Origin of the sequence: Trabulsiella odontotermitis, from assembly GCF_001188485.1 — a bacterium.
Taxonomy (GTDB): domain Bacteria; phylum Pseudomonadota; class Gammaproteobacteria; order Enterobacterales; family Enterobacteriaceae; genus Trabulsiella; species Trabulsiella odontotermitis_A.
The window spans coordinates 1-57,671 of the sequence record NZ_JNGH01000085.1 but is presented as its reverse complement, the minus strand read 5'-3'; the positions used below and the strand labels follow the sequence as shown (position 1 = coordinate 57,671).

At 54.6% G+C, this 57,671-nt stretch carries 40 protein-coding genes and 12 pseudogenes (1 of these 52 running past the window's edge); 20 read left to right on the top strand and 32 right to left on the bottom strand.

All coding sequences use genetic code 11. The features are described from left to right. From GM30_RS11285 to rfaQ, 6 genes are all read right to left on the bottom strand, one after another. On the bottom strand, positions 1 to 178 hold the start of the coding sequence (locus GM30_RS11285) for a glycosyltransferase family 2 protein (RefSeq protein WP_049848701.1). It extends 599 nt beyond the left edge of the window; only the first 178 of its 777 coding nucleotides appear in the window; it begins with the start codon at positions 176 to 178; the stop codon falls past the left edge of the window. After that, positions 178 to 1,452 (bottom strand): lipid IV(A) 3-deoxy-D-manno-octulosonic acid transferase, encoded by a 1,275-nt coding sequence (gene waaA / locus GM30_RS11280; RefSeq protein WP_049848700.1) that lies wholly within the window; start codon positions 1,450 to 1,452, stop codon positions 178 to 180. The genes GM30_RS11285 and waaA overlap by 1 nt, the downstream gene beginning before the upstream one ends. Positions 1,453 to 1,517: 65 nt before the next feature. Further along, positions 1,518 to 2,507, bottom strand: coding sequence for a glycosyltransferase (locus GM30_RS11275; RefSeq protein WP_049848699.1), 990 nt, complete (start codon positions 2,505 to 2,507; stop codon positions 1,518 to 1,520). An 11-nt stretch (positions 2,508 to 2,518) separates the two neighbouring features. Beyond that, positions 2,519 to 3,616 carry a glycosyltransferase gene (locus GM30_RS11270; protein ID WP_049848698.1) on the bottom strand — a complete coding sequence of 366 codons (1,098 nt, stop codon included), beginning with the start codon at positions 3,614 to 3,616 and terminating at the stop codon, positions 2,519 to 2,521. A gap of 2 nt (positions 3,617 to 3,618) precedes the next feature. Continuing rightward, positions 3,619 to 4,563 carry a glycosyltransferase family 4 protein gene (locus GM30_RS11265; protein ID WP_049848697.1) on the bottom strand — a complete coding sequence of 315 codons (945 nt, stop codon included), beginning with the start codon at positions 4,561 to 4,563 and terminating at the stop codon, positions 3,619 to 3,621. After that, a complete protein-coding gene (rfaQ, locus tag GM30_RS11260) occupies positions 4,560 to 5,630 on the bottom strand; it encodes a putative lipopolysaccharide heptosyltransferase III (protein ID WP_049848696.1) in 1,071 nt (356 codons plus the stop codon). Before rfaQ ends, GM30_RS11265 begins: the two co-directional genes overlap by 4 nt. Positions 5,631 to 5,780: 150 nt before the next feature. Here rfaQ and GM30_RS11255 point away from each other — a divergent pair, with 150 nt between their 5' ends. Next, positions 5,781 to 6,743, top strand: coding sequence for a polysaccharide deacetylase family protein (locus GM30_RS11255; protein WP_049848695.1), 963 nt, complete (start codon positions 5,781 to 5,783; stop codon positions 6,741 to 6,743). A 13-nt stretch (positions 6,744 to 6,756) separates the two neighbouring features. Here GM30_RS11255 and GM30_RS11250 read toward each other — a convergent pair whose 3' ends face one another. The 6 genes and pseudogenes from GM30_RS11250 to GM30_RS11225 form a co-directional block, all read right to left on the bottom strand. Then, positions 6,757 to 7,917 carry an O-antigen ligase family protein gene (locus tag GM30_RS11250; protein ID WP_049848694.1) on the bottom strand — a complete coding sequence of 387 codons (1,161 nt, stop codon included), beginning with the start codon at positions 7,915 to 7,917 and terminating at the stop codon, positions 6,757 to 6,759. Continuing rightward, positions 7,904 to 8,812 (bottom strand): sugar glycosyltransferase, encoded by a 909-nt coding sequence (locus tag GM30_RS11245; RefSeq protein WP_238582638.1) that lies wholly within the window; start codon positions 8,810 to 8,812, stop codon positions 7,904 to 7,906. Before GM30_RS11245 ends, GM30_RS11250 begins: the two co-directional genes overlap by 14 nt. Positions 8,813 to 8,820: 8 nt before the next feature. After that, positions 8,821 to 9,918 (bottom strand): glycosyltransferase family 9 protein, encoded by a 1,098-nt coding sequence (locus tag GM30_RS11240; protein WP_049848692.1) that lies wholly within the window; start codon positions 9,916 to 9,918, stop codon positions 8,821 to 8,823. Continuing rightward, on the bottom strand, positions 9,919 to 10,905 hold the full coding sequence (rfaC, locus tag GM30_RS11235; RefSeq protein WP_049848691.1) for a lipopolysaccharide heptosyltransferase RfaC: 987 nt from the start codon (positions 10,903 to 10,905) through the stop codon (positions 9,919 to 9,921). Positions 10,906 to 10,908: 3 nt separating this feature from the next. Next, positions 10,909 to 11,935, bottom strand: a pseudogene (rfaF, locus tag GM30_RS11230) (ADP-heptose--LPS heptosyltransferase RfaF). 10 nt (positions 11,936 to 11,945) lie between these two features. Beyond that, positions 11,946 to 12,779 carry an NAD-dependent epimerase/dehydratase family protein gene (locus GM30_RS11225; RefSeq protein ID WP_049848690.1) on the bottom strand — a complete coding sequence of 278 codons (834 nt, stop codon included), beginning with the start codon at positions 12,777 to 12,779 and terminating at the stop codon, positions 11,946 to 11,948. 216 nt (positions 12,780 to 12,995) lie between these two features. On the opposite strand from GM30_RS11225, the gene kbl reads away from it, so the two are divergent. Continuing rightward, positions 12,996 to 14,192, top strand: a complete 1,197-nt coding sequence (gene kbl / locus GM30_RS11220; protein WP_049848689.1) for a glycine C-acetyltransferase — start codon at positions 12,996 to 12,998, stop codon at positions 14,190 to 14,192. Positions 14,193 to 14,201: 9 nt separating this feature from the next. After that, positions 14,202 to 15,230, top strand: a complete 1,029-nt coding sequence (gene tdh, locus GM30_RS11215) for an L-threonine 3-dehydrogenase (RefSeq protein WP_049848688.1) — start codon at positions 14,202 to 14,204, stop codon at positions 15,228 to 15,230. A 32-nt stretch (positions 15,231 to 15,262) separates the two neighbouring features. On the opposite strand, the pseudogene GM30_RS11210 reads toward tdh, so the two are convergent. After that, a pseudogene (locus GM30_RS11210) lies at positions 15,263 to 16,442 on the bottom strand (glycosyltransferase). 206 nt (positions 16,443 to 16,648) lie between these two features. On the opposite strand from GM30_RS11210, the gene GM30_RS11205 reads away from it, so the two are divergent. Further along, positions 16,649 to 17,446 (top strand): glycosyltransferase family 2 protein, encoded by a 798-nt coding sequence (locus tag GM30_RS11205; protein WP_049848686.1) that lies wholly within the window; start codon positions 16,649 to 16,651, stop codon positions 17,444 to 17,446. Here the strand turns inward: GM30_RS11205 and GM30_RS11200 are convergent. The 3 genes and pseudogenes from GM30_RS11200 to gpmM all read right to left on the bottom strand — a co-directional run bounded on the left by GM30_RS11200 (position 17,443) and on the right by gpmM (position 21,091). Continuing rightward, a pseudogene (locus GM30_RS11200) lies at positions 17,443 to 18,368 on the bottom strand (divergent polysaccharide deacetylase family protein). The gene GM30_RS11205 and the pseudogene GM30_RS11200 sit on opposite strands and share 4 nt — an antisense overlap. A 3-nt stretch (positions 18,369 to 18,371) precedes the next feature. Continuing rightward, positions 18,372 to 19,537 (bottom strand): annotated as a pseudogene (gene envC / locus GM30_RS11195) (murein hydrolase activator EnvC). Positions 19,538 to 19,546: 9 nt separating this feature from the next. Further along, positions 19,547 to 21,091 (bottom strand): 2,3-bisphosphoglycerate-independent phosphoglycerate mutase, encoded by a 1,545-nt coding sequence (gene gpmM, locus GM30_RS11190; RefSeq protein ID WP_049848685.1) that lies wholly within the window; start codon positions 21,089 to 21,091, stop codon positions 19,547 to 19,549. 238 nt (positions 21,092 to 21,329) lie between these two features. On the opposite strand from gpmM, the gene GM30_RS11185 reads away from it, so the two are divergent. From GM30_RS11185 to cysE, 5 genes and pseudogenes are all read left to right on the top strand, one after another. Further along, positions 21,330 to 21,761: a rhodanese-like domain-containing protein gene (locus GM30_RS11185; RefSeq protein WP_049848684.1), complete on the top strand. Its 432-nt coding sequence runs from the start codon at positions 21,330 to 21,332 to the stop codon at positions 21,759 to 21,761. Between the two features lie 11 nt (positions 21,762 to 21,772). Continuing rightward, positions 21,773 to 22,024 (top strand): glutaredoxin 3, encoded by a 252-nt coding sequence (gene grxC, locus GM30_RS11180; RefSeq protein WP_038161020.1) that lies wholly within the window; start codon positions 21,773 to 21,775, stop codon positions 22,022 to 22,024. Between the two features lie 34 nt (positions 22,025 to 22,058). Continuing rightward, positions 22,059 to 22,522: pseudogene (gene secB, locus GM30_RS11175) on the top strand (protein-export chaperone SecB). After that, positions 22,522 to 23,541, top strand: a complete 1,020-nt coding sequence (gene gpsA / locus GM30_RS11170) for an NAD(P)H-dependent glycerol-3-phosphate dehydrogenase (RefSeq protein WP_049848683.1) — start codon at positions 22,522 to 22,524, stop codon at positions 23,539 to 23,541. Before secB ends, gpsA begins: the two are co-directional and overlap by 1 nt. Before the next feature lie 76 nt (positions 23,542 to 23,617). Then, positions 23,618 to 24,436 (top strand): serine O-acetyltransferase, encoded by an 819-nt coding sequence (gene cysE, locus GM30_RS11165; RefSeq protein ID WP_049848682.1) that lies wholly within the window; start codon positions 23,618 to 23,620, stop codon positions 24,434 to 24,436. On the opposite strand, the gene trmL is transcribed toward cysE, so the two are convergent. From trmL to GM30_RS11125, 8 genes and pseudogenes are all read right to left on the bottom strand, one after another. After that, the gene (gene trmL / locus GM30_RS11160) at positions 24,433 to 24,906 is read right to left on the bottom strand and encodes a tRNA (uridine(34)/cytosine(34)/5-carboxymethylaminomethyluridine(34)-2'-O)-methyltransferase TrmL (protein ID WP_049848681.1); all 474 of its coding nucleotides are present in this window, start codon (positions 24,904 to 24,906) and stop codon (positions 24,433 to 24,435) included. The two genes, cysE and trmL, sit on opposite strands and share 4 nt — an antisense overlap. A gap of 44 nt (positions 24,907 to 24,950) precedes the next feature. Beyond that, positions 24,951 to 26,118: pseudogene (gene lldD, locus GM30_RS11155) on the bottom strand (FMN-dependent L-lactate dehydrogenase LldD). A gap of 2 nt (positions 26,119 to 26,120) precedes the next feature. Then, positions 26,121 to 26,818 (bottom strand): annotated as a pseudogene (lldR, locus tag GM30_RS11150) (transcriptional regulator LldR). Further along, positions 26,815 to 28,412 (bottom strand): annotated as a pseudogene (gene lldP / locus GM30_RS11145) (L-lactate permease). Before lldP ends, lldR begins: the two co-directional pseudogenes overlap by 4 nt. A gap of 257 nt (positions 28,413 to 28,669) precedes the next feature. Next, entirely contained in the window at positions 28,670 to 29,032 is a 363-nt protein-coding gene (locus GM30_RS11140; protein ID WP_049848680.1) for a YibL family ribosome-associated protein, read from the bottom strand. 57 nt (positions 29,033 to 29,089) lie between these two features. After that, complete coding sequence (gene mtlR / locus GM30_RS11135) at positions 29,090 to 29,680, bottom strand: mannitol operon repressor MtlR (RefSeq protein ID WP_049848679.1); 591 nt, start codon at positions 29,678 to 29,680, stop codon at positions 29,090 to 29,092. After that, positions 29,677 to 30,825, bottom strand: a complete 1,149-nt coding sequence (mtlD, locus tag GM30_RS11130) for a mannitol-1-phosphate 5-dehydrogenase (RefSeq protein ID WP_155483964.1) — start codon at positions 30,823 to 30,825, stop codon at positions 29,677 to 29,679. Before mtlD ends, mtlR begins: the two co-directional genes overlap by 4 nt. 109 nt (positions 30,826 to 30,934) lie before the next feature. Further along, on the bottom strand, positions 30,935 to 32,842 hold the full coding sequence (locus GM30_RS11125; protein ID WP_049848677.1) for a PTS mannitol transporter subunit IICBA: 1,908 nt from the start codon (positions 32,840 to 32,842) through the stop codon (positions 30,935 to 30,937). Positions 32,843 to 33,450: 608 nt separating this feature from the next. Here GM30_RS11125 and GM30_RS11120 point away from each other — a divergent pair. The 5 genes and pseudogenes from GM30_RS11120 to selB all read left to right on the top strand — a co-directional run. Then, entirely contained in the window at positions 33,451 to 34,059 is a 609-nt protein-coding gene (locus tag GM30_RS11120) for a glutathione S-transferase (RefSeq protein WP_049848676.1), read from the top strand. Between the two features lie 373 nt (positions 34,060 to 34,432). After that, positions 34,433 to 35,686 carry a PTS ascorbate transporter subunit IIC gene (locus GM30_RS11115; protein WP_049848675.1) on the top strand — a complete coding sequence of 418 codons (1,254 nt, stop codon included), beginning with the start codon at positions 34,433 to 34,435 and terminating at the stop codon, positions 35,684 to 35,686. Between the two features lie 60 nt (positions 35,687 to 35,746). Continuing rightward, entirely contained in the window at positions 35,747 to 36,070 is a 324-nt protein-coding gene (locus tag GM30_RS11110; RefSeq protein ID WP_049848674.1) for a cupin domain-containing protein, read from the top strand. A 188-nt stretch (positions 36,071 to 36,258) separates the two neighbouring features. Further along, positions 36,259 to 37,547, top strand: a pseudogene (gene selA / locus GM30_RS11105) (L-seryl-tRNA(Sec) selenium transferase). Next, positions 37,544 to 39,261 (top strand): annotated as a pseudogene (gene selB, locus GM30_RS11100) (selenocysteine-specific translation elongation factor); the annotation flags it as partial. The pseudogenes selA and selB, both read left to right, overlap by 4 nt. 63 nt (positions 39,262 to 39,324) lie before the next feature. On the opposite strand, the pseudogene GM30_RS11095 reads toward selB, so the two are convergent. Together GM30_RS11095 and GM30_RS11090 are read right to left on the bottom strand one after the other, a co-directional pair. Beyond that, positions 39,325 to 41,211 (bottom strand): annotated as a pseudogene (locus GM30_RS11095) (glycoside hydrolase family 127 protein). 10 nt (positions 41,212 to 41,221) lie between these two features. Beyond that, on the bottom strand, positions 41,222 to 42,622 hold the full coding sequence (locus GM30_RS11090) for an MFS transporter (RefSeq protein ID WP_049848673.1): 1,401 nt from the start codon (positions 42,620 to 42,622) through the stop codon (positions 41,222 to 41,224). A gap of 235 nt (positions 42,623 to 42,857) precedes the next feature. Between GM30_RS11090 and GM30_RS11085 the strand changes: the two genes are divergently transcribed. From GM30_RS11085 to GM30_RS11075, 3 genes are all read left to right on the top strand, one after another. Further along, positions 42,858 to 43,679: a helix-turn-helix domain-containing protein gene (locus GM30_RS11085; RefSeq protein ID WP_049848672.1), complete on the top strand. Its 822-nt coding sequence runs from the start codon at positions 42,858 to 42,860 to the stop codon at positions 43,677 to 43,679. 329 nt (positions 43,680 to 44,008) lie between these two features. Continuing rightward, positions 44,009 to 44,398: a winged helix-turn-helix domain-containing protein gene (locus GM30_RS11080; RefSeq protein WP_049848671.1), complete on the top strand. Its 390-nt coding sequence runs from the start codon at positions 44,009 to 44,011 to the stop codon at positions 44,396 to 44,398. 245 nt (positions 44,399 to 44,643) lie between these two features. Then, entirely contained in the window at positions 44,644 to 45,096 is a 453-nt protein-coding gene (locus GM30_RS11075; protein ID WP_049848670.1) for a 4Fe-4S dicluster domain-containing protein, read from the top strand. Positions 45,097 to 45,120: 24 nt separating this feature from the next. On the opposite strand, the gene avtA is transcribed toward GM30_RS11075, so the two are convergent. Next, on the bottom strand, positions 45,121 to 46,374 hold the full coding sequence (avtA, locus tag GM30_RS11070) for a valine--pyruvate transaminase (protein WP_049848669.1): 1,254 nt from the start codon (positions 46,372 to 46,374) through the stop codon (positions 45,121 to 45,123). A 166-nt stretch (positions 46,375 to 46,540) separates the two neighbouring features. After that, positions 46,541 to 48,577: an alpha-amylase gene (locus tag GM30_RS11065; protein WP_049848668.1), complete on the bottom strand. Its 2,037-nt coding sequence runs from the start codon at positions 48,575 to 48,577 to the stop codon at positions 46,541 to 46,543. A 303-nt stretch (positions 48,578 to 48,880) separates the two neighbouring features. Here GM30_RS11065 and GM30_RS11060 point away from each other — a divergent pair, with 303 nt between their 5' ends. Continuing rightward, positions 48,881 to 49,705 carry a protein bax gene (locus GM30_RS11060; RefSeq protein ID WP_049848667.1) on the top strand — a complete coding sequence of 275 codons (825 nt, stop codon included), beginning with the start codon at positions 48,881 to 48,883 and terminating at the stop codon, positions 49,703 to 49,705. Between the two features lie 37 nt (positions 49,706 to 49,742). On the opposite strand, the pseudogene xylR reads toward GM30_RS11060, so the two are convergent. The 4 genes and pseudogenes from xylR to xylF all read right to left on the bottom strand — a co-directional run bounded on the left by xylR (position 49,743) and on the right by xylF (position 54,552). Further along, positions 49,743 to 50,827 (bottom strand): annotated as a pseudogene (gene xylR / locus GM30_RS11055) (D-xylose utilization transcriptional activator XylR). A 62-nt stretch (positions 50,828 to 50,889) separates the two neighbouring features. Then, positions 50,890 to 51,969 carry a sugar ABC transporter permease gene (locus GM30_RS11050; RefSeq protein WP_049848666.1) on the bottom strand — a complete coding sequence of 360 codons (1,080 nt, stop codon included), beginning with the start codon at positions 51,967 to 51,969 and terminating at the stop codon, positions 50,890 to 50,892. Then, positions 51,947 to 53,488, bottom strand: coding sequence for a xylose ABC transporter ATP-binding protein (locus tag GM30_RS11045; RefSeq protein ID WP_049848665.1), 1,542 nt, complete (start codon positions 53,486 to 53,488; stop codon positions 51,947 to 51,949). The genes GM30_RS11050 and GM30_RS11045 overlap by 23 nt, the downstream gene beginning before the upstream one ends. Positions 53,489 to 53,559: 71 nt before the next feature. Next, positions 53,560 to 54,552, bottom strand: coding sequence for a D-xylose ABC transporter substrate-binding protein (gene xylF / locus GM30_RS11040; protein WP_049848664.1), 993 nt, complete (start codon positions 54,550 to 54,552; stop codon positions 53,560 to 53,562). 392 nt (positions 54,553 to 54,944) lie between these two features. Here xylF and xylA point away from each other — a divergent pair, with 392 nt between their 5' ends. Both xylA and xylB read left to right on the top strand, forming a co-directional pair. Further along, a complete protein-coding gene (gene xylA, locus GM30_RS11035) occupies positions 54,945 to 56,267 on the top strand; it encodes a xylose isomerase (protein WP_049848663.1) in 1,323 nt (440 codons plus the stop codon). Between the two features lie 71 nt (positions 56,268 to 56,338). Continuing rightward, positions 56,339 to 57,671, top strand: a 1,333-nt coding sequence (xylB, locus tag GM30_RS11030) for a xylulokinase (RefSeq protein WP_049848662.1), incomplete at its 3' end; no start/stop codon positions are given.

Genomic DNA, 57,671 nt, shown 5'->3' with positions numbered 1-57,671 from the left:
GCCAGTCGGTGTGGCTATAGACTTTTACGCCGAGGCTTTGCGCCAGTGCTACGGTATTATCGGTGCTGCCGGAGTCCAGCAGGACGATTTCATCGGCCCAGCGAACAGAGGAAACGCACTCCGTAAGCAGGTCGGCTGCGTTTTTTGCGATCATCACCACCGACAGGCGCCTGGACATTAGTGGCTCCGCTGAGGCAGGTAAGGTTGAAGTAATTCCAGCAAACGCGATAACGCGCCCTGATTCTGGTGTAGCACCTCAACCGCGTGTCGGCCGTACCACAGGCGATAATCTTCGTCGGTAAGCAGATTGGCGACCTCTTTGACCAGCGAGGCTTCATCGGTCACGGTGATCAGACCGTCAGCCTCCTGAAGACGAGCGCAGATATCTTTAAAGTTGAAGGTGTGCGGCCCCATCAGTACCGGGATGGCATGTGCCGCAGGCTCGAGCGGGTTATGACCGCCGCGTTCCACCAGGCTGCCGCCCACGAAAGCTAAATCAGCAATGCCATATAACAGCATCAGTTCACCCATCGTGTCGCCAATCACGACTTGCGTGCCGCTGGACGGGATCTCGCCAGTGCTGCGCATTGTGAACGTCATGCCCGCTTTTTGCACCATCTGTCGGGCATCGTTGAAGCGTTCCGGGTGACGCGGCACCAGTATCAGCAGGAGTTCCGGGAAGTTTTTCAGCAGTGCTTTGTGCGCCTGCAGAATAATTTGCTCTTCGCCGTCGTGGGTGCTGGTGGCAATCCAGACCTGACGGCGCGGCGCCCACTGGCGGCGCAGCGTGATAGCGCGTGCGGCCAGCTCCGGCGTCACGGAGATATCGAACTTCAGGCTGCCGGTAATCGCTAACTGATTGCGCTTCAGGCCCAGGGCGAGAAAACGGTTTCCGTCTTCTTCGTTTTGTGCGGCGATCAGCGTGATTTTGCTCAGCAGCCGGCGCATAAAGCTACCCAGCTTGCCGTAGCCTTTCGCCGAGCGTTCAGAAAGGCGCGCGTTGGCGATGACCAGCGGAATTTTGCGCTTATTGAGCGCAGAGACCATATTGGGCCACAGCTCGGTTTCCATCACAATCACCAGCTTAGGTCGCACGGTGTCGAGGAAACGGTTCATGGCGCAGGGAAGATCGTAAGGCAGGTAAACATGGTGAACATCTTTGCCGAATGCAGACATCGCGCGCTCGGAACCCGTCGGGGTCATGGTCGTCACGGTAATCGGCAGCGTCGGATAACGGTGGCGCAGCGCGCGCACTAACGGAATCGCCGCCAGCGTTTCGCCGACGGACACGGAATGCAGAAGAATACCCCCCGGCGCCACCTTGTTTTTACAAAAGCCGTACCGTTCGGCCCAGCGTTTTCTGTAAGCGGGCGCTTTCCGGCTGCGTAACAGCAATCGCAACCAGACCAGCGGCTGAATAAGGTAGAGCAGGGTGGTATAAAGCAATTCCAAGAGTGTTATCCGTTTTCTGTTTTAGCGGGCAAATTCTAAGCATTTAGCCGGAGTAAAGCTACTCCCTAAATATAACGCTTCAAACGAAAGTACCGACGACCCAGCCGCCAGCGCAGTCGCGGACTTTTTGCACTCTTCCAGATCAGTTTCCAGATGCCACGTTCAAAGAATTCCCGAATGATCATCGCCTTCTTCTGTTCATCTTTCATATTGTCGAAGGTGTGGATGATCCCCAGCCCTTCCTTGGCTATTTGCCAGTGGCAGGCCGGAATGCGGCTGACTTTGTCCGGGTAGCGCTGGTTGATGGCATCCAGCATTTGCAGGATTTTCATGTAATGCCGCGCGGAGCGGATCAGCGTGTCGTCGGTGTCCGGTTTATGGGAAACCGAGGCGGAATGGATGTAGTAATCGTAAAACTGCTCGCTGGTGTACTGCACGCGTTCGGCGGCCAGCAGCACTTCGGTGGTCCACGGAATATCCTGATGGCGTAAGCCGGGCTCGAAGTGGAAGTTATGCTGGCGAATAAAGTCGTGGCGGTACAGGTTCAGCCAGGTCACGTGCAGGAATTTGCGAGAATCCAGCGCCTGTTTCAGCCAGGCCGGACCGGTCATCACACCGGTGGAAGGCAGCTTGTCGAGCGGGAAAATGGGGCGCGACGGTTTTTTGTCGTTTTCCCAGACGTAGTTGCCGTTGCAGGTAACGACATCCAGCGTATTCGCCAGCGCCAGATCCAGCAGGCACTGATACATGCCAGGTTTAAAATAATCATCAATATCAGGAAACGAGAGGTACTGACCGGTGGCGACCGCGAGCCCCGTATTACGCGCGGCGGACACGCCCTGGTTCTCCTGCTCCAGCACCTGCATGTGCGGAAGTTGCTCGCGCCACTTTTCGACAATGCTCATGGAGCCGTCGGTGGAACCATCATTAACAATGATGACTTCCATGCTGTCGATGTTCTGCGCAACTAAGCAGGAGAAAAACTGATCTAAAAAAGCCTCGCCGTTATAAACGGCCACAACCACACTCAGCAGTGGTGATGTCGGGAGTTGCATAAAATACCTGATTAATGTTTTTCGGCCAGCGAGAGATAACGCTGGCAAATCGCCTCTATGCTGTAGGCAGAAATCGTAGAGTCATCAATGACGGGCGGATGATTGTAGATATCCAGAATCGTCTTCGCCAGACCCTCATCGCTCATTTCCGAGAGCCCGCGTGCCAGATCGCCGGTCAGTATTTCGGCAGGCCCGCCCGGGCAATGGGTGCTCACTGGCGGAGTATGACAGATTATCGCTTCAACCAGAACGTTGCCGAACCCTTCGCAATCTGAACTGAGCACCAGCAGACGGGCGTTTTTGATCCACGGGTACGGATTCGGAACAAATTCTCTGAAGGTAACGCTCTTTTCAATACCCAGTTCGGCGGCCAGGGCTTGCAGCCGTTCGCGCTGACGGTTATTGCCGTTTCCCATCATTACCAGTGATGCATCAATGCCGCTTTTCGCATAGGCGCGCAGCAGGCGATCATGGCGTTTGTGCTCATGGTAACGACCTACGTGAATGATGTAATTCTGACCCTGCATTTCGCACGGCTCCTGCATCAACTGCTGGATCCGGTCGATATCGAACGGGTTATGAATGACCGCCTGACGTTGTAAACGGATGCCGATCGCCTGGGTTAAATCTTCCAGCACGGCATTTGAAACGGCCACCACCTGGCTGTTTTCATAGACATGACGAATTTTTGCCTGCTTAAACCAGCGCGACAGGCCGCGACGGTGCCCGAGGTAGGCGAATGAGAACATCCCGTGGACGCAGTACCAAATTTTTTTGCGATCGATAACCCGCGTATGCGACACAATGCGATCCGTTTTGTGCAGATGCGAAAAGACGACATCGAATTCGCCTTTTTCCTGTGCTTTGCTGATGGCGTCATCAAGCAGGCGGGCACGACGATACAACTCCGTCAGTTTCCGCCACGGTTTTTTACAGCGATCCAGCACGACCTGATAATCCAGCCCCTCAGGAAGTGGGTAATCGCATACCTTGCGCAATGAAAACAGTGAGACCTGGTGACCCATTTCCATTAACCCACGGGAAAGCGTCAGTACGGTTTTCTCAGCCCCACCGCCGGGTAAACCATCGATAATCATGAGGATGCGCATCATTAATCCAATAAAGTATGATAAAGCGAAATGAGCTGGCCCGAGAGCCGCTCAGGTGTTGCTTCCTTGACTTTATGTCGGGCATTCTTGCCCATATTGTTATCTTTTTCGAGCGCCGGAATGGCCATTGCCGCCTCAGCCAGTCGCTGAATATCCAGCGCATCGCAAACAAAACCGTTGCTATTCTGTTCAACAAATTCTGCGCCACCGCACGTTGTCGAGGTGATGATCGGTAAACCGCATGCCATCGCTTCCAGGATCACATTCGGAAAAGGATCGTAGAGCGTCGGCAGCAACAAACCATCTGCCATCTGATAAAACGGTAGCGTCTCTTTTTGCACACCGCAAAAAAGAACGCGATTGCTGCACCCAAGCGTTCGTGCCAGCGCCTGGTATTGCTTTTCAGCTTTATCCTGACCGACCACCAGCAGATAGCGGTCGGTTGGCGCGATAGCCCTGATGGCGGCAGCCAGCCCTTTCCTTTCGAACCCGGAACCAACAAAACAGAGCGTCACGGCGTCGGCCGGGATGCCATACTGCTGACGCAGCGCGAATCTTTGCGCACTTTGTGCCGGAACGAAGCGGCCTGAATCAATACTATTATAAATAACGTGAATTTTATCGGCAGCTAAACCGAAATCATCAATAATCTCTTGTTTGATCATCGCGGCGTTGCAGATCACCGCCTTGAGTTCTGGCGCCTGATACATCTCGCGTTCCGCGCCCATCACATAGCGATGATAGCGATCCTGCATCAACAACTGGCTGCGCCAGCCGGGCAAAACGCGCGTGCGTTGCAGCAGCCAGCGGCGATGGACGCCATCGCCTGCGCGGTAGATATCACAGCCCGGAATGCGTTCATGGCTTTGTACGATATCGAACTGTTCCGNGCCCCCGCCGTCAGGGCGATACTTTTGTCTGACTATCGCCAGGCGATGCTTTTTCATGACAGCAGTCTCCTTGCGGCGTTCAACACCGGTTCGACCGGGATGGCATCCAGATAACGCTCCTTGGTGCGAGTATCTACCGCATCTGGATCAGGCAGCGGGCCAAAATCACCGGCCCAGATCACCTCGCCCTTCACGTGCCACGGGCGCCAGAAGGTCAGCTTCGAGGGGCCAAACAGCGCTACGCACGGTGTCTGCAGCGCGGCCGCCATGTGCATGGGCACAGAATCCACGCCGATAAACAGCGCGGCATGATCGATAATCGCCCCAAGCTGGCGCAGGCTGAGCTGACCCGCCAGTGAGACCACGCGTTCCGTCGGGCAGGCGGCGAGGATGGTGTCGATCATCGCCAGCTCTTTTTTGTCAGGGCCGGCAGTGAGGACAATGGTGTGCCCGTCCTGCTGAAGTGCGGTGATAGTTTGCGCCATCTTGTTTTCGTCCCAGCATTTAAAGAACCAGCGGGAAGTGGGCTGGACGACAACGTACGACCCCGTTACGCCCTTCTCCGCCAGTTTCGCTTCCACGCCTTGCCAGTCCTCGGCGGAATAGCACATTGAGACGTTTGTCTGCGCGGGAATATGGAGCGGCTCAAGAATCATTAAATTCTGTTCAACGGTGTGCTGGGTGGAATGTTGCGCTACCGAAGCCAGGCGCGTATGGCAATAGCGCCAGAAGGCGCTGCGACGTTTATTGAAGGCAAAACCGATGCGCACCGGCGCACCGGTAAAACGTGTGATAATGGCGCTGCGCCACTGATCGGCCAGGTTAACGACCAGATCATAATGCTGGGCGCGCAGGGTTTTCAGCAATTCCCACTCTTTCGCTAAATGGCCGCGCGTGCCGAGCTGCTTCCATTTTCGGTCAATGCCATAGATATGATGAATATCCGGGTGGGCCGCCAGCATATCCCGCGTTTCTTCGTACAGCAGGACATCAATCCGCGCATTGGGCCAGTGCTGACGCAGGGAGTTGATGACAGGCGTCGTCAGCAGCATATCGCCATGATGACGTAATTTAATCAACAGAATCCGTAATTCGGGCGTGTTAAGTGGTTTATTCATCATTATCTTATCGGAAGCAATATGCCTGCAATTCTAATAGACCTGCTGTGCAGTTGCACCCTTTCTCCTTAATGTCGGTCTTTTCCTGGCGAGTATTTACTCCCCCCGGCCAGAGTGCGTAACATAGTACTTATCGGTACGACTAATGAGATCATCATGACCAAACCCGCATTTATCATCACTATTGATACGGAAGGCGATAATCTGTGGCAAAACCATCGACAGATTAAAACGGAGAATGCCCACTTTTTACCGCGCTTTCAGTCACTTTGTGAAAAATTTAATTTCAAGCCGGTCTGGTTAACGAACTATGAGATGGCGGTTGACCCTGTTTATGTGGCGTTCGCCAAAGAGGTCATTGCGCGTGGGCAGGGTGAAGTCGGGATGCATCTTCACGCCTGGAACAGTCCGCCGGAGTTCGATCTCACGGGCGATGACTGGCGCTGGCAGCCCTATCTGATTGAGTTCCCTGACAATGTGCTGCGGGACAAAGTGGTATTCATGACGCAACTGCTGGAAGAGACCTTCCAGACAAAAATGCGTAGCCATCGGGCGGGCCGCTGGGCGTTCGACAGCCGCTACGCAAAGTTGCTGATCGAACTGGGCTATCAGGTAGACTGCTCCGTCACTCCGCGCGTGAACTGGCGCAACGCCAAAGGCGCGCCGCAGGGCAACGGCGGGACCGATTACCAGCACTTTCCCGATCGCGCTTATTTTATGGATGAAAATGCGATTCACCAGCCGGGCAACAGCTCGCTGCTGGAAGTACCGATGAGCATTCAGTACAAACATCCCGCCTGGTTGAACGGTGTTAAACAGGGTTACGATCGGCTGCGGGGGAAATACCGTTCTCCGTCCGTAAACTGGCTGCGCCCTGCAGGCGGCAATGTGGCGCAAATGATCGCTGTGGCAGAAAAATGCCTGTCGCAAGGCAATGATTACGTCGAGTTTATGCTGCACTCCTCTGAGTTTATGCCCGGTGGCAGCCCGACATTCAAGGACGAGGCAGCTATCGAAGGGTTGTATCAGGATCTTGAACAGCTCTTTGCCTGGCTCGCAGAGCGAACACAGGGCATGACGCTGGCGGAGTACTATGAGATGAAAAAAAACGCCGGGTGACCGGCGTTTTTTCTTACTGTTCCTGCCGTTTCGGCGGAACGCTTAATGCAATTATCAGCGGCAGCCAGAATAATACCCAGTATTCACGGGGGTTACTAATAATGAACATCCCCTGAGTTGAGTAGAAGATCAAGGCAAACAGCAGGATAGCGATCTCAGCCTTATGGTTAGCGGCGAGGTGCTTTTTGCATTGCCATAGGCTAAAGCCGATCATAGCCATAAACAGCGTAAAACCGACAAAACCACCTTTTAATAACGCAGAAAAATAAAGGCTATGGGTCGTTGTTACAGGCTGATTAATGCTATTGATAAATGTCAATTCCTTATCAAATCCCCAACCAAAAAACGGTTTTTCAAGGCTAACCTCAAAGGCATGTTGCCATATTCCAAACCGAATAAAACTTTGTTGGTACGACGATTCAATGCGTTGTAAAAACCGATCGAGGAATCCACTGAAATACAATGTGGCAGCAACTACCACCAATAGTAATATGAGCCCAAGAAGGAATTTCAGGTTTAAATTTGGACGCAAAAGATAAACCATAACTCCCGCAAGCACTAAAGCAAGCATAGGTCCGCGGCTTTGAGTGAGGATAAGACAAAGTAACAGCAATGGAACTGGTAGAAGAACCCAAAACGTTTTCATTTCTCTGACCAGAAGGGTACTAAATAAAATACCCAATGCCATATAGCCACCTAAATCGATGACGTTATCAGGAGCCCATGGGAATGCGTTACTCAGTCGTTGTGTGAAAATTTTCGTTTTGTCGACATAGATAAGGGTTAATATTGCCAGTGCGATAGTGCCTAACCAGGCGGCAGCAATGACAATTTTTTTATATCCTGCAAGTTCTGCCTGGCGGTAAAGCGCCATCAGGACCAGCAGATAAAAGGAATGGGTCAGCGAAGATTCCAGATGCGAGTGATCGGCCCATAAATTTGATAATGAATAATAAATGGCGAACAGTGCAACGAGAAGCATTGCTGGTAAGTATTGCCTGTCGCTTAAAACATTCTCACGGACTACTGGCGAAAATATAAAGGACAGCAGGAATAATGAAAGGGCAACATGAAATAAAAGGTTAACCCGAGAAACGCCACAATATATTGTACTAAACAATATAAAAGAAATAAAAAACCAGATATAAATTTTCTTCCAGTTAACTGAAGACATCATTAAAATCCTGTTTCGGAAAGATCGATTCTGGAACTGCACTTTGTGAAGAAAGATTAATCACGGCTACGCCCCTATCGGAGAGAACATCGCTGGCAAGTTGTAGCGCCGGCATGACGGTATCTTTCACTTTGTTTTCAAGAAATGATGGTCGTTTGCTTGCCTTATCCTCATAAAACCGTGGATTGTTGAAGTTATTCATATCCAGCCCGGCTATATATATTTTTTTAAACCCAAGGTAGCCAAGTGTTTGTAAAGCCCAATAAACAACAGTGCCGGCATCGAAAACTCCTCGGCGGATGTCTTTACTGTAAGCAATATGATTTTGTTCTGATGAAAAGACAATATCAACATTATTTTTAAAGGTATTGTAAATACTCTCTTTTTTTACTGCTGGCTGATAAGTTTGGTAACAAATATCCTCAAGAATCGCAATCTGACATAAAATGTTCGATGAGCCAAACTCCTCGATTAATTTTACGACACCCATCACAGTCGTGAAAAGCGTAACATCTCTGTCGTTACAGATACCTTGCATCACTGACGTATGATGATCGATAAAAGTCATATCGACAACGAAATATAAGTTAAATTTTATAAACTCATTAAGATGCCAGGCTCCATTTACACCTGATTTGATAATTGTCTTTGGCAGTTTTGAAAAGTTAAGCGTATTTATAGAAGGGCCTGTGGCGGTAAGAAATACATCACCCGTATATTTTTGTGCGAGCGAGGACAACCTGACAATATTAATGGGCTCTTTTCTATATGTAAAAGTAGTTATTTCACCTTCGCTATCTCGCTGTATCTTAACAAATGGCCACAGATTTTCATTATGTCGCATATTGCGTTTGTGGCTGTAACGGTAAAGTTGCTTAGTCAGCGTTCCCATCATTATCCTGCTTAGTTTACGGGCGTTGAATCCATATTATGGCGTTGGGATACAACGAAATGATGCAGTTTATTAATATCTGTTTCGGTCAGATTAAAGAGATCTTCTCGCGATTGATCGAAATAATACCGCGTCTCAAACACATAAGAACAAATATTCTCGTCGTCGCCGATCAGCAGTGTTTTACCTAACGGGCGTTGCTCGTAATGGCAACAAGGGCCGAAGAGTAGCACAACCGGGACGCCAACGGCATCGGCAATATACACGTTCCCGGAATCAGAAGCGATGTAGCAATCCATTTTTGAAATGGTGAATGGGGCGTCTTCCAGCGGGAGCAGACCGAGCAGGCTGATAATGTTGTCCGGCTCCTCGCCGAGATGCCGGTAAAGATCGTCCAGCCAGGGCTGTTCGTCTTCGGTACCAAACACGTAAAACACGCAGGGGAGGTCAGCGAGCGCGTCAAAAATGCTTTTCCAGGTCGCCGGGGGCACGGTTTTGGCGCGATTACCGGCTGAGATACTGATCCCGATACGGATGACGTCCTTCTTTTCCAGGCTTTCCGGCCAGGCTTTGGGCATATACAGTGGATGCGTCGCATGCTTTGGCACATCCTGCCAGCTCAGCGTTCGGTCTGCCAGTTGTAGATAATTGGTGACTGACAGCGTCCGCTTACCGTGCTCAACCACGCCGTCCGCGGCGGCGTAAAAAATACCGTGGTACCAGCGGCGGGTATAAATACTCAGAAACTGTTTATTTTTGGCGTTGCAGACCGCGGCAAAGAACAGGTTTGTGCTGTTGGGCTGCAACAGGTAGACGTTGTCATAGCGGTTCATGATCTGCCAGGCGAAACGCAGTTTGGCGAACAGATTGCGTTTATGCAGACCAATGAGATAAATGGTCTCGATGGTGTCATCACGCTCTGCCAGCGGCGCTACGCCACGGCTGATAAGGACATCACTTTTCTTGAGATAGCTGAGGAGCGGCGTGGCATTCACAAAATCGCCAATTTTCGCCGTCTGAATGACGAGGTTTTTGCCCGTGTCTTTGCGAAACAGTTTACCCAGTAACTTTACCGGGAAAAAAAGGATAAACAGAAAGACATAGCTCATTTAGCTGTCTTCCCTGTCAACGCGTCGCAGGTTGCCCTGTAAAGCGGTAAAAATTGCATCGGCCGTGATATCTCCCATATTGCGGGTCGGACTTACCATTTGTTGTTGATTCTTACCATATCCGCCGATGAGTCCAGGATCCGTTGGACCAAACAACGTGATATTCGGGCGATCAAGCGCCGCGGTCAGGTGGCTCAGCCCCGTGTCGACAGAGACCACCGCCTGCGCGCCCGCCAGGGTGGCAGCCACCTCGGCTAATGAGAGCTTCGGTAATACTTCAACATAGTCAAGGCCGGTGGCGATTCGCTCCGCCCGTTGACGTTCATGTTCTGCACCCCAAGGGAGTTTAATATGTAACCCCGTTGGTTGCATCTCTTCTAAAAGCGTTCGCCAGTGCGATTCCGGCCAGTGTTTGTCGTCACGCGTGGTGGCATGCAGGAAAACGACATACGGCGGCTGCTTTTCGGCGCTATTTTTCAGGAAATGCTGAGCAATGGCGTAATCGCCCTGCGTCTGCGGTTTACGGTAGCCGAGGCTTTTGGCAAACAGCTCGCGGGTGCGTTCCACGGCGTGCTGCTCTTTTGCAATATGATGGCGACGGTTATAGAACAGGCTCGCCAGCGGCTCGCGCGCCGTTTGCCAGTCCATCCCATGTTTAACGCCATGCGCCAGCCGGGTTACCAACGCAGCGCTTTTTACCAGCCCCTGCGCGTCAATAATCGCATCGTAATGCTGCGCGCGAACCGCATCGCGGAACGCTTTGCGTTCTGCTTTAATCGGCGCAGAAAACCAGGCTTTGCGCCAGCGACGAATTGCCACCGGAATCACGCGATCCACCGCGGCATGCCAGGTCGGGATTTGCGAAAACCCCTCTTCAACCACCCAGTCAAAACGGATCCCCGGTATCGCCTTCGCGGCATCGGTGAGCGCCGGCAGGGTGTGCAGGACATCGCCCATGGAGGAGGTTTTTACGATCAATACCCGCATCCGTCAGGTTTCCTCGTCCAGCAGCAGGGTATTGAGCGCTTCCAGCACGCTGTCCGGCGTAATGTCGATCAGGCTCTGATGATAGCCCTCGGCGGCATCGCCTTTGCGCACCTTGTGATAACCCGTGATCAGGCGAATCACTTTCGCTTTATGAGAAAGTGGCGGTGTGAAATCGGGGCTGCTCGGGCCATAGAGTGCAATCAGCGGACGGTCCAGCGCCGCCGCGACGTGCATCAACCCGGAGTCGTTACTGACGACGGCGTTACAGGCGGCAATCAGGATAACGGCCTGCTCCAGCTGGGTTTCACCCGCCAGATTGCGGCACCATGCCTGTTGCTCAATGCTGAGTGCTGCCAGAATTTCGTTGCCGGCATCATGATCTTTCGCCGAGCCGAACAGGACGATTTGATAGCCTTCGTCAATCAGTTGCTTCGCCAGTTCGGCGTAATGGTAATGCGGCCAGCGCTTGGCCGGGCCAAATTCGGCACCCGGGCAGAAGCCGATCATCGGGCGTTCCGGGGAGAGGTCGNNTCTCGCGGTCGGTGACCTGTAGCTGCGGCCACAGCAGCGGCTGCGGTAAATCTTTGGCGGAACGCATCACGCCTTTGTCGTAGGCCAGCGCGACGTAACGTTCCACCATCAGCGGCCAGGCGGCTTTATCCAGCACGCGCGCATCGTTCAGCAGGCCATAACGCATTTCGCCACGCCAGCCGGTGCGCAGCGGAATACCGGCGAAAAAAGGCACCAGTGCGGATTTAAACGAGTTTGGCAGGACGTAAGCGCGGTCATAGCGGCGCTCACGCAGGCTGTGCCCGAGCTTACGGCGTTCGCCGATCGCCAGCGCGCCGTGTCCCAGCGGCATGGGGATTGCTTCGTTCACTTCCGGCATGCGCGATAAAAGCGGACGGCACCACGCGGGTGCCATCACATCAATGATCGCCTGGGGATAGCGCGCCTTGAGCGTGCGATAGAGACTTTGCGACATCATCATGTCGCCCACCCATGACGGGCCGATCACCAGTATTTTCATCGTTATTCTTTTATGCGTCGCGGTTCAGCCAGGCCATGTACTCCGTCACGCCTTCGGCAACGGTTTTGAATGGCTTGTCATAACCAGCGGCGCGCAGGTTAGTGAGATCCGCCTGAGTAAATGCCTGATAGCGGCCTTTCAGTTTATCCGGGAACGGGATGTATTCGATACTGCCTTTTTTGTGGAAGGCGAGCGTCGCATCCGCAACAGCCTGGAAAGATTCCGCACGGCCCGTGCCGAGGTTGAAAATGCCGGAAACCCCGTTTTCCCAGAACCACAGATTAACCGCGGCGACATCGCCGACGTACACAAAGTCGCGCTTAAAGTTGTCGCTGCCTTCAAACAGTTTCGGGCTTTCACCGTTGTTAAGCTGCGTGTTGAGGTGGAATGCCACGCTCGCCATGCTGCCTTTGTGGCCTTCACGCGGTCCGTAAACGTTGAAATAACGGAAACCGACCACCTGGGAATGGGCCGGGCGCCCGCCGTAGGTCGCGGCAGAAGAGGCATACAGGAACGGAATGTCGCGCTCGAGGCAGTAATGCAGCAGCTCTTTGGAGTACTGATAGTTGTTATCCATCATGTACTTGCCATCCCACTCGGTAGTGGAAGAGCAGGCGCCTTCATGGAAAATCGCCTCGATGTCGCCGAACTCTTCGCCCGCCATAATCTGGATCAGAAAATCTTCTTTATCCATGTAATCGGCGATGTTCAGGTCTACCAGGTTGGCGAATTTGGTGCCATCTTTCAGGTTGTCTACCACCAGAATGTCAGTAATACCTTTATCATTCAGTGCCTTGACAATGTTGCTGCCGATGAAGCCAGCGCCGCCGGTAACGATGATCATAACGATAACCTTTGAAATGTGAATGACCGGGACTATCCCGGACACTAATGCTTCTTATCATATCATCAGAAGAGAAACCCTTCAGCCATTCCCCGACACCTCACAGGGGTACACGTGATTTATGCTGCAAAAAATGCACTTCGTACTTCGTCATCTCGTATAGCAGTATAGCTTTGGGTAATATGTGCCAAATTTAGCCGAATCTGGAGAGTTGCAATGCGTGGGGATTTTTACAAACAGTTAGCCAATGACCTTGATACTGCTCGTGCTGAAGGGTTGTTTAAAGAAGAACGCATTATCACGTCTGCCCAGCAGGCGGATATCACTGTTGGCGATGGCAACCATGTCATCAACTTCTGCGCCAATAACTACCTCGGCCTGGCGAACCACCCGGAACTGATCGCGGCAGCAAAAGCCGGTATGGACAGCCACGGTTTCGGCATGGCGTCCGTTCGCTTTATCTGCGGAACCCAGGACACGCACAAAGTGCTGGAGAAAAAGCTGGCGGAATTCCTCGGGATGGAAGACGCCATTCTGTACTCCTCCTGCTTTGATGCCAACGGCGGCCTGTTCGAAACGCTGCTCGGCGCGGAAGACGCGATTATTTCTGATGCGCTGAACCACGCTTCTATCATTGACGGGGTGCGCCTGTGTAAAGCGAAGCGCTTCCGCTATGCCAATAACGACATGCAGGAGCTGGAAGCGCGTCTGAAAGAGGCGCGTGAAGCCGGTGCCCGCCACGTGCTGATCGCCACCGATGGCGTGTTCTCCATGGACGGCGTGATCGCTAACCTGAAAGGCGTGTGCGATCTGGCGGACAAATACGACGCGCTGGTGATGGTCGATGACTCCCACGCGGTGGGTTTTGTGGGCGAAAACGGTCGCGGTACGCATGAATATTGCGACGTGATGGGGCGTGTGGACATCATTACCGGCACGCTGGGCAAAGCGCTCGGCGGCGCGTCCGGTGGCTATACTGCCGCGCGTAAAGAGGTGGTGGAGTGGCTGCGTCAGCGCTCTCGTCCGTACCTGTTCTCCAACTCCCTCGCGCCCGCGATTGTCTCTGCCTCCATCAACGTGCTGGAGATGCTGGCATCGGGCGCTGAGCTGCGCGATCGCCTGTGGACGAACGCCCGTCTGTTCCGCGAAAAAATGACCGCGGCAGGCTTCACGCTCGCCGGTGCCGACCACGCGATTATCCCGGTGATGCTGGGTGACGCGACGGTGGCGCAGGAATTTGCTCGCGAGCTGCAAAAAGAAGGCATTTATGTCACCGGTTTCTTCTACCCGGTGGTACCAAAAGGTCAGGCGCGTATCCGTACCCAAATGTCGGCGGCGCATACGCCTGAACAAATTGAACGTGCGGTAGAAGCCTTTACCCGCATCGGTAAACAACTGGGCGTGATTGCCTGAGGATGTGAGATGAAAGCGTTATCCAAACTGAAAGCGGAAGAAGGGATCTGGATGACCGACGTGCCGGAACCGGCCGTGGGGCATAACGATCTGCTGATTAAAATCCGCAAAACAGCCATCTGCGGTACGGATGTACACATCTACAACTGGGATGAGTGGTCGCAAAAAACCATTCCGGTACCGATGGTCGTGGGTCACGAATACGTCGGCGAAGTGGTTGGCATTGGTCAGGAAGTGAAGGGCTTTAAGATTGGCGATCGCGTATCCGGCGAAGGCCACATCACCTGCGGGCATTGCCGCAACTGCCGCGGCGGCCGTACGCACCTGTGCCGCAACACCATCGGCGTGGGCGTCAACCGCCCGGGCTGTTTCGCAGAATACCTGGTGATCCCGGCGTTTAACGCCTTCAAAATTCCGGACAACATCTCTGATGATTTAGCCTCCATTTTTGACCCGTTTGGTAACGCGGTACATACGGCGCTCTCTTTCGATCTGGTAGGCGAAGACGTGCTGGTTTCCGGCGCGGGCCCTATCGGCGTCATGGCGGCGGCGGTGGCGAAACATGTCGGCGCGCGTCACGTTGTCATCACTGACGTGAATGAATATCGTCTTGAGCTGGCGCGCAAAATGGGCGTCACCCGCGCGGTTAACGTCGCGAAAGAAAACCTGTCTGACGTGATGGACGAGCTGGGCATGACCGAAGGGTTTGACGTTGGACTGGAAATGTCCGGTGCGCCGCCGGCGTTCCGCACCATGCTCGACACCATGAACCACGGTGGCCGCATCGCCATGCTGGGGATCCCGCCGTCGGACATGTCCATCGACTGGACCAAAGTGATCTTTAAAGGGCTGTTTATTAAAGGGATCTATGGTCGTGAAATGTTTGAAACCTGGTACAAAATGGCGGCGCTGATCCAGTCTGGTCTGGATCTGTCCCCGATCATCACTCACCGCTTCGGGATTGATGATTTCCAGAAAGGCTTCGACGCGATGCGTTCTGGCCAGTCCGGAAAAGTGATTTTAAGCTGGGATAAGTAATGTGATTGCCGGGGGCGCTCCCGCGCTCCCGGTTAAACGCCCGAACGCCTCGACTGAATATTCCCCAGAACTGCTTCGACGCCTGACTGCGGGAGCCGCTGGCGCAGCGATGCGTCCTGCCAGATTCGGGTGAGATGATTTTCCAGCATCCGCACATCGCTCCAGGGGAAACAGCAGACCGGTTTGCTCATGCTGAACCAGCTCCTGCGTGCCTGTCACGTCTGACCCCACCACCGGAATACCCAGCAGCATCGCTTCAAGCACCACGCGCGGCAAGCCTTCACTGCTGGAGGCGAGCACAAACGCGTCAAACGTCGCCAGATAATCAAAGGGATTGTTTTTGAAACCGGTAAAAATCAGATGCTCTGCAATGCCCAGCGTTTTAGCCTGTGCCTCCAGCGCCGCGCGCTCCGGACCCTGACCCACCAGGATCATTTTCCAGTTCGCTTCAGGATGCTGCTGGTGGAAACGCCCCAGCGCCTCCAGCGTATGGTGACTGGATTTTCGCGCCAGCAGTGACCCGATGCTGCCAAAGACGAAGGTCTCCGGCGCAATGCCCAGCGTGTCGCGCATCTGATGGCGATCCGGTAACGGTTGGTTGACGTCGATGGCGTTGTTTACCGTTACGCAATACGGTTCGGCGACGCCATTTTTCAGCAACACCTGTTCCACGCCGCGCGAAACAGCGATGATCTTATCGATACGTTGATTGACCAGTGACACCAGCGATGGCGTGAGCGTCGGCTCAATGCGGCAGTGCTGCACCAGCGCAACGGGTAGATCGGCAACGGCGTGGTAGCCTTCCTCGTTTGAGCCCGGCTGATTGTTCATATAAAGAATGTCGTAACCACCCTCTTTCAGCCGCTGGCGTAACCGTTTTGCGTCCGGCTGGATGCGCCACAGGTTGTCCATGGTGCGGGTAAAAGCTTTGCGGGCGTCGCGAGAGAAAAACAGCAGACTGCGGCCGAGTTCTTTGAGCACTTTCGCCCAGCCAGGCTGACGGCGCGCAGGCAGCAGGACCATGGGAATACCAAGCCCGGACAGCACCTGTTCGATGGTCTGACCCTGATCCCGACGGTAGTTGTAGTAAAAGCAGCAGGTGATATCGAACCGATCGCGGTCGATACGCTTGAGCAGTTCCAGCATGCTGTTGGTGCCGCCGCCCCACTCTTTGCCACTGTCAAAAAGCAGAATTTTCCGTCGCTGTGGCATCATGAACCCTGATCTCTTTAGGCTAAACCAGCCCGCATTATAAAGATTCCTGGTAGATATTCAGCGTTTTTGTTACAGGAACGTCTACTATAAAATCAGAATCAATCTCGATGAAAATGTGAGATCTCGTATTTTTCAGTCAAACGCATGTACGTAAAATTCACCCGCACCGCTTTTTGGTGTCAGATTATTATCGTGGGACAGACATGTTTAAATTGACCGTATGCTTGCTGACGTATAATTCAGAGCGCTTGCTACATGACGTCATTCCGCCATTAATCACAATTGCGGATGAATTTGTGGTGATCGATTCGGGCAGTACTGATAAAACAATAAACATTTGTGAAGAATATGGATTAACACCAATTTATAATCCATATAATATGCACGGCGAACAAATGAATGTAGCGATACACCATTCTTCTAATGACTGGGTATTGTGTGTTGATAGTGATGAAATCTTCGATGAGTCGACGCTGAATTTCATTCGGACCTTAAAAACAGGCGAAACGCCGCCAGCAGAATATGGCTGGCGCATCTCCCGCTACTGGTATGTGCTGGGCGAACAAACGCGAACGATTTACCCTATCTCTTCCCCTGATTTCCCGGTGCGTTTGTTTAACCGCAACCATGCCCGGTTTAATCTGCGTCCTGTCGACGATAAAGTGGAAGGTACCGGGCAAACATATACTATTCCCGGTCATGTCAGACACGATACGTTTTATTCTCTGCATGAAGTCTTTAGTAAACTGAACAGCTACACCACACGGCTGGTGAAATATCAGAAAGTCCGGCCATCGGTTGCGCGCGGAATCATTAGCGCAATAGGTGCGTTTTTTAAATGGTATTTATTCAGCGGCGCCTGGCGACAGGGAAAAGTCGGTGCGGTAACGGGACTTTATGCCACGCTGTACAGCTTTCTTAAATACTTCAAGGCCTGGTATCAGTATCAGGACAATAAAGAATCCGTGGCCGATAAGCACACGGATTCTCATACCGTTTAGTTCTTTTTATCCCAGACCTGCCACTGGTGTTGATAGTACTTCACCAGTGTGCTCTGGCTGATGCTTTCACCAATCACCGTAAAGAAACGCGTTGCATAAACGGGCTCAGGCGGTTTTTTCGCTTTACACAGCTTCACACCCCGGAACGGGTTACGTGGCGGCTGCGTGTTTTTCGGCGGCACAGTATTCGGCGTGGAGGTATCTACCTGCGGCTCGTTGAGCAGGCTGCTCGGGCGTACCAGCGTGATATCCGGCGGCAGGTTGTAGATCATCTGCTGTAACACCCGCACGGTGGACGGATGCGGGTGCCCGATGGCGATGGCAGAACCGTTGCGCCGCGCCAGCTGGATTGCCCGGTTGAACTGATAGCGAATGTCCGTTTCGTTCTGGGTATCATCGAGAAACACCTTCCGCTTAATTACTTTCACGCCGGTGCCGGTGGACGCACGCAGTGCCTGGCTGTTGCCGATAGTCATGCTGTCGAGGAAATAGAGATTGTAGCGGCTCAGCGACTGCATCACCTTTTCCATGCCGAACAGGTTTGAGGTCATCGCGCTGCCCATGTGGTTGTTCAGCCCCACGGCGAACNNACCGCTTCGCGGATAATGCGATCGATCTCATCGCTGTTCATATCAGGACGCAGCGTGTCTTTTTCCAGCGGTTGTTTGCTGAGCGGCGCCATCGGCAGGTGGATCAGCACTTCATGGCCACTGTTATGCGCTTTGGTCGCCATTTCACGGGCGTGCGGCGCGTTGGGCAAAACCGCGACGGAGATCGTGGCGGGCATCGCCAGCACCTGATTTTCGGTCTGCGGGCGGTAGCCAAAATCGTCAATGACGATAGCGAGTTTTCCGGCGAATGCCGGTGCGGCCATCGTCAGTAACCCGGCGATGGAGAGAACAATACGACGAAATTGAAGCAAAACTTATCTTCCCAACCACGGCTGTGGATTGACCGCCTGACCCTGGCGGCGAATTTCGAAATAGAGCGACGGTCGACCCTGACCCCCACTGCTGCCCACGAGGGCAATCGGNGGGTTGTAGCCGTAGAGGCTCATATCGCCTTTACCATGCTCAACCACCACCACCAGACCGTAGCCCTGAAGCCAGTCGGCAAGAATAACGCGCCCATCGGCAATGGCTTTGACTTCTGTCCCTTCCGATGCGCCGATCACCATCCCTTTCCAACGTAGNCGGGGGGGGAGCCGAGACCGCCGGTGCGCGACATCAGCGAGCGCTCACTTTCGGTCGGTTTATAGGTGGTGCCTTTGCGGGACGCTTCCTGCTGACGATCGCGCACGGCCTGTGCCTCGCGCGCTTCGCGTTCCGCCCGGGCTTTGGCGGCGGCTTCCGCCTGGGCAATGCGGTTGCGCATGCGGGATTCGTTGGCCCGCAGTTCGCTTAACTGCTGCTGACCTTCCTGAATCGACGATTCCAGCCCGGACAGCGTTTTCTTACGTTCGTTACGCGCCTGCTCCAGCTTCGCCTGCTGCGCCTTTTGCTCATAAAGCAGGGTTTGCTGCTGGCTCTGTTTCTCTTCCAGCTCTGCCTTCTGCGTGGCGACGTCTTCGCGGGTTTGCTTCAGTTGACCGATGGTTTCCTGACGCGCCTGGTTGAGATAGCCAAAATAGGCCTGCAGACGCTGGCCACGCTGGCTCTCTTCGCCGCTCAGAATGAGCTGAATACCGGTGTGCTGACCCTGGCGAAACGCGGCGTCCAGTTGGGCCGCAAGATTGCGTTCCTGCTGTGCTTTTTGCTTCTCCAGTTTAGCAATCGAGGCATTCATCGCATCAATTTGTTTGTTGAGCTGGGCGAGGGTGTTTTGCGTTTCACGCAGCGCGCGGGCGGCCGCGGAAATGGCTTCTTCCTGGGTTTTAAGCTGGGCGAGCAGCGAGGAGCGCTGCTGCTGTTGCTGGCGTACCGCGCGCTCTTTAGCGGCGATATCGGCCTGAATGGATTTCAGCTGATCGCGATCGTCAGCCTGGGCGGATGCAGCGCACAGCAATACGCCAGCGCTGAGTGCGCTGGCGTAAAGTATGGACCGGACGGCGGCCGCGGTCCATGTCATTGAATAAGTCGCCTTTCCCCTCATGGGGAAGGATTATTCCACGATGAACAGCGCCTTACCAGTCATCTCTTGCGGGATTTCCATTCCCATCAGCGTCAACATGGTCGGCGCGATGTCAGAAAGTTTACCGCCTTCAACGGCTTTCACGTGTTTAGCACCGACGTAGATCAGCGGAACCGGCAGGTTGGTATGTGCGGTGTGTGCCTGACCGGTTGACGGATCACGCATCTGTTCGGCGTTACCGTGGTCAGCGGTGATCAGCAACTGACCGCCAACGGATTCCACCGCACGGGTGACTTCATCGATGCAGCGATCCAGCGCTTCTACGGCGTGAACAGCTGCGTCGAATACGCCGGTATGACCGACCATATCGCCGTTCGGGTAGTTACAGATGATGGTGTCGTATTTGCCGCTCTTGATGGCGCCGACCAGTTTTTCCGTCAGTTCGGCGGAGCTCATTTCCGGCTGCAGATCGTAGGTCGCCACTTTCGGCGAGTTGATCAGAATCCGGTCTTCACCGGCAAACGGCTCTTCGACGCCGCCGTTAAAGAAGAAGGTCACGTGCGCATATTTCTCGGTTTCAGAAATACGCAGCTGCGTTTTGTTGTTTTTCGCCATCCACTCGCCGAGGGTGTTGGCCAGCGATGCCGGTGGATAGGCGCATGGCGCGTTGATGTCGGCGGCGTATTCGGTCAACTGGACGAAATCGAGGTTCACTACTTTCTTACGGGCGAAGCCGTCGAAATCGGCGTTAACGAACGCGCGGGTGATTTCGCGGGCACGGTCAGCGCGGAAGTTCATGAAAATCAGTGCGTCGCCGTCCTGCATGGCCGCGTCAGCCTGACCGGCGGCGCGAACCACCGTCGCTTTAACGAATTCATCGTTTTCATCGCGGGCATACGCGGCTTCAAGGCCGGCCACAGCGGTGTCGGTCTGGAACTCGCCTTTCGCCTGTGTCAGCAGGTCATATGCCTGTTCCACGCGATCCCAACGGTTGTCACGATCCATGGCGTAGTAACGGCCAATGATCGACGCCACGCGACCTTTACCGAGCGCGGCAAATTTCTCTTCAAATGCCTGCAGGGAAGCTTTCGCGCTGCGCGGCGGGGTGTCGCGACCATCGAGGAAAGCGTGCAGGTAGATTTTTTCGGCACCGCGCTCAGCGGCCATGTCTACCATCGCCATAATATGATCTTCGTGGCTGTGCACGCCGCCTGCGGAGAGCAGGCCCATGATATGCACCGCTTTGCCCGCAGCAGCGGCTTTATCAACCGCCGCGCTCAGTACCGGGTTGGTAAAGAATTTACGGTCTTTGATTTCAACATCAAGGCGAGTCAGATCCTGATACACGATGCGGCCAGCACCGAGGTTAACGTGACCCACTTCGGAGTTGCCCATCTGACGATCCGGCAGGCCGACTTCCAGACCCGACGCGTCGATCAGCGTATGCGGACGTTTTGCCCACAGCGCGTCCATGACCGGGGTTTTAGCGGAGAAAATGGCGTTATCCTGCTGATCTTCACGGTAGCCATACCCATCCAGAATAACCAGAACCATAGGTTTTTTTGAAACCGACATTGCGACAACCTCATGCTCAAAAGTCAGAAAATTTGCGTAATTTTACTACAGCTGAATCGATCAAATAGCCACAGAAGATCAAAAAAAGCGGTGGAGGAAGAGAGTGGGCTGCGCGCTTTTTAGCAATTTTTCTCGTTCTATGCCGCAGAAAAGCGAATAGCTAATGCTCACGGGCTAACGCGCAGGTATACTCCTTTCCTGGTTTTTTTAATCACTGAGTCGGGAGTCGTTACCCCCCATGCAAGAAATTATGCAATTTGTAAGTCGCAACCCCATACTGTGTATCGCATGGGTTGCGTTACTGGCGGCAGTGCTGTTCACCACCTTCAAAGGGTTAATGTCTAAAGTTAAGGTTATTACCCGTGGCGAAGCAACGCGTTTGATTAACAAAGAAGACGCCGTGGTGGTGGATTTACGCCAGCGCGATGATTTCCGTAAAGGCCACATTGCAGGCTCCGTTAACCTGCTGCCGACTGAAATTAAAGCAAATAACGTAGGCGAACTGGAAAAACACAAATCTCAACCCATTATTGTGGTTGACGGTTCTGGTTTGCAGGCGCAGTCGCCCGCGAGCGATCTCGCTAAAGCCGGTTTCGAACAGGTTTATGTACTGAAAGAAGGTATCTCAGGCTGGAGCGGTGAAAACCTGCCTCTGGTCAAAGGCAAGTAAGGAGCGACGTTATGGCCAATATCGAGATCTATACTAAAGCTACCTGCCCGTTCTGCCATCGCGCCAAAGCGCTGCTGAACAGCAAAGGGGTGACGTTTCAGGAACTGCCGATCGACGGCGATGCGGTGAAGCGTGAAGAGATGATTAAACGTAGTGGCCGTACCACGGTTCCGCAGATTTTTATTGATGCACAGCACATTGGCGGCTGTGATGACTTGTATGCGCTGGACGCGCGTGGTGGACTTGATCCTCTGCTCCGCTGACGCAATTTAAGGACACAACACTAAGGGTTTTCACATGTCAGAACAAAATACCGCAGAAATGAATTTCCAGATCCAGCGTATTTATACGAAGGATGTGTCATACGAAGCGCCGAACGCGCCACACGTTTTCCAGAAAGACTGGCAGCCGGAAGTCAAACTGGATCTGGACACCGCGTCAAGCCAACTGGCTGAGGGCGTTTTCGAAGTGGTTCTGCGCGTTACCGTCACGGCGTCTCTGAACGAAGAAACGGCGTTCCTGTGCGAAGTACAGCAGGCAGGTATCTTCTCTAAGGTATCGAAGGCAACCAGATGGCGCACTGCCTGGGGGCTTACTGCCCGAACATTCTGTTCCCGTACGCGCGCGAATGTGTCACCAGCCTCGTCTCCCGCGGTACTTTCCCGCAGCTGAACCTGGCGCCGGTCAACTTTGATGCGCTGTTCATGAGTTACCTGCAGCAACAGGCTGGCGAAGGTGAACAACCGCATCAGGATGCCTGATGAACGCCGCTAATGCTTCAATGACTGTCATCGGTGCCGGCTCCTACGGCACCGCTCTTGCCATCACGCTGGCACGCAATGGCCACAACGTTGTGCTGTGGGGCCATGACCCGAAACATATCGACACGTTACAGCATGACCGCTGCAACGCCGCTTTTCTCCCTGATGTTCCTTTTCCTGACACGCTCCGCCTGGAAAGCTCGCTGACCGCCGCGCTGGCCGCCAGTCGCGATATTCTGGTCGTGGTACCGAGCCACGTGTTCGGCGACGTGCTGCAACAGATCAAGCCCTTAATGCGCCCCGATGCGCGGCTGGTCTGGGCGACGAAAGGTCTGGAAGCGGAAACCGGCCGTTTGTTGCAGGATGTGGCGCGCGATGTGCTGGGCGATGCGATCCCGCTGGCGGTGATTTCCGGCCCAACGTTTGCCAAAGAGCTGGCGGCAGGCCTGCCGACCGCTATTTCACTGGCATCGACCGATCCCGTTTTCGCTGACGATTTGCAGCAACTGCTGCATTGTGGCAAAAGCTTCCGCGTCTATATCAACCCGGATTTCATCGGCGTCCAGCTGGGCGGCGCGGTGAAAAACGTGATCGCCATTGGCGCGGGGATGTCCGACGGTATCGGCTTTGGCGCCAACGCGCGTACGGCACTCATCACCCGTGGACTGGCGGAAATGTCCCGTCTGGGTGCGGCGTTGGGTGCAGATCCGGCGACGTTTATGGGCATGGCCGGGCTTGGCGATCTGGTGCTGACCTGTACCGACAACCAGTCCCGCAACCGTCGTTTTGGCATGATGCTCGGCAAGGGCATGGATGTACAAAGCGCGCAGGACAGCATCGGCCAGGTGGTTGAAGGCTATCGCAATACCAAGGAAGTCCGCGCACTGGCGCACCGTTTTGGTGTCGAAATGCCAATAACCGAGGAAATTTATCAGGTATTGTATTGCGGAAAAAACGCGCGCGAGGCAGCATTGACCTTATTAGGTCGCGCACGCAAGGATGAGCGCAGCAGCCACTAGCCGCAAGGAACTTTGTCCCTGACGACCCGGCCAGCGCAGAACTGGCCGGTCGTCATGATCTCGTCTGGAGTATGCAATGTCGTGTGAAGAACTGGAAATTGTCTGGAACAACATCAAAGCCGAAGCCCGGGCGCTGGCTGACTGTGAGCCTATGCTTGCCAGTTTTTATCACGCAACGCTCCTCAAGCACGAAGACCTCGGCAGTGCGTTAAGCTACATGCTGGCGAACAAGCTGGCATCGCCGATCATGCCCGCCATCGCCATCCGCGAAGTGGTGGAAGAAGCGTACGCCGCTGACCCGGAAATGATCGCCTCTGCGGCCTGCGATATCCAGGCGGTGCGCACCCGCGATCCGGCGGTGGATAAATACTCCACGCCGCTGCTTTATCTGAAAGGTTTTCATGCGCTGCAGGCCTATCGCATTGGCCACTGGCTGTGGAATCAGGGCCGCCGCGCACTGGCGATTTTCCTGCAGAATCAGGTGTCTGTGACTTTCCAGGTCGATATTCACCCGGCGGCGCAAATCGGCCGTGGCATCATGCTCGACCACGCGACGGGCATCGTCGTGGGTGAGACGGCGGTCATTGAAAACGACGTTTCCATTCTGCAATCGGTCACCCTTGGCGGTACCGGTAAAACCAGCGGCGATCGCCATCCGAAGATCCGTGAAGGGGTGATGATTGGCGCGGGCGCGAAAATTCTTGGCAATATTGAAGTCGGGCGCGGTGCGAAAATCGGCGCGGGCTCGGTGGTATTACAGCCGGTTCCGCCGCACACCACCGCCGCAGGCGTTCCGGCGCGCATCGTCGGTAAACCTGACAGCGATAAACCGTCGATGGATATGGATCAGCATTTCAATGGTCACCATACCTTTGAGTATGGCGACGGCATCTAACTTCTGAGCACGGCGCCAGGATATCCCAGCTGGCGCCAGGCTTCATACACCACCACCGACACCGCATTCGACAGGTTCATGCTGCGGCTGTCCGGCATCATCGGTATGCGAATTTTTTGCTCCGGCGGCAGCGCGTCCAGGATCGTGGCGGGCAGCCCGCGCGTCTCCGGGCCAAACATCAGAAAATCCCCGTCCTGATAGCTGACGGCGCTGTGCGCTGGCGTACCTTTAGTGGTCAGTGCAAACAGACGCTGAGGCTTTGCGGCCTGCAGAAACGCGGCGTAATCCGCATGGCGGGTAACGGCAGTAAATTCGTGATAATCCAGGCCCGCGCGACGCAGGCGCTTATCGTCCCAGGCAAAGCCCATCGGTTCGATGATATGCAGACGAAAGCCGGTGTTGGCGCACAGGCGAATGATATTCCCGGTATTGGGCGGGATTTCAGGTTCGAATAAAACGATATTTAACATACTGCCCCCTTAATAGCGGGGGCAGAATAGCAGATCTCAGCTGCTTACGCCGCGCTTCCGTGCGTCAACGGCGCCAGTGCGGCATTGAGCTGCGCCTCTTCCTGCACCAGCGACTCGCGGGTGATGTCCTGAATGGTTTTCGCGCCGGTCAGGGTCATCGCCACCTTCATCTCTTTTTCGATCAAATCGAGCAGATTCGCCACGCCTTTACGGCCGTGGGTTGCCAGCGCGTACAGGTAGGCACGGCCAAGCAGCACGCTGTCAGCGCCCAGCGCAATCATCCGCACCACATCAAGGCCGTTGCGAATGCCGCTGTCGGCCAGGATCGTGATGTCGCCTTTTACCGCATCGGCGATGGCGGGCAGGGCGCGCGCAGAGGAGAGCACGCCGTCGAGTTGCCGTCCGCCGTGATTGGAGACCACAATGCCGTCTGCGCCAAAGCGCACCGCATCGCGCGCGTCTTCCGGATCGAGGATCCCCTTGATCACCATCGGGCCATCCCAGAATTCGCGGATCCATTCGAGGTCCTTCCACGAAATCGACGGATCGAAATTGTTCGCCAGCCAGCCAATGTAATCTTCCAGCCCGGTCGGTTTGCCGAGATAGGCGGAGATGTTGCCGAGATCGTGCGGACGACCGTTGAGGCCGACATCCCACGCCCACTGCGGGTGCGTTACCGCCTGCCAGTAGCGGCGCATCGCGGCGTTGGCTCCACTCATTCCGGAATGGGCGTCGCGGTAACGGGCACCGGGCGTCGGCATATCGACGGTAAACACCAGCGTAGAGCAGCCCGCCGCTTTGGCGCGCTCCAGCGCATTGCGCATAAATCCGCGGTCGCGCAGTACATACAACTGGAACCACATCGGGCGTTTGATGGTCGGCGTCACTTCTTCGATTGGGCACACGGAGACGGTGGAGAGCGTAAATGGAATACCTTTGTCATCGGCGGCGCCTGCGGCCTGCACTTCGCCACGGCGGGCGTACATGCCGCACAGCCCGACCGGGCCGAGCGCGACCGGCATCGACAGTTTTTCGTTAAACAGCGTGGTTTCGAGGCTCAGATCGGACATATTTTTGAGCACCCGTTGGCGGAGTGCCACCTGCGACAGATCTTCCACGTNNATAGGCCCCGCCGTCGATGTAGTGGAACAGGAACGGCGGCAGGATGCGTTGCGCGGCTGCCCGATAGTCGCTTGCTGCTGAAATAATCATGTTTACTTCTCCCTGGAAAACGCGCTCGGATCACCGGGCAGGCGGGTGATTCGCGCCTGGCGGGCCTGATCTTCATCAAAACGTTTAATGGTGGTATGGACGAAACCTAAGTGAGCCATCATCGCCTGACGCGCGGCTTCGGGGTCGCCAGCAACAATGGCGTCCAACACGGCCTGATGCTGCTCCGTCAGCTTCGCAAACACCGGCGGCACGAGATACATCCGCTGGCGGCTCTGCTTTACAGAGGATTGCAGGACGTCGAAAAAACCGCGCATGGTCTGGAGCAGCACGACGTTGTGCGAGGCTTCGGCGATGGCGAGGTGAAAACGTACGTCCGCCTGAGAGGCGATATCCGGATCCTCACTCAGGGTGGCATCAAAACAGAGGCGGATTTTTTCTTTATCAGCCTCGGTAGCGCGGATCGCGGCGTGCCAGGCGGTGCTGGTTTCGATGGCGTGGCGGGCTTCGAGAATATCAAAGCTGTAGTCGGGGTCGTCCGCCAGCAGCGTTTTCAGCGGCTGAACGATATTCTGCTCTGACCAGGCCTCATGCTGCCAGCGAACGAAGGTCCCGCCGCCGCGACGGCTGAGCAGCAACCCTTCCGCCACCAGTTTNGCCCCGCCTCCAGCTGTTGTTCTTCAATCAGCGCCCGCACACGAGTCGCAACCTCGTCTGCAAGACGCCGGGGCATCACTATCATGGAATCATCCAGGTTAAGACATACGCCTGAAGCGTGGTGATCACGCCCACCATGCAGGTGAAAATCAGGCTGTGTTTGACGGTAAAGCGGAACAGGTCAGACTCTTTCCCCACCAGACCGACCGCCGCACAGGCGATGGCGATGGATTGCGGAGAAATCATCTTACCGGTGACGCCGCCGNNTGTAACGCGGCAAACAGCGCGTTCGACGAGGTATCCGAGCCGGTCAGGAATACGCCCAGCCAGCCGAGGAACGGTGAGAAAAAGGTAAAGGCGCTGCCGGTATGCGCCAGTGCCAGCGCCAGCGTCGACGACAGGCCGGAGTAGTTCGAAATAAAGGCGAACGCCAGTACCATGCCGATCGAGTAAATCGGCAGCGCCAGCTCTTTCAGCGTGGTGCCGAACGTCGCCACGGCATCTTTCGGCTTCATGCGCAGCCAGATGACCGACAGGATCGCGGCGAACAAAATGGCCGTGCCGGTGGCCGAGAACCAGTCGAATTTATACACCGCCGCGTACGGCGTGGCATCGTGAACCACCGGCGGCATGCGGGCGACCAGCTTATCGAGGAACGGCACGGAAATGTTCACCACCCAGTGATACAGCGCACCGCCCGGCGCAAACAGCGCTTTGAACGGCGGCACGCTCCACAGCGTGACCGTGGCCGTCAGGAACAGGAACGGCGACCATGCGCGAACCACCTGACCGGCGGAGTAATGGGTGCGCGCCAGCGTCTGGTCGACCTGCGAGGCGCCCATATCGCCAAAGCGGAAAATACGCACCGGCTGCCAGCGTTTCAGGAACAGCGTCAGGCACACCAGCGACACCAGCGACGAGATAATGTCAGGCAGTTCAGGGCCGATAAAATTCGAGCTGAGGTACTGCGCAATGGCGAACGAACCGCCTGCGACCATCACTGCAGGCCAGGTCTCTTTAATGCCGCGCCAGCCGTCCATGATCGCCATAATCCAGAACAGCACGATGATGGTTAAAAACGGCAACTGGCGGCCCACCATCTGCCCGATTTCAAAGCTGTCGAGCCCGGTTACCTGGCCGGCGACCAGAATTGGAATGCCCATCGCACCAAAGGCCACCGGCGCGGTATTGACGATAAGGCACAGCCCCGCCGCATAGAGTGGATTAAACCCGAGACCCACCAGCAGCGCGGCGGTGATCGCCACCGGTGCGCCAAACCCGGCCGCCCCTTCGAGGAACGCGCCAAACGAGAAACCGACGATCAGCATCTGCAAACGCTGGTCCGGGGTAATCGACAGTATTGATGACCGGATGATGTCGAACTGCCCGGTTTTCACCGAGATCTTGTAGACGAACACCGCGGCGATAATGATCCATGCTATCGGCCATAGCCCATAGAAGAAGCCGTACACCACCGACGCCAGTGCGTGATCGACCGGCATTTTATAGAACAGCAGCGCCACCAGCAGCGCGATGGCTACCGTCCAGCTGGCGGCGATGTAGCCCTTCAGCTTGAGCTTTATCAGCGCAAAGAAGAAGAACAGGATCGGCAGTGCGGCGATGAGGCTCGACAGCCAGATATTTCCGGCCGGGTCATAGTTTTGTTGCCAGAGGTTCATGCAGGTCTCCAGGGGCCGGAACAACACCGCGATGAGTCTGCGCTCATTATCAGCGTTGCGATGTTTGTAAAAGTGGCCCTGCCAGTGGTCTATTGTAGGGGTAATGACAACGAATGGTTAATTAAATGTTATTTACTGGCAATGCATATGTGAAGGAAAATGGTGAAATTGTGAGCCGCTGGCGGGGTTTAATGCGGATTGGTTGGGCCAATCAGAAGAGGTTGTCCCTCTCCAGGCCGGAGAGGGAAGGCGGGTAATCAGAACGCGGTTTTTGAGAAACCGGTCATTTCTTTCAGACCCATTTCGCGGCCCAGCGCGGTCATCGGGTGGACAATCACCAGCCCACGGACGCTCTTTTTCAGTTTGCCCATGTCGGCCTGCTCTTTTTTGGTAATCGCACGGCGGAACGGCATTTTCGTCAGTTTTTGCGCTTCGTTGCTCAGCTTTTCGCTGTGAACGCCGCGCAGACGGGCGATTTCCGTTTCCAGCGTGGCTTTTTCTTTTTCCAGCTCGGCATACTTTTCTGCGCCGTCAACCAGCGAGATATCCGCCTGCTGGTGGCGGATAGCGTCGAGGCGATCGCTCAGACGCTTGATTTCGTTCTTTTCGACTTCTTTCATGACAAATAGCTCTAAATACGGGGGAATAACGGAAAGGATACACGATTGTTCGCAGGGTTACTTCTGAAACGCCTTTTTTAAGCTGATTCGGGAAATCAGCTCAGTCAGGGATAACACCATGGTTGAACGTACAACCTGTTGATAACGCTGCTTTTGCATTGCCAGAAGATCGGCATCGCTGCTATCAAACTGAGGAACAGGCGGTAGGGCGGCGACGCAGTGCAGTTCGCCAAACGGGCCGAGGATTTCGTCGTCGGTGAAGACGTAGTCGTTGCCGTCGTGGTTCAGCTCTTCGCGCAACGCCATCAGCAGTTCGGCATCTTCATATTCGGCGCGGCTTATCACCCCAAGGCCATAAATCAGCTTCAGGCGCACAGACAAATCGCCCAGCGGCCCGTCGCCGTCCAGCAACGGTTCCACTGCATATTTCACCGCGTAGTCGTCTTTGCGGAACACCTGAAGCACCAGAATGTCTACCGCTTCGGTCAGGAGTTCGACGGCGGTGATCAGGAAGCTTCTTACGGTTTTGCCAGCATTCAGACGCTCAAGCACACGGTTTTCAAAGGCCTGCGTTTCTTCCATTATTGCCTGCATATCTGACAACTTTATCAATGGGCGCGGAAGCCTCCGCGCCAGTTCCACTCTCATTTGGTCGCGTTGTATGCGTTAACCGCCTCCGCCACCACGTCGCTGTTTGCGTCAAGCCCGGAGACCTGAGCCAGCGCGGCCTGTGGACCTTTTTCATCGATGAGCTGAGCCAGTTCCTGCGCCTGCGGATCCTGGGTGCTACGGTAGTGCATGGCCGCGGCAATCCCTTTCACCAGGTTGGCGTGCGGCAGACCGTATTCCAGCGTCCCCAGCAGCGGTTTGATCAGGCGATCGCCCGCGCTCAGTTTACGCAGCGGCTGGCGACCAACGCGTTCAACGTCGTCTTTCAGGAAAGGGTTTTCAAAACGGCCAAGGATTTTCTGAATGTAGGCGGCATGTTTGGCAGGATCGAAACCATAACGTTTGATCAGCACTGCACCGCTTTCTTCCATCGCCCCTTTTACCACCGCGCGGATTTTCTCGTCGAGAATTGCATCACGGATCGTCTGATGACCCGTCTGCTGTCCGAGGTAGGCGGTTATAGCATGGCCGGTGTTCAGCGTGAAGAGCTTACGTTCGACAAATGCCATCAGGTTATCAGTTAATTCCATTCCTGGAATAGTTGGCAGCGCGCCTTTGAACTGGGTTTTGTCGACAATCCACTCGCTGAACGTTTCTACCGTCACTTCCAGCGGGTCGTTGGTCGCGGAAGCGGAAGGCGGAACGATACGGTCTACGGCAGAATCCACAAAGCCAACATGCGCCTCAACCCAGGATTTATCGGCGTCGGCCAGCGCGTTCATCACGTGGCCTTTCAGCTGCGTGGTGCCGCGCACCATGTTTTCACAGGCAATGATATTCAGCGGCGTGTTGACACCCTGCGCCTTGCGTTTGGCGAGACCTTTAGCGATGGCGGGCGCGATACGCTCAAGCACCACAGGGCCGACGGCGGTGGTGACCAGATCAACGCTGGCAATCAACTCCACCACCTCGTCACCGATACTGCTGACGGCGTTAACGCCAGACACCGTCTCCACCTGCTCGTTTTCACCCACAACGTGAACCTGATAGCTATGACGGGCATTCAGGGCGTCGAGAACGACCTGGTTCACGTCGGCGAACGTCAGCGTCACGCCGGCATCCGCCAGCAGTTTGCCAATAAAGCCTCGTCCGATATTACCTGCGCCGAAATGTAATGCTTTCATAGAATTAACCTTCATCAATGTTTTTACCCGAGAGGGCTGGGGTGAGGAACCACGCGAATTTTCCCTCACCCTAGCCCTCTCCCCGGTGGGGAGAGGGAGGGAACGGAACTTACTTGTTCAGCAGCGCCAGCACTTCTTCAACGCTGGTGGTGTTAGCCAGACGCTCAATGACGGTTTCATCATCCAGCGCGTTGGTCAGACTGGTAATCACCTGAATATGCTCGTTGTTACGGGCCGCGATGCCGATAACCAGGCGGGCGATGTCGTCTTCTTCTTCACCGAAGCGAACACCTTCCGGGTACTGACAGAATACCACGCCGGTCTTCAGAACGCGGTCTTTCGCTTCAACGGTGCCGTGCGGTACCGCGATAGACTCACCCAGATAGGTCGGGGTCAGTTTTTCGCGATCCAGCATCGCTTCCACATATTCCGGTTCAACGTAGCCGCCTTTCACCAGTTGCTCACCGGCGAAACGGATGGCTTCTTCTTTGTTTGACGCTTTACGGCCGAGGAAAATATTCTCCGCGCCGAGTTTAAACAGGTTAGTGTCCGCAGCCTCAAAACTGTCCTTGAGGCTGCTGCGGATCTTTACGTCGTTGTCCGCATGGCGCTGGGCGGCGACCAGACGCTCAGTCAGGCTGGTGTACAGGCCGCTATCCAGGAAGTTGGTCAGCGAAATATGCTGAGCCTGAGGTACCTGGCGCATCGCACGTTCGGTCAGATCGCGGTGCGTAATGACCAGGTCGACATCTGGCGGCAGGCTGTTGATTGCGCTGTTGGTGACAGAGATGTTGGTCAGACCCGCATCCTGCACTTTCTTACGCAGCACACCTGCACCCATAGCGCTGGACCCCATACCGGCATCACAGGCAACGATGATTTTACGCACGTGGCTCAGATCGTTGGTCACGTCACCCGCAGCCAGCGGCGTCGCGCCTTTTGATTCGGTTTTCATTTCATGAATACGACGGGTCGCTTCCTGCAGATCGTCGTCTTCTTTCACTTTGCTGGTTTTCAGCAGGATGGAAGAGATCACGAAGGAAACCGCCATGGCCGCCACAATCGCCGTGATGTTGGCGAAATAGGCACCTTTCGGCGTCATGGCCAGTACGGCCAGGATGGAGCCCGGGGAAGCCGGAGACACCAGACCACCGTTCAGCACGCTCAGGGTGAACACGCCAGTCATACCACCGAGGATAACGGCGATGATCAGACGTGGGTTCATCAGCACATACGGGAAGTAAATTTCGTGGATACCCCCCAGGAAGTGGATGATAGCCGCGCCGCCAGCGGACTGCTTGGCGCTACCACGACCGAAGATCATGTACGCCATCAGGACGCCCATACCCGGACCCGGGTTCGCTTCGATCAGGAAGAAGATAGATTTGCCGAGGTCGTGAGACTGCTGGATCCCCAACGGTGAGAAGATACCGTGGTTGATGGCGTTGTTGAGGAACAGGATTTTCGCCGGCTCAACAAAGATAGACGCCAGCGGCAGCATTTCGTGCGCAACCATGAAGTTAACGCCCGCCGCCAGGACTTTGGACAGCACTTCAACGGCCGGACCAATGCCGAGGAAAGCCAGAATCGCGAGGATCATACCGATGATGCCAGCGGAGAAGTTATTCACCAGCATTTCGAAACCGGATTTGATCTTACCGTCGACCCAGTTATCAAAGTGTTTAATCGCCCAGCCGCCAAGCGGACCTGCGATCATCGCACCGAGGAACATCGGCATATCCGCACCGACGATAACGCCCATGGTGGTGATGGCACCCACCACGCCGCCACGATCGCCGCCCACCAGACGACCGCCGGTGTAGCCGATCAGCAGCGGCAGAAGATAGGTGATCATCGGACCAACCAGCTTCGCCAGTGTTTCGTTAGGCAACCATCCTGTTGGAATAAATAAAGCGGTGATAATACCCCACGCGATAAACGCGCCGATATTTGGCATCACCATATTGCTGAGGAATCGACCAAAGCTTTGCACTTTGATCTTGATATCGGATGACATAAAAACACCCCTTCTTATGTTTGCTGTCGCGCAGGCTGGAAGCCCGAGGTTTGTTGTTAATATGGCGGCAAGAGGCGCCGGACCCTGTTGATAGTGCGAAATCTGGCACTGAATCGTGCAACTGTCCAGCCAGCGCCGCTTGATGTGATCTGCGTCACGCTAATATAGGGTGGTGAGGAGGATTTAGAGTGATAACGATCACAAATTTGTTGTGTAAAAAAAATACAACGGCGAAGAAACTGGCTGAAAACGGCGATAAATGTGAGATTGGTCACGTTTCATCTATCACTCTTTGTTATTAATATGTGATTAACATCACAAAATATTTTGACCAGGATTTATCCACCTGTGATCGCCCGCACCTTCTGTTTTGCCATTCGTGCGCGTATGTAACTCAGCAACAATTTTTTAATACTCTGCCTGTAATCACCTGGTGTTATGGCGAGTTTTGCCCGTTGCTATTCCTTTCCAGATAACACCCTTTTTTTGCCATCCGGGTGCTGATGGGCATGACCAGTTGGATGCATTATCTGTATCTCGATCATTAACCTGTTTTTTTAATTCACCTGCGCCATACTTAGCGTTTTGTTGGCGACAAGGACCAGGCGATGAAACTGATCGGCAGTTATACCAGCCCATTCGTGCGAAAAATTTCGGTGATCCTGCTGGAAAAGGGGATTGCTTTCGAATTCATCAATGAAATGCCCTACAACGACATTAATGGCGTGGCAAAGTATAACCCGCTGGGCAAAGTTCCGGCGCTGGTGACGGATAACGGTGAGTGCTGGTACGACTCGCCGATCATCGCCCAGTACATCGAGCTACTGGACATCGCCCCGGCCATGGTGCCGCGCGAACCGAAAGCCGCGCTGCAGATGCGCCAGCTGGAGGCGCTGGCTGATGGCGTGATGGACGCCGGGCTGGTGGCGGTACGTGAACTGGCCCGCCCGGTCGCGCAACAGTCTGAAAACGAACTGGTCCGCCAGCGTGAAAAAATCAACCGCAGCCTGAACATGCTGGAAAACTACGCCGCTGATGGCACGTTAAACGCCGATGAAGTGAACCTGGCGACTATCGCGACGGCCTGCGCGATCGGTTATCTTAATTTCCGACATGTGGCGCCAGGCTGGTGTGCCCAACGCCCCCATCTGGTGAAACTGGTGGAAACGCTATTCCAGCGCGAGAGTTTTGCACGTACCGAGCCGCCGAAGGCTTAACACCAGCCGTGATCCCCTGAGCTGACACGTAGACCAATGCTCTGCCTGTCAGCTCTCCTTTCCTGCATTCACCCTTCTTCCTTGCTGCTACCGCGTGAGCCAGTCGTGACTTTTGCGTTTCTCAAGATCAATGATTTAACATTCCATTTTAAATAAAACAGTGTTTTTAATTCAATAAAACATTGTTTTTTAATGTTCATCACATTTTTTTAGATGGGTTTAACTACACTGCTGCGAAATACACGCGCGATGTTGGTGTTGTATTCATTGATGAAACAAAAATGAATAAGAAAAAATGACGATTTGAGAATAAATCTAAAACGACTGATTTATAAAAAGATGACTAACGTTCTACAACAGATAAGGTTTTATCATGGATTACGTTATAAAGGTGTTAGGTACACCGGCAATAATAATTGCGTTTATCGCTTTTATTGGGTTGTTGTTTCAAAAGGCGACCATTGCCGGGATTATCAAGGGAACGCTGCTTGCTTTTACCGGGTTTGTGCTTATAAAAACCGGCGGCGCTATTTTAGGTGGTGTACTAACCATGTTTAGCGACATATTCACAAATGCCTTCGGTTTGCGCGGCGTCGTGCCCAGTAACGAGGCCATTATGGCGCTGACCATTGATTCCTTAGGTAGACCTTCTGCATTTATCCTCTTTTTTGCGATGATCATTAACGTCATCATTGCGCGCTACACCCGTTTCAAATCCATTTATCTTTCATTGCATTTGATTGTATTTATGTCGTTTTCGGTGACGGCTGCCCTGGTGGGGTTGGGGTACAGCGAGCTTTTCGCCATCATTTTTGGTGCCGTTGTCATTGGGGCTTATATGGCTGTATTTCCAACGATTCTGTCCCGCTTCAGCAGAACCATTATTGGCAACAATGATTATTGCATCGCCCATGCTGCCTCCAGTTCCTATATTATCGGTTCTTACCTTGGCAAGTGGTTTGGTAACACGAACACCAACGTCGAGCACGTGACCGTCAGCGACAATTTTAGTTTTTTAAAAAATCCGGACGTCGCCACGTTTATAACGATGTTCTGTCTGCTTGGCCTCTCTTCTCTCTTTGCCGAATCGGCTTATCTCGCGAAAGTGCTCGACGGTAAACCGTATTTAGTCTGGTTGTTAGAAAAATCGGCAACGTTTGCGTGTGGTTTATATATCGCCAAGAAAGGCGTCGTGATGTTCACGGAAGAAATCGTTCCTGCCTTTAAAGGTTTTTCAAAAATCGTGGCGCCGGGATCTATTCCCGCGGTTGATCCCATGGTCTTGTTTGATAAATCTCCGAATGCGGTATTAATTGGTTTTCTGGTGAGCTTCCTTGCTGAATTATGCTGCGTCGCTATTTTCCCGTTCATTGGTTTGCCCGTTATTGTTCCTGGCATTATGGCAAGTTTCATCACGGGGGGGAGCGCCGCCATTTTTGGTAATGCAACAGGTGGTTTTAGAGGCGCGGTTATTGCCAGTTTCGTTAATGGCCTTCTGCTGTGTATTCTGCCCGCGCTGGTATTACCGCTCTTCAGTCATCTTGGCGTGCATAGCGTAACGTTTGCAGACCCGGACTTCACGTTCCTGTCGGCAATAATTAAATATACGTTTGGTTTAGGGCATTAATACAATCTTTCAGGCCGTGCAGTGTCATGGTTTAGCTGCACGGCTTCATAAGGAGGAGTCATGTTTGTATTCAAGAAAGACACGGTGTTAGACGATCTCGGTAACGGTGTCACCCGACGCATCCTGGCGCACAGCGGCAGCATGATGGCGGTAGAAGTGCATTTCGAAAGCGGGGCGGTCGGCGCAATGCACAGCCATCCTCACGAACAATTAACCTATGTCCTCGCCGGGCGTTTTCGCTTCACTATTGATGGTAAAACGCAAGACGTCAGTGCCGGGGATACCTTATACAAAGCGCCCAACGTCGTTCACGGTTGCGTTTGTCTGGAAGCCGGAACCCTTCTGGATACCTTCACGCCACAGCGAGACGACTTTTTATCTTAACGAGTTAAGCGCATCTGGCCCCTGTGGATGACGCGTCCCCTGGCATAACTGGATACACCTGTATAGGTTTCGGGAATATACTGAGCGCTTAACGATAAGATGATAAAATAATCATTTTACACTCAGTAAATTGGTGAATTTATACCCCTCTCCCGTCGGGAGGGGGCAACTCATAGCCAGGCCATTCCATGACAACCGAAAACCGTTCTCTCTACAGCCAGCTTCCTGCGACCGATCGTCTTTTACGCGATCCGCTGTTTTCACCGCTCCTTACTCGCTTCGGTCATAGCCGGGTGGTGGACATTCTGCGCCAGCTTCTTGACGAGGCGCGCGAGGCGATTCGTGAAAACCACATGCTGCCTGACTGGTGCGATGACTGGTTAAACGCGGCGTCTGAACGGCTGGCGCTGGATGAGCAAAGCGCGCTGCGTCCGGTGTTCAACCTGAGCGGCACCGTGCTGCACAGCAACCTTGGCCGCGCCCTGCAATCTGAGTCTGCTATTGAGGCGGTCGCGCAGGTGATGCGCTCCCCGGTGACGCTGGAATACGATCTTGACGGCGCAGGGCGTGGTCACCGCGATCGGGCGCTGGCGGCGCTACTGTGCCGCATCACCGGCGCGGAAGATGCCTGCATTGTGAACAACAATGCCGCCGCCGTGCTGCTGATGCTGGCCGCGACCGCGCCGGGAAAAGAAGTGGTCGTCTCGCGCGGGGAACTGGTGGAGATCGGCGGTGCGTTTCGTATTCCTGACGTGATGCGTCAGGCGGGCTGCATTCTGCATGAAATTGGCACCACCAACCGTACCCATCCGAAGGATTACCGCAACGCAGTGAATGTAAATACCGGGCTGTTGATGAAGGTGCATACCAGCAACTACAGCATCCAGGGTTTTACCACATCGGTGGATGAAGCCACGCTGGCCGAACTGGGGCGCGAACTTGATATTCCGGTGGTGGCCGATCTGGGCAGCGGCACGCTGGTGGATCTCAGCGAGTACGGGCTGCCGAAAGAGCCGACGCCGCAGGAGATGATCGCTGCGGGCGTCAGCCTGGTCAGTTTTTCCGGCGATAAACTGCTCGGCGGGCCGCAGGCGGGGTCGGCAAACGTGAGCTTATCGCGCGCATTCAGCAGCATCCGCTCAAACGCGCGTTGCGCGTCGACAAAATGACGCTCGCGGCGCTGGATGCCACGCTACGCCTCTATCTGCACCCGGAAAAACTACGGGAAAGCCTGCCCACGCTGCGTTTGCTGACCCGCCCGGCGGAAGAGATTACTGCGCAGGCGGAACGCCTGTTGCCGCTGCTGGCGGAAAGATACCCTGAATTTGACGTCCGGCTCGCGCCCTGCGAGTCGCAGATTGGCAGCGGTTCGTTGCCGGTGAACCGGTTATCCGGTGCGGCGCTGACGCTGACGCCGTGGCTGGATCTGCGCTGTCTTGAGGATGAATCGCGTTTTCTGGAGATGGTACTGAAATGATTATTGCCACTGCCGGGCATGTCGACCACGGCAAAACGACGTTGCTTCAGGCGATTACCGGCGTGAACGCCGATCGCCTGCCGGAAGAAAAATCGCGCGGTATGACCATCGATCTCGGTTACGCCTACTGGCCGCAGCCGGATGGCCGCGTGCTGGGGTTTATCGATGTGCCTGGCCATGAAAAATTTCTCTCAAACATGCTGGCCGGCGTGGGCGGCATCGATCATGCGCTGCTGGTGGTGGCCTGCGACGATGGCGTGATGGCACAAACCCGCGAGCATCTGGCAATTTTACAGCTGACGGGGCAACCGACGCTGACCGTCGCGCTGACCAAAGCCGATCGCGTGGACGACGCCAGGATTGCCGGGGTTCGCCATGAAATTTCTACCGTGTTGCGCGAGTTCGGTTTCGATAACNCACGATTTTTGAACCTGCGGCCACCGAAGGACGCGGTATCGACGTTCTGCGCGACCACCTGATTCGCCTGCCGGAGCGGGCGCATCCAGAGCATCAGCGTTTTCGTCTGGCGATTGACCGCGCCTTCACCGTCAAAGGGGCCGGGCTGGTGGTGACCGGTACGGCGTTTTCCGGTGATGTGAAGGTCGGTGATACGCTGTGGCTCACCGGCGTGAATAAACCGGTGCGCGTGCGCGGGCTGCATGCCCAGAATCAGCCTGTGGAGCAGGCGCATGGTGGGCAGCGTATTGCGCTGAACATCGTCGGCGACGTGCAAAAAGAGGATCTGACGCGTGGCGACTGGCTGCTTTCAGAAACGCCGCCGGAACCCATCGAGCGCGTGATTGTTGAGCTGCACAACCATCAGCCGCTGAGCCAGTGGCAACCGCTGCACATTCACCACGCGGCGAGCCATATCACCGGTCGCGTTTCGCTGCTGGAGAACTCGCTGGCGGAGCTGGTGCTCGATAAACCGCTGTGGCTGGCGGACAACGATCGGCTGGTGCTGCGCGATATCTCCGCGCGCACGACGCTGGCAGGTGCTCGCGTTGTCACGCTCAACTCGCCTAAGCGCGGCAAGCGTAAACCGGACTTCCTGCAATGGCTCAATGCCCTCGCTGCGGTCACCAGCGATGCGCAGGCGCTGGAGGTGCATCTGCAGCGCGAAGCTGTCCGGCTGGCGGAGTTTGGCTGGGCGCGTCAGCGCAGCCGCGAAGGGCTTGACGCGCTGATTCAGCAACCGGGATTTATTCAGGCCAACGGCAGTCTGCTGAACGCGCCGTTGGCCGCCAGCTGGCAGCGTAAGTTGCTGGAAGCGCTGGCGCGCTATCATGAACAGCACCGTGATGAACCGGGGCCGGGGCGCGAACGTCTGCGCCGCATTGCGCTGCCGATGGAAGACGAAGCGCTGGTGCTGACGCTAATCGAACAGATGCGTGACAGCGGCGTAATTGGCAGTCATCACGGCTGGCTGCATTTACCGGATCACAAAGCCGGGTTTACCGACGAGCAACAGGTAATCTGGCATAAAACGCAGCCACTTTTCGGCGACGAGCCCTGGTGGGTGCGCGATCTGGCACATGAAACTGGCACCGACGAACCAGTGATGCGCGCCGTACTGCGGCAGGCAGCACAACAGGGCATGATTACCGCGATCGTTAAAGATCGTTATTACCGCAACGATCGCATCGTTACCTTCGCAAAAATGATCCGCGAACTCGATCAGCAACGCGGCTCAACCTGCGCGGCAGATTTTCGCGANCCAGCCATAAATCGTAGAAACGCCGGGGCAGCACGGTGTGTGCTGCCTGGCTAATCAATATCATTCTTCATTCACCCACACTCGCATTTCGCCTTCTCCGCGGTTGGCCCAGCTAAACCATGGAATAAACGTCAGCGTTTGTGTCTGGCGTTCACCAGGCGGTTGATCGTACTGCCAGAGCGCCTGCGTTTGTGGCTGGTGTGCTGTTTGCCGAATGCCTTCCGCCTGAATTACCGTCTGATGTGCCAGCACGCCTTTACCGTCGACGGTGGTGAATGCGGCGTTCCGCGGGAGCCAGAGATTGTGCAGCGCGTCGCCGTTGTCCGCCTGCTCCAGACAATACACCAGCGGCCCGCGCTGTATGGCCACTTTTCCTGCGACATGGCGCAGTAGCGGGTTGCCGTAAATCCGTCGTACCGGCATAGGAAGCGTTAGCTGGATGGTATCGCCTTGCTGCCAGCGACGGGTGATGTGGAGATATCCCTTACGGATNNGCGGAGCGCCAGTGTGTGGGTCACCGGTTCTGGCGAATCGATGGTGATTCGAATCGTTTCCTGCCAGGGATAATGACCGCTGATCTGTAAGCGTAATGCCTGATCACCTACTGGAATTTCTACGCTATTACCCACGTACAAATTGATATACAGCGCCTCTTCGCGCGGCGTGTAGATATAGTGGCCCAGCGAGGTGAGCGTGCGGGCAATGTTCGGCGGGCAGCAGGCGCAGCCAAACCAGCGCTGGCGAACGGGCTTCACGTGATCGTAGATATGGTTAAATGTGAGGGAACGCGGGTGCACTTCCAGCGGATTGACGTAAAAGAAGTGTTTTCCGTCCAACGCCATGCCGCCAAGCACCGTGTTATACAAGGCGCGCTCCATCACGTCGGCATACTGACTGTCCGCTTCCATTTCCAGCATTCTGCGGGCAAACATCATCAGTCCGATTGAGGCGCAACTTTCTGCATAGACTGTGTCATTGGGCAGGTCGTAATCGCTGGTAAAGGCTTCGCCACTGCTCTGTGCGCCAATGCCGCCAGTGATATACAACTGGCGCTGCACCATGTTGTTCCATAGCCGCAGGCAATGCTGGCGCTTTTGCGCGTCGTTACTGGGGCGCGCCGCCCGCCATCAGATAGACAAAACGCACCGCATGGCCGGTGGCCGTCTGCTGCTGAGCAATCGGCTGATGCGCCTGGCTGTACGCTTTATCCCTCACCATCCATGCCGGGCCATAGGTGTTCCAGTACGAGGTTTTTCCGCGCTTTTCATATTCAATATCGTAGAAATGCGGTTGCGTTCCCCGCTGTTCGACGAAGTAACTCGCCAGCGTCAGATAGCGGGGTTGCTGAGTCACTTCGAAGAGCCGGGTCAGCGCCAGTTCGATTTCCGGGTGACCGGGGTAGCCATGCAGCTGATTTTCAGCGGGACCAAAGACCTGATCGATATGGTCAGCGAGGCGGCAAACCACCTTCAGCAAATGTCGTTTGCCTGTTGCCTGAAAGAAGGCGACGCCTGCCTCAATCATGTGCCCGGCGCAGTACAATTCGTGGCATTCAGCAAGGTTGGTCCAGCGTTCAGCCGGAGCTTTGACGGTGAAATACGTATTGAGATAACCGTCCTCGCACTGCGCGGCGGCCACCAGTTCAATCACCTCATCGGCGGTTTTTTCTAGCAGCGGATCGGGCATCTGGCACAGCGACCAGGCGACGGCTTCCAGCCATTTCGCCACGTCGCTGTCCTGAAAAACCATGCCGTAATATTCGCCTTCCTTCAGCCCCGCCGCGATACGGAAATTTTCAATGGCGTGGCTCGGTTCCGCGTCAGTAATGCGATCGTTCAGCGCGTCCCACTGGTAAGGGATCACCACGTCCCGGACTAATTGTTGATACTGACCGAGAAACGGATCGTTGATTTTCAGGGTGTGCAGAGAAACGTCCATCGCAGACATAATACGCTCCTTAAGGCTGGATATGACGCTGGCGCAGATCGTCGGCAATGCGCGTCATCATCGGATTATTGAGTTTGCAGGCGCGGATGGCGAAGGCCAGCAACAGATGAAACAACGCCGGAAGCAGCGTTTCCATGGCGGTCATTCCTTGTAATGACGCGGTCGTTTGATGACCTGCGCCAGGCTGATAGGCAACAAAAATAAACACGAGGCTGATGATCCCGGCACTGGAAGCCCAGGCGAGCTTGATGCAAAACAGGTTAAAGGCGAAATTCATTCCTGAGGAGCGAACGCCGGTTTTCCATTCACCGTAGTCGTCCGCGAACGCCATCAGCGAGAAGTGCAGCGGCAGTGTGAAGCCCAGGATGATGCCGTTAGCAAGAATCACAACCAGCCACAGCGTCTGGTGCGTCGGGCCCGCAGGCAGCCACCACATCCCCAGCGCCAGCACGGCCAGCACGAGGTTGGTGACGTAATAAAGCCTGACGGTATCCACGCGTCGTGACAGCAGATTCACCACCACGGAACCCAGAATAGAGGCGAACGTAACCATGGTGAAAAACAGCGAGGTGTAGGCGGTGCTGCCATTCAGCACGTAGGTGATGAAGTACATGTAGCCGCCACCGCGGATGTTAAACACGTTGATCAGCAGGAAAGACATCAACAGCATCAGCAGCAGTTGATCATTGTTGCGCAAGCCTGCGAGATGCTCACGCAGGGTAAATTTCCCCATTAATGCCAGCGGCACGCGTTCGCGAACCCAGAAAAAGCAGCACAGGAACATCACCACCGCGATGGCACAAAGCACTCCAACACCGAGTTGATAACCCCGCGCGGCGTTGTCCTGGCCGAGTTCAGCCACCAGCCAGGGCAGCCCGACCGAGACCAGGAATCCGGCGACGCCGCACAGCACAAAGCGCCAGGACTGGCAGGAAATGACTTCACGATGGCGCGTCGTCATGGTGTTGATCAGCGCGCAGTAGGGAACATTTATCGCAGTGTAACCCACTGAAAGCAGAAGATACGTCACAAAAGCCCAGCCGATTTTGACCGACATGCCTGCCTCGGGCACGGTAAAGGTCAGTACGCCAGCCAGGCCGATGGGCAGCGCAATCCATAATTGCCAGGGGCGAAAGCGACCCCAGCGGCTTTGCGTCCGGTCAGCAATCACCCCCATGATGGGGTCGGAAATGGCGTCAAAAATGCGCAGCGCCATAAATAACGTGCCCACCAGCGCGGGTGTCAGGCCAAAGACATCGGTATAGAAAAACGTCAGAAAATTCATGATAAGGCAGGTGATAACCGTACCGCCCGCATCACCCAGCCCATAACCCACTTTTTCGCGCACGGACAGCCTGTCGTGGCTCTTTGACCGGGTAAGATCGGTGGTCGTAATCGGAGTAGACGTCATAAGGTGTTCCTCATTATTTAAAGAGGTAAAACACGGAATATTTTTTATTCGCAACCTACCCGAATAATTCTGCCTGGAATGACACGGCCAACAAGGGAAGGAAAAAGTATAAAAAGATGACGATTCCGACGTGTGGGACAAAATGTGAGAAAGATCGTCTTAAACTAAACATATACTTGATATTCAATAACTAAAATGCGGTTATCGATGATAAACGGAGAGATTATTCATATTTATGCTCAAATTATCCATGACGCTTCCGATCAAAGTACAAAACGGCGGACTCTTTATTTCCCGTGGTGTAGGGAGCCATCCCGCCAGGACGCTACATTCCTGGGAACTGATTTTTGTCGAGAAAGGAACATTAACGCTGCGCGAAGGAAGCGAATTATTTACGATTAATGCGAATGAAAGTTTGCTGCTCTGGCCACAGCGTCGGCATGTGGGCGTTGGCACTTTTCCTGCTGATCTGAAATTTTACTGGCTGCATTTTGAGTTATTACCGAACGCGCATCATGGAATGGGTACCCGGGCACCCTGGGAAATACCGCAGCATCTGGCGGTGAACGATCCGCAATATGTGGTTTCTTTGTTTCGGCAGTTTCTGCGGGAACAGGAGAATATTCATCGCAGCGAAGCGCTGGAATTGATTTTATTGCTTATACTGCAACAGCTCTCTTGTTCCGCAACGGAAGATAAAAACAGAGACAGCCGTGGAATGGCGTTGGCTTACAAAGCCCAACAAATTGTTCGTACACAATTTCATTTACCGCTGGCGACATCTGGGATCGCGGCAGAATTACATTGTAATGCAGATTATCTGGGGCGGGTATATCGCCGTATCTTTCATCTGACATTGACAGAAGCGATTCATCGCCAGCGTGTAATGGCGGCCGAGAAAATGCTTATTAGTGATTCATTTTCGCTGACGGAAGTGGCTCAACGCTGTGGTTTTAATGATGTGAGTTATTTTCGCCAGATATTTCGAAAACACACCGGAATGACGCCTGCTGCCTGGAAACGACGTTATTGCAGGGAGCACATTAATTCCGGCTAAAAAACAGAAATAAATCAATCTGATAGCAGGATAAATGACTGTAATTTGTGGTTAATATGGAGCATTGTCTTGATGAGTTGGCCTGATTAAGACTTGTGGCGCAAGCGAGGGTATTTGTTTATTTTTATGGAATTTAATGCTTAATATTTACGTTATGTCAGATCTATTTTCCTCAATGAGGGCGGCGAAGCGACAACCATAGTCGTACCGCACGGAGGTTGTATCTGTTTTTCTTCAATTTATAATACTCCATAAAAATTGTATGGATTGAGAAGGTCAGGCTTTTCAACATATTCTCAGTCAGTTCAATTTAAAAGAGTACTTTTACAATGGACTATCAGCTGCACGGATTCATGATCGGTAAGGCGATTCTTGTCGATATCGGTAACAAGAGGGCATGTCGTATTCCCGTCAGCAACTCGGATAAAACCGTCGTCTTTGCCGCCGTTTTTTTCAATAAAACGATGCTACGACTTTTTTTGTATTTGCTGATACATGCCCGACACGGTAACGTTTCCCGGGACGAGCTCTTTGAGCATGTCTGGGAAGAGAATAACCTGAGCCCGTCTACACAACGATTATGGCAGGTAATTAACAATTTGAATAAGAAATTATCCACGTTGGGCCTGCCGGAAGACTTTATTTTAAGCGCTAAAGGGTGTGGGTATTTCATAAATTACGATGACATCACCCCACTTTATTATGAAGTGAGAGAATAACCACAACCCGTTATTTGTGTGTTAATGGTTGAGATCCGAGGGTGTGATGTCGCCTCTGGATTTGTTTCCCCTGAACATGTCTGTGCTCAGGGGATTTTTTCTGCGCGTCAGGAACGCAAACGCCAGGTCAAACGTCCAGATTACGCTGGGCAACCGACAAATCCTGACGATTTCCCCGTTGGGATCAAAGCGCAGAACGCCGCATCTCTGGCACTCTGAGGTTTTCGGACACGGACGAGCCTAAAATGAATCCATTTATCGTCGCTGACGCCATGAAATGTATTGGGTGCCGTACCTGCGAGGTCGCCTGCGTCGTCTCTCATCAGGAGCGCGAGATCGTCGGCCCCGATGATTTTATCCCGCGTATTCAGGTCGTAAAAGGCGACACCATCACCTCCGCCGTTGCCTGTCACCATTGCGAAGACGCGCCGTGCGCGAACGTGTGTCCAACACAGGCGATTCGCCGCGAAAACGGGCGCATCGCGGTAGATCAACAGTTTTGTATTGGCTGCAAAAGCTGCATGCTGGCCTGCCCGTTTGGCGCGATGCAGGTGGTGGTGGTACAGGGCCGGTCGCAGGCCATTAAGTGCGATCTTTGTCATCACCGCGACAATGGCCCGGCCTGTGTGGACGCCTGCCCGACGCAGGCGCTGATGTGTGTCGATGTGGAAACGCTGCGCAAGCAACGGCTCATGTAGCGTTTTTAAAATGCCTGATGACGATCAGGCATGATCCCGCCACGCGTTTTCGATCTCTTCCGCCAGTATTTTTACGCCCATCTCGATTTTTTCCGGATCGGGTACGTAGTTCATGCGCATGCACTGGTGCGTGTGCGGCCAGGGCTTGTCCAGTCCGGGGAAGAAATAGTGCCCCGGCACCATCAGCACGCCACGCTTTTTCAGGCGCTGATAAAGCAGTTCCGTAGTGATGGGCAGATCTTTAAACCACAGCCACAGGAAAATGGCACCTTCCGGTTTGTGGATCAGGCAGCGATCTTCCGGCAAATAGCGGCGAATGATGGCGATAGTTTCCTGAACGCGCTGGAAATAGAACGGTTTAACCACCGTTTCTGACAGGCGCAGCAGGTCGTTGCGTTTGATCATCTCGCTCATTATCGCTGGCCCAATCCCACCGGGCGCCAGGCTGACAATGCCGTTCATATTGCTGATCGCAGAGATTATTTTTTCGTTAGCGATGATAATGCCGCAGCGGCTGCCCGGCAGGCCCAGCTTCGACAGGCTCATGCATAACACGATGTTCGGGTTCCACAGCGGGCGCGCTTCGCTAAAGATAATGCCCGGGAAAGGCACCCCGTAGGCATTGTCGATCACCAGTGGAATGCCGTGATGATTCGCCAGCATATCGAGTTTCATCAGCTCTTCGTCGGTAATGACGTTGCCGGTCGGGTTGGTGGGACGGGAGACGCAAATCATCCCCGTCTCTTCGGTGATGCTCAGGTGTTCAAAATCAACGTGATACTTAAACTGACCGTCGGGCAGCAGCTCAATGTTCGGGCGTGTGGAGACAAACAGATCTTCTTCCAGGCCGGAATCGGCGTAGCCGATATACTCAGGCGTCAGCGGGAACAGTACCTTGCGCGTGGTGCCATCGGCACGGCGTCCGGCGAACAGATTGAACAAGTAGAAAAACGCGCTCTGGCTGCCGTTGGTCAGTGCAATATTCTGCGGATCAATATCCCAGCCTAATTCCTGACGTAACATTTTCGCGAGAACATCCAGCAGTTCTGTTTTGCCCTGCGGACCGTCGTAATTGCACAGTGCATCAGTGACTTTGCCCGTTTTAAGCATGTCAGCCAGCAGGTTGTGGAAGTAATCGTTCATTTCCGGGATCTGCGCCGGATTACCGCCACCGAGCATAATGGCACCTGGGGTGCGCAGGCCGTCGTTGAGGTCCTCCATCAGGCGGGTAATGCCGGAATGGCGGGTGAATTTGTCGCCGAAAAGTGAAAATGTCATAACGGGTGATCTGTTGGTCTTTCGCTAAAGTGGCTCACCATAACCCTTGCCGGGGCGTGGTGCAAATAGCGAACGTCGATCGCAGAGGGAGGATCATTCTGCTTTAAATTTCAGATACGGTGGTTTGTGCTGGTGGCGCGCGACCCGCGCCGCGCGCTGATTCCTGTCATTCTGCTTTTCCGGCCCACACCACCATCACGCTGTCATCGCCCTGTTGGCGCACGAAACCATAGCCTTGCGAAAGCGTGAGCGTGGTTTGTTTCCCGGCGCCGATAGCCGGATGGCGGGCGCGGAACTGGCCGAGGATTTGCCAGTGCTTGACGCCCGAGGCGGATTTGCCGCTGACATCCTGCCAGTTCATGTCCGAGCGGGTGCCCTGTAGCGGATCGGAACCTGTGGGTCCAAAGGGGCGGCTGGACTCGTCGCCATAAAAAATCTGTACCGCGCCAGGTGCCAGCAACAGCAGTTCAGCGGCCCGGCTTTCGCCTTCACGAAACAGCCGTGTGTCGTGGGATGAGAGATAGCTCAGCACATTAAAATCCTGCAGTTTTTCCGCCATTTGCTGCCAGTTTTCATCCATGTTAGCCAGACAGTCGGCGGCTTTCGCGGCCTGGTCCTGATAATCAAAATTGATCATCGCATCAAAGCCGTGGCGGTAATACTCGCTCTGCATCACGCCGTGCCCCCATGCCTCACCGGTCATCCAGAACGGGGCGTCATCGAGCGCTTTTTGCGGGTTTGCCTGTTTCCAGGCGGCAAGCGCCTGCGTGGCGTTGGTTTTAAGCTGTTGCCAGCTACCCATCTCAACGTGTTTTGCGGTATCGACACGGAAGCCATCGATGCCATAATCCCGCACCCATTGACTGAGCCAGTGGGTGAGATAGTCGCGCGGCGTATAGCCTGCAATGGCTTTTGCGCCGGTATCCGGTTTGTGTTGATAAAACACCGGCAGGCCGGAAGGCACGATGGATTCGGTTTTCAGATCCGGCAAAAAGGCCAGCGACATGGTCAAATCGTCAAAGCCGGGGTTGTCGTAATCGCCAATGTCGGTGCGGATCCATTTTTTGCCCCACCACTTTTCCCACGCGATTTTGTCGCTGAAATTAATGTAGTCATTAAAACTGTGCCAGCTCTGACCGGGGCCGGGACGCCAGTCCGTCCAGCGTTCGCCGAGCGTTTTTTTCAGTTCATCGCCCTGCAGATAAAGCGCGCCGAACCGGTATTCCTGCATATCGGCGAGGGTGGCATAGCCGGTGTGGTTCATGACCACATCAAACAGCACGCGAATGCCGCGCCGGTGGGCTTCATCCACCAGATGACGTAAATCTTCCTCTTTCCCCATGTTGGCATCGAGGCGGGTCCAGTCCTGCGGGTAGTAACCGTGATAGGCATAATGGGGGAAATCACCTGTGGTGCCGCCGCCCACCCAGCCGTGGATCTGCTCCAGCGGCGAGCTTATCCACAGCGCGTTGACGCCCAGGGTTTGCAGGTAATCCAGTTTGCTGGCGAGCCCTTTCAAATCACCGCCGTGGAAGGTGCCAATCTCCTGCATGCCGTCTTTGTGGCGTCCGTAGCTGGCGTCGTTCGTGGGATCGCCATTGACGTAGCGGTCCGTCAGCACGAAATAGACAGTCGCGTTGTGCCAGTTGAAAGGCGCTGGCGCATCGGTCTCAGCGCGCTCCAGCAGCAACAGGCCGTTGCTCTCCGCAGCGGGCATGAGGGTGATTTTCCCCTGTTGCACGGTGGCGGTCTGTTTGCTGTAGTAGTCCCGCACCACGGCACCTTCTGCAAACGTTCCGCTGACCTCCAGCGTAAGCGGTTTGCCGTCCCATTTCGGACACTGGCGAATCGCGGTTTTCACCGCCTCATCCGCCGCGCTTTCCACGGAAAGCTTCAGCGTGGGCGTACCGGAGCGGGTATCAATCTCCAGTGAATACAGGCCATTACGGAAAATCCGCCACGGTGGCGCATCACCATGACAGGGTTCCAGCGACAGCATCTCATTGAGTTTTATAGAAGAAGCCGGCTGCCAGCACTGATGGTCAAGATTTAACGTTAAAGGGTGTGTACCCTTCGCCATCGCTTTCTGGCTGATGAATTTTCCATCACTTTCCTGCGTGAAGGGCGGAAAGCCATCGGCGGTCCAGGTGGTCGCGTTGACGAGACCTGGCATCAGGAGTGCGGTAAGGGCAGCAAGTTTCATACGGGGTTCCTGTGCGTGTTTTCGCCCAGTGTGCCAGCCCCGTCGCGGCCTGTGCTCCTCCCTGAAAGGGGATGAGGAAAAAGGGTGAGAGATCCTGCGCACAAAACGAACAGGAAATGCGATACCCATATCAAAAGTAAGCCTTTTATCGCGCCAGTTGGTCCTAACGCATGATAGTGTTTCAGACCAGGACTATTTCTAAGGGTGCCCTCGACGGGTATTTTTGATATGATTTGTGGTTCAACTCTCAAATTTGGGAAAAATACAAGGTGTTGGAATGATTAAATCCGACCAGGAGACCTAATGATATCGACTCCCATTCGACGATATGGGGCAACGATACTCATGTTACTCACCTTTGCGATTTCAGGTGAGGTGCTGGCAAAGACACATACAGCAACAGCGAGTCAGAAAGCCCCGGCAGTAAAGACAAGTATTCATAAGGTTAGCAGTAAAAAAGAGTATTCTCGCAATAGTGAAATAAGCGGTTCACTTCCTGACTTGCGAAAATACCCTTCCGGAACACCAAGGAAAAAAGCGTTTCTCCGGACAGTGATGCCTTACATTACCAGTCAAAATGCTGCGATTACCGCCGACCGTAACTGGTTGGTTTCGAAACAGTATGATGGCCGCTGGTCACCGACTGAGCGCGCACGTCTGAAAGACATCACTAAGCGCTATAAAATCAGCTGGTCCGGAAATACCCGTAAAATTCCGTGGAATTCGTTGCTTGAACGCGTGGACATCATCCCGGTCAGCATGGTCGCCACCATGGCGGCAGCAGAAAGCGGCTGGGGGACATCGAAACTTGCGCGCGCCAACAACAATCTGTTTGGCATGAAGTGCGGAAGCGGAAAATGTAACAATGGCCCGGGCAAGGTGAAGGGGTATTCCCGCTTTGGTTCCGTGAAAGAGTCTGTACAGGCTTACGTCGCGAATCTGAATACGCACCCGGCCTATTCGTCCTTCCGTAAATCGCGTGCGCAACTGCGTAAAAACGATCAGGAAGTGACGGCCACGGCGATGATCCACAAGCTGAAAGGGTATTCGACTCGCGGGTCGAGCTACAACAACTACCTTTTCGCGATGTATCAGGATAATCAACGTCTGATAGCCGCGCACATGTAATGCGAAACGCCTTCCAGCCGGAAGGCGTTTTTCTTTGTTAAACCATCACTTCACTGTATCGATCCCGATACTCTTTCGGCGTCGTGTCGTACTCTTTTTTGAATACCGAATAGAAATACTGCAGCGACGGGTAGCCGCACATCTGCGAAATTTCGTTAATCGACAGCGACGTTGAAATCAGCAGACTGCGCGCTTTTTCCAGCTTTTCGCTGTGGATCACCGCGTGAATGGTTTCCCCGACCTCTTCTTTAAACCGTTTCTCAAGGTTGGAGCGGGAAATGCCGACCGAGTCCAGCACCTGCTCGACCTTAATCCCCTTGCAGGCGTTGTTGCGGATGTAATGCATGGCCTGAATCACTGCCGGATCGTTAAGCGAGCGGTAATCCGTGGAACGCCGCTCCACCACGCGCATTGGCGGTATCAACAAACGCTGCAGCGGCATCGCTTCGTTTTCCAGCAGTCGGTGCAGCAGCTTTGCCGCCTGATAACCCATCTGCCGGGTACCCTGCGCCACCGAAGAGAGCGCCACGCGTGACAGATAGCGCGTCAGCTCTTCGTTATCAATGCCAATGACGCACAGCTTTTCCGGCACCGGAATATGCAGATGCTCGCAGGCCTGCNGAGCCGGTTTTGCGCGTGCTGCCAGTTTTCCGGCGCGGTTTCCAGCCCCTGGTAAATCACCCCGCGGTATTTCTCTTTCGCAACCAACTGACTGAAGGCGTATTCACGCTCCCGTGCCCAGCCCTTGCGGCTGGAGGCGGGCAGACCATAAAAGGCGAAGCGGTGTACACCTTTTTCCTTCAGATGCAAAAACGCGCTTTCCACCAGCGCGTAGTTGTCAGTGGCGATGTAATGCACGGCGGGATAATTTTCAGGAAGGTGATAGGAGCCGCCCACGCCGACGATGGGCACTTTTACATCGGCCAGCAGGCGTTCGATTTCCACATCGTCNCCCAGCCACTCTTTGATATTTTCAATGCGGGTGCGGAAATCTTCTTCAATAAAAATATCCCACTCGGATTGCGACGCCTGCAAATATTCGCCCACGCCTTCAACGACCTGCCGGTCGTAGGCTTTGTTGGCATTGAATAACAACGTAATGCGGTGACGCTTTTCAAACATGGCTCAGTTTCCTGCTTAATCATCGCAAAGCCAGCACCGGCGGGCGGGTGCTGGCGTTATTTTTATGCGCGACGCTTAGTGGCAGAATCCATCCAGACTGCCAGCAACAGAATGGCGCCCTTAACGATATACTGCCAGAACGTCGGGACGTCCATCATACTCATTCCGTTATCCAGCGCAGNNTCCCCCGCCGATGGTGAACCCGCGCCTAAACGGGAGCTAAGAATCAACCCGGCAATCGCCACCATTAAGCCGTTAATGGCGAAAACGGCAAGCTTGGTGCGCTCGACGTTAATGCCCGATAACCGCGCCGCCTCCAGGTTGCCCCCGATGGCGTAAATCCGCCGCCCGAACGCGGTGCGCGTTGCCATAAACATACCGGCCAGCAGCAGCGCCGCCAGAATTAACACCGGCGTCGGCACGCCGCGATAGTCGTTCAGTAACCAGATCGCACCCAGCACAATCACCGCCGTCAGCGCCTGGCGCCCCACGGTGCTGGCGGACGCTGGCGTGCTGAGCCCCATTGTCTGGCGACGCATGCGCCCGCGCCATTGCCAGGCGATAAACACGCCCATGCCGATCACGCCAATAATGAAGCCCACGCTATCCGGCAGATAACTCTGGCCAATCTGCGACATGGCGGCGCTGGTGGGCGACACCGTTGTCCCGTTGGTGATACCGATCAGAATGCCGCGAAATGCCAGCATCCCTGCGAGGGTGACGATAAACGACGGGACTTTCCGATAGGCTACCCACCAGCCATTCCAGACGCCAAAGACCAGCCCCAGCGCCAGCGTTACCAGCACGGTGAGCGGCAGCGGCCAGCCCAGCCAGACGTCAAAAATCGCCGCGACGCCCCCCAACAGTCCCATCATCGAACCGACGGAAAGGTCAATTTCAGCGGAGATAATGACGAACACCATTCCGACCGCCAGAATGCCGGTGATGGCGGTCTGACGCAGCAGGTTAGAGACGTTACGTGCGCTCAGGTAGGCACCGTCAGTGGTCCAGGTAAAAAACAGCATGATGACGATAATCGCTGCGATCATGACAAAGACCTGAAGGTTGAGCGATTTCAGCACGGGAAACGCCGTCGGCGTCGGTGGGGTGAGTTTTATCTCAGAGGGGTTGTTCTTCGACATGACGTTCGCTCCTCAGTGCGGCTTCCATCACCTGCTCCTGCGTCAGGTCATGGTTGATTAAGTTGGCTTTCAGCTTCCCTTCATGCATCACCAGGACGCGATCGCTCAGCCCAAGGACTTCCGGCAGTTCTGAGGAGATGACGATCACGGCGATGCCCTGTTTCACCAGTTGGTTGATAAGCTTGTAGATTTCGTATTTGGCGCCGATGTCGATCCCGCGCGTGGGTTCGTCGAGGATCAAAATCCGCGGGTTAAGCAGCAGGCAGCGCGCGAGGATCGCTTTCTGCTGATTCCCGCCGCTCAGGCGGCCAATCGCCAGTTCCGGCGTGGCGGTTTTCACTTTCAGGCGTTGAATGGATTGCAAAATGCAGTGCTGTTCTGCAGCGTCGTCCAGGCTGCTTAACGGGCCGGAGAAGTCGTCCAGCGCGGCGAGGGTGATGTTTTTCCCCACTGCCATTACTGGCACGATGCCGTCTTTTTTGCGGTCTTCCGGCACCATCGCGATGCCATTGGCAATTGCCTGCTGGCAGTTGTTGATATGCACGGGTTGACCGTCGATATAGATTTTCCCTTCCCAGCGCCCGCGCCAGACGCCGAAAAGGCACTGTACCGCCTCGGTACGCCCGGCGCCGACCAGCCCGGCAATGCCCAGGATCTCACCGCGACGCAGGGAAAAAGAGACGTCGTTAACGCGCTTGATATGCCGGTTCACCGGATGCCAGGCCGTCAGATGTTCGACCCGTAAAATCTCTTCGCCACATTCGTGTGGTTCGTTGGGGTAGAGCGCCGTCAGCTCGCGTCCGACCATCATGGTGATGATGTCACCCTCGCTCATGCCGCTGGCGTCGCGGGTGCCGATGTGCTGGCCGTCGCGGATCACGCAGATGGTGTCGGAGATGGCTTTCACCTCGTTCAGCTTATGAGAGATGTAAATGCAGGCGATGTCGTGGTTTTGCAGATCGCGGATGATATTCAGCAGCACCGCCGTTTCTTGTTCCGTCAGCGACGCGGTGGGCTCATCCAGAATCAGCAGACGAACCTGCTTGTTCAGCGCTTTGGCGATCTCTACCAGTTGTTGCTGGCCGAGGCCTAAATCACCGACGCGAGTATCCGGGGAAATCGATAAACTCACCTGCGCGAGCAGCTTTTCACAGCGCAGGGTCATGCTGTCATAATCCATGACGCCATAACGGCTTATTTCGGTGCCGAGGAAAATATTTTCCAGCACCGTCAGATGCTTAACCAGCGCCAGCTCCTGGTGGATAATGGCGATGCCTTTGCGCTCGGTGTCGCGAATATGGCTGGCCTGCAGGGGTTCGCCCGCAAAAATAATCTCGCCTTCAAAGCTCCCGTGGGGATAAATACCGCACAACACCTTCATCAGCGTGGATTTGCCAGAGCCGTTTTCACCGCACAGCGAAACGACTTCCCCGGCGTTAAGCCGCAGACTGACATTATCTATCGCCTTCACCGCGCCAAAGGCCTTGGTGATATTTTTCATCTCGAGTAAATAAGGCATATACAACTCCTTCAGGCGGTCAGTTTCGATGCCCCGAGAGAGAAATGCCCCGGAACCGGGGCATCAGAGACTTACAGGTCGCTCTTTTTATGGAAACCGTCTTTCACCACGGTTGCATCGATGTTGTCCTTATTCACTTCGATAGGCGTCAACAGGCGGGAAGGGACATCCTTCAGCCCATTATTGAGGGTGGAATCTGACTTCGGCGTCTGCCCGTTGCCCAGTTCAACGGCGATTTCCGCCGCGTTGGTCGCAAGGGTGGTGATCGGTTTATACACCGTCATGGTCTGCGAGCCGTTCATGATGCGTTTGATACCCGCCAGGTCGGCATCCTGCCCGGAAATGGCGACTTTCCCCGCCAGCCCCTGCGCGCCGAGCGCCTGGATAGCACCGCCTGCAGTGGCGTCATTTGAGGCCACCACCGCGTCAATTTTGTTGTTGTTCGCCGTCAGCGCGTTTTCCATTATTTTCAGCGCATTTTCCGGAAGCCAGCCATCAACCCACTGGTCACCAACGATTTTGATTTTGCCGTCATCAATAAACGGTTTGAGGACTTTCATTTGCCCGGCGCGGAACAATTTTGCGTTGTTATCGACCGGCGAACCGCCCATCAGGAAATAATTTCCCTGAGGGACCTTCTCGACCAGACTATGTGCCTGCATTTCACCGACTTTTTCGTTATCGAAAGAAATATAAAAATCGATGTCAGCATTATTAATCATGCGATCGTAAGCCAGCACTTTAATCCCTTCTTGCTTGGCTTCTTTAATTACGTTGCTAAGCACCTGACCGTTGTAAGGAATAATAACTAACACATCGACGCCGCGGTTAATCATATTTTCAATTTGCGACATCTGCGTTTCTTCGTTGCCATTTGCTGACTGCACAAATACCGTTGCGCCGAGAGCTTGTGCTTTATTAACAAAAATATCGCGATCTTTCTGCCAGCGTTCGAGTCGCAGGTCGTCAATCGCCATGCCGATTTTAACCTCTTTGGCGATACCAGCCATGCTGGTCAGCATAAGAGAGGCGCAGAGAGTGAGGCAAAGGTGTTTTAATTTCATGATCGTGATGCCTTTTTTATCTGGTTGCAGGAGGTTGCAGGGTAGTTATTGAGACGAAAAAGAAACATACACTTCTGATACGCTGCAAATTTTTAACAGAGAATACGCATCTGGCAATTACCGCTTTTTCTTTTCGCATTATGATATTTGGTTTATTTCCCAATTTATGATGGCGATCGAATTTTGAACCGTTTCACCTTTCTGTTGCATCATCCTATGGAAGCACTATTCCAGAAAAGAAGAATGAAAAGGCATCTATTTTTGCGAGCCAGCGCACGTTTGTGGATTCTCTTAATGGCAGTGTGAAATAACGTAATTGAGCAACTCAAAATCAGAACTCAGTATTAGCCAATGAATTAAATCCCGCCGCCTGTCTGAATATGGAGTTCATTATGCAAGCTTATTTCGACCAACTCGAACGTGTTCGTTATGAAGGCCCGTCATCGGTAAATCCGCTGGCATTTCGGCACTACAACCCGGATGAGCAGGTTCTGGGTAAGCGCATGGAAGATCACCTGCGTTTCGCTGCCTGTTACTGGCATACGTTCTGCTGGAACGGAGCCGATATGTTTGGCGTTGGCGCTTTTGAGCGCCCATGGCAGCAGGCGGGCGACGCGATGGCGCTGGCAAAACGTAAAGCCGACGTCGCGTTTGAATTTTTCCATAAGTTAAACGTCCCGTATTACTGCTTCCACGACGTCGATGTCTCCCCGGAAGGCGCCTCGCTGAAAGAATACCTCAATAACTTCGCGCAGATGGTCGACGTGCTGGCTGAAAAACAGCAGCAGAGCGGTGTGAAACTGCTGTGGGGCACGGCAAACTGCTTCACCAACCCGCGCTATGGCGCCGGTGCGGCAACCAACCCCGATCCTGAAGTGTTTAGCTGGGCGGCCACGCAGGTGGTCGCGGCGATGAACGCCACGCATAAGCTGGGCGGCGAAAACTACGTTCTGTGGGGCGGCCGTGAAGGTTACGAAACTCTGCTGAACACCGATCTGCGTCAGGAGCGCGAGCAGATTGGCCGCTTCATGCAAATGGTGGTGGAGCATAAACACAAAATCGGTTTCCGCGGTACGCTGCTGATTGAGCCGAAACCGCAGGAGCCGACCAAACATCAGTATGATTACGATGCTGCAACGGTGTATGGCTTCCTCAAACAGTTCGGTCTGGAAAAAGAGATCAAACTGAATATCGAAGCTAACCACGCCACCCTGGCCGGGCATTCGTTCCATCATGAAATTGCGACCGCCATCGCGTTGGGCGTCTTTGGTTCCGTCGATGCCAACCGTGGTGACGCGCAATTGGGCTGGGACACCGACCAGTTCCCGAACAGCGTCGAGGAAAACGCGCTGGTGATGTATGAAATCATCAAAGCGGGTGGGTTCACCACCGGTGGCCTGAACTTTGACGCCAAAGTGCGCCGTCAGAGCACTGACAAATATGACCTGTTCTACGGTCACATTGGCGCGATGGACACGATGGCGCTGGCGCTGAAAGTCGCCGCCCGTATGATTGAAGACGGTCAGCTCGATAAACGCGTTGCGAAGCGTTACGCCGGGTGGAACGGTGAGCTGGGTCAGCAGATCCTCAAAGGGCAGTTGTCGCTGTCGCAGCTGGCTGCCTACGCCGAGCAGCACAACCTGGCGCCGCAGCACCAGAGCGGTCATCAGGAACTGCTGGAAAACCTGGTTAATCATTATCTGTTCGACAAGTAATCCACGTCGTACGGTATTGCAGGCCCGGTCGCGTTTCGCTGCCGGGCGTTTTTAGTTAAGGAGCCCTCACCATGTATATCGGGATCGATCTGGGTACGTCAGGCGTTAAAGTGATTCTGCTCAATGAGCAGGGGGAAGTTATCGCTTCGCAAACCGAGGCCCTCACGGTTTCGCGTCCGCATCCATTGTGGTCAGAACAGGATCCTGAATCCTGGTGGCGGGCAACGGATACGGCAATGAAAGCGCTGGCGGCGCAGCATCCGCTGCGTGACGTCAAAGCGCTGGGGATTGCCGGGCAGATGCATGGCGCCACGCTACTCGACAAACAGCAGAAGGTTTTGCGTCCGGCGATTCTGTGGAATGACGGGCGCTGCGGTGAAGAGTGCGCGCTGCTGGAAGCGAAAGTGCAGGATTCCCGCAAGATCACCGGCAACCTGATGATGCCGGGTTTTACCGCACCGAAACTGCTGTGGGTGCAGCGTCATGAACCCGATATTTTCCGCCAGGTCGACAAGGTGCTGCTGCCGAAGGATTACCTGCGTTTGCGCATGACCGGCGAATTTGCCAGCGACATGTCCGATGCCGCAGGCACGATGTGGATGGATGTGGCGAAGCGCGACTGGAGCGACGCGATGCTCAGCGCCTGTCAGCTGACGCGCGATCACATGCCCGCGCTGTTTGAAGGGTGTGACGTGACCGGCACCCTGCTACCCGCCGTGGCGAAAGCCTGGAATATGGCGGAAGTTCCGGTAGTGGCAGGCGGGGGCGACAACGCCGCAGGTGCGGTGGGCGTCGGAATGGTCGATGCCGGGCAGGCGATGCTGTCGCTCGGCACCTCGGGCGTCTATTTTGCCGTCAGCGAAGGGTTTCTGAGCAAACCGGAGAGCGCAGTGCACAGCTTCTGCCATGCGTTGCCAGGGCGCTGGCACCTGATGTCCGTCATGCTGAGTGCCGCCTCTTGTCTCGACTGGGCTGCCCGTCTGACCGGGCTGGGTACCGTTCCGACTTTGATCGCTGCGGCGGAGAACGCCGATGAAAACGCCGATCCCATCTGGTTTCTGCCGTACCTTTCTGGCGAACGCACACCGCACAATAACCCGCAGGCGAAGGGCGTTTTCTTTGGCCTGACGCATCAACATGGTCCGGCAGAGCTGGCGCGTGCGGTGCTGGAAGGCGTCGGATTTGCGCTGGCGGATGGGATGGACGTGGTACATGCCTGCGGCATTACGCCGAAAAGCGTGACGCTGATTGGCGGCGGCGCGCGGAGCCCCTGGTGGCGGCAAATGCTGGCGGATATCAGCGGTACGCCGCTGGATTATCGCACCGGCGGCGACGTTGGTCCGGCGCTGGGTGCGGCGCGGCTGGCGCAGATGGCGATGCACCCCGGCACGCCGTACGGCGATC

What these genes read in the sequence shown, in the direction of transcription:
- GM30_RS11275 (WP_049848699.1), bottom strand. Translation starts at nt 2,507, where the DNA reads ATGCAACTCCCGACATCACCACTGCTGAGTGTGGTTGTGGCCGTTTAT.
- GM30_RS11270 (WP_049848698.1), bottom strand. Translation starts at nt 3,616, where the DNA reads ATGCGCATCCTCATGATTATCGATGGTTTACCCGGCGGTGGGGCTGAG.
- GM30_RS11255 (WP_049848695.1), top strand. Translation starts at nt 5,781, where the DNA reads ATGACCAAACCCGCATTTATCATCACTATTGATACGGAAGGCGATAAT.
- GM30_RS11250 (WP_049848694.1), bottom strand. Translation starts at nt 7,917, where the DNA reads ATGTCTTCAGTTAACTGGAAGAAAATTTATATCTGGTTTTTTATTTCT.
- GM30_RS11245 (WP_238582638.1), bottom strand. Translation starts at nt 8,812, where the DNA reads ATGATGGGAACGCTGACTAAGCAACTTTACCGTTACAGCCACAAACGC.
- GM30_RS11240 (WP_049848692.1), bottom strand. Translation starts at nt 9,918, where the DNA reads ATGAGCTATGTCTTTCTGTTTATCCTTTTTTTCCCGGTAAAGTTACTG.
- rfaC (WP_049848691.1), bottom strand. Translation starts at nt 10,905, where the DNA reads ATGCGGGTATTGATCGTAAAAACCTCCTCCATGGGCGATGTCCTGCAC.
- GM30_RS11225 (WP_049848690.1), bottom strand. Translation starts at nt 12,779, where the DNA reads ATGATCATCGTTACCGGCGGCGCTGGCTTCATCGGCAGCAACATTGTC.
- kbl (WP_049848689.1), top strand. Translation starts at nt 12,996, where the DNA reads ATGCGTGGGGATTTTTACAAACAGTTAGCCAATGACCTTGATACTGCT.
- tdh (WP_049848688.1), top strand. Translation starts at nt 14,202, where the DNA reads ATGAAAGCGTTATCCAAACTGAAAGCGGAAGAAGGGATCTGGATGACC.
- GM30_RS11205 (WP_049848686.1), top strand. Translation starts at nt 16,649, where the DNA reads ATGTTTAAATTGACCGTATGCTTGCTGACGTATAATTCAGAGCGCTTG.
- gpmM (WP_049848685.1), bottom strand. Translation starts at nt 21,091, where the DNA reads ATGTCGGTTTCAAAAAAACCTATGGTTCTGGTTATTCTGGATGGGTAT.
- GM30_RS11185 (WP_049848684.1), top strand. Translation starts at nt 21,330, where the DNA reads ATGCAAGAAATTATGCAATTTGTAAGTCGCAACCCCATACTGTGTATC.
- grxC (WP_038161020.1), top strand. Translation starts at nt 21,773, where the DNA reads ATGGCCAATATCGAGATCTATACTAAAGCTACCTGCCCGTTCTGCCAT.
- gpsA (WP_049848683.1), top strand. Translation starts at nt 22,522, where the DNA reads ATGAACGCCGCTAATGCTTCAATGACTGTCATCGGTGCCGGCTCCTAC.
- cysE (WP_049848682.1), top strand. Translation starts at nt 23,618, where the DNA reads ATGTCGTGTGAAGAACTGGAAATTGTCTGGAACAACATCAAAGCCGAA.
- trmL (WP_049848681.1), bottom strand. Translation starts at nt 24,906, where the DNA reads ATGTTAAATATCGTTTTATTCGAACCTGAAATCCCGCCCAATACCGGG.
- GM30_RS11140 (WP_049848680.1), bottom strand. Translation starts at nt 29,032, where the DNA reads ATGAAAGAAGTCGAAAAGAACGAAATCAAGCGTCTGAGCGATCGCCTC.
- mtlR (WP_049848679.1), bottom strand. Translation starts at nt 29,680, where the DNA reads ATGAGAGTGGAACTGGCGCGGAGGCTTCCGCGCCCATTGATAAAGTTG.
- mtlD (WP_155483964.1), bottom strand. Translation starts at nt 30,825, where the DNA reads ATGAAAGCATTACATTTCGGCGCAGGTAATATCGGACGAGGCTTTATT.
- GM30_RS11125 (WP_049848677.1), bottom strand. Translation starts at nt 32,842, where the DNA reads ATGTCATCCGATATCAAGATCAAAGTGCAAAGCTTTGGTCGATTCCTC.
- GM30_RS11120 (WP_049848676.1), top strand. Translation starts at nt 33,451, where the DNA reads ATGAAACTGATCGGCAGTTATACCAGCCCATTCGTGCGAAAAATTTCG.
- GM30_RS11115 (WP_049848675.1), top strand. Translation starts at nt 34,433, where the DNA reads ATGGATTACGTTATAAAGGTGTTAGGTACACCGGCAATAATAATTGCG.
- GM30_RS11110 (WP_049848674.1), top strand. Translation starts at nt 35,747, where the DNA reads ATGTTTGTATTCAAGAAAGACACGGTGTTAGACGATCTCGGTAACGGT.
- GM30_RS11090 (WP_049848673.1), bottom strand. Translation starts at nt 42,622, where the DNA reads ATGACGTCTACTCCGATTACGACCACCGATCTTACCCGGTCAAAGAGC.
- GM30_RS11085 (WP_049848672.1), top strand. Translation starts at nt 42,858, where the DNA reads ATGCTCAAATTATCCATGACGCTTCCGATCAAAGTACAAAACGGCGGA.
- GM30_RS11080 (WP_049848671.1), top strand. Translation starts at nt 44,009, where the DNA reads ATGGACTATCAGCTGCACGGATTCATGATCGGTAAGGCGATTCTTGTC.
- GM30_RS11075 (WP_049848670.1), top strand. Translation starts at nt 44,644, where the DNA reads ATGAATCCATTTATCGTCGCTGACGCCATGAAATGTATTGGGTGCCGT.
- avtA (WP_049848669.1), bottom strand. Translation starts at nt 46,374, where the DNA reads ATGACATTTTCACTTTTCGGCGACAAATTCACCCGCCATTCCGGCATT.
- GM30_RS11065 (WP_049848668.1), bottom strand. Translation starts at nt 48,577, where the DNA reads ATGAAACTTGCTGCCCTTACCGCACTCCTGATGCCAGGTCTCGTCAAC.
- GM30_RS11060 (WP_049848667.1), top strand. Translation starts at nt 48,881, where the DNA reads ATGATATCGACTCCCATTCGACGATATGGGGCAACGATACTCATGTTA.
- GM30_RS11045 (WP_049848665.1), bottom strand. Translation starts at nt 53,488, where the DNA reads ATGCCTTATTTACTCGAGATGAAAAATATCACCAAGGCCTTTGGCGCG.
- xylF (WP_049848664.1), bottom strand. Translation starts at nt 54,552, where the DNA reads ATGAAATTAAAACACCTTTGCCTCACTCTCTGCGCCTCTCTTATGCTG.
- xylA (WP_049848663.1), top strand. Translation starts at nt 54,945, where the DNA reads ATGCAAGCTTATTTCGACCAACTCGAACGTGTTCGTTATGAAGGCCCG.